The organism is Gluconobacter wancherniae NBRC 103581, from assembly GCF_007988885.1.
Classification (GTDB): Bacteria; Pseudomonadota; Alphaproteobacteria; order Acetobacterales; family Acetobacteraceae; genus Gluconobacter; species Gluconobacter wancherniae.
Window position 1 is genome coordinate 229,943 of the sequence record NZ_BJUZ01000002.1, and the last position, 54,889, is coordinate 284,831.

The following is a 54,889-nucleotide window of genomic DNA, read 5'->3' on the forward strand; positions in this document are numbered from 1 at the left end:
ATGCCGGGAATGGCACTTGTCGGCAAAGAAAGGCGGGTCTAGCCTCTTTCGCTATGTCAATGATCTCGCTCGCTTATGATGCTCTGAAGCGCACGCCTGTTGCGGAGGATCCGTTCCCGCATGTGGTTGTTCCACATTTCATCGGGAATGATGATCTGCAAACAGTGGTGTCTGAACTGCCAGAGATGGCATCCGGGGGATCTTTTCCGCCGGAATCTTTGAAGCTGACACCGAATGTGGCGGCAATGATCAATGAGTTGCAGGGACCGAAGCTCAAGGCTCTGATTGCAGAGAAATTCGGGCTGGATCTGCTGGATGCGCCGACGATGCTCACGGTTCGTGGCCGGACGCGTGAGAAAGACGGGCGGATTCATCGGGATTCCGAGGCAAAGCTGGTCACTGTCCTGCTTTATCTCAATCCCCGTGGCGAGGACTGGACGTCTCGCGATGGGTGCCTGCGTCTGCTGCGCGGGCCTGATGACGTGGAAGACTATGCGGTGGAAGTGGTGCCGGCTGAAGGAACGCTTCTGGTGTTCCCCAATGGGCCAAAAACCTGGCATGGACATCGGCAGTTTGTTGGCACGCGCTATGCCATTCAGCTCAATTATATGGCGACGGGACGCAAGGCACAGTACGAACTGGGCCGTCACCGTCTTTCGGCGCTTGTGAAGCGCTTGCCTTTTTCAGGCTGATTACACTTAGGGAACGGAAGAGAACATGGGTTATCGGGTTGCGGTTGCGGGCGCCACGGGAGCGGTGGGGCGCGAACTGCTGCGAATTCTGGCAGAGCGTGATTTCCCGGTAGATGAAGTGGTGGCGCTTGCGTCTCCGCGTTCAGTTGGCCGTGAAATTTCTTTCGGGGAGAAGAAGGTTCTCAAGGTGCAGAACCTTGAGACGTTCGATTTCACTGGCTGGGATCTTGCACTCTTTTCGCCGGGTGGCGAGGTTTCTGCCATCTATGCACCCAAGGCTGCTGCTGCCGGTTGCGTGGTGATTGACAATACATCCCACTTTCGGATGGAGCCGGGTATTCCGCTGGTAGTACCAGAGGTGAATGCGAAGGCGCTTAAAAAGGCTCGTCGCGGCATCATTGCCAACCCGAACTGCTCCACGGCCCAGATGATGGTGGCGCTTAAGCCGCTGCATGACCTGTTCAAGATCAAGCGGATCGTTGTTTCGACATATCAGGCTGTTTCAGGCGCGGGTAAAGACGGAATGGATGAGCTTTTCGCTCAGACCAAGGGCACTTTCGTCAACGATCCGCCGACCATTGCGCAGTTTACGAAGCAGATTGCCTTCAACGTTATTCCGCATATCGACCGTTTCATGGAAGATGGTTCGACCAAGGAAGAGTGGAAGATGGCGGTTGAGACCCGTAAGATCCTCGATCCGGATATTCAGGTCATGGCGACCTGCGTTCGCGTTCCTGTTTTCATCGGTCATTCGGAAGCCATCAGCATCGAATGCGAAAAGCCGGTTGATCTCAAGAAGGCCCGCAATGCATTGCGCAAGGCTCTGGGTGTGATCCTGCGTGACGAGCGCGAAGACGGTGGATATGTCACGCCGATCGAGACGGTTGGGGAGGATGCGACTTATGTTTCGCGTCTGCGGATTGATCCGAGCGTTGAGAACGGTCTGGCTCTGTGGTGTGTGTCGGATAATCTTCGCAAGGGTGCTGCGCTCAATGCTGTGCAGATTGCCGAAAGTCTGGTTGAGCAGGACCTGCTGAAGGACGGTGTTCTTCTGCCGCCGAAAGTCTGACCACATGAGTAATGTCCGGACAGAAAGTGTTCTGCAGGAAAATGAAGGCATTGAGCGGCTTGAGCTTGATGCGCTTCTTGGGCGTCTGCTTTCTTCCCAGAAGGCAGCACTGGACCGGGTGGAGGAAGCTCTTCCGGACATTCACAGGGCAGTTGAGGCTGCTGTGCCGCGTCTTCGGGCAGGCGGACGCCTGATTTACGGTGGGGCCGGGACATCTGGGCGCATTGGTCTTCAGGATGGTGTGGAGCTAACACCAACCTTCGGTTTGGCGCCGGAGCGGCTTGTCCTCCTGCTGGCCGGTGGCGCTGGGGCCACGACCCAGGCCGCAGAGGGTGCAGAAGACCGCGAAGATCAGGCTCGGCTTGATCTGGAAGCACACCACCCGACAGCCAATGATGTTGTTATCGGCATCGCTGCGAGTGGTAATACGCCTTATACGTGCGCTCTGCTGGGCGCGGCGCGGGCGGTAGGTGCGCTGGCCATCGGTGTGGCCGGAAATGCTTCATCGCGTTTGTTGAATGAGGCAGATATCGGTATCTGTATCCCGACCGGCGCGGAAGTGCTTGCAGGTTCGACGCGAATGGCTGCGGGAACTGCCCAGAAAGTCGTGCTTAACCTTTTTTCCACAGCACTGATGACGCGTCTTGGGCATGTCTATCGTGGGCGCATGGTGGATATGAGGATCAGCAACGACAAGCTTCAGGCCCGTGCGGAGCGCATGGTATTCGAGTTAGCTGGTGGGGAGCCAACTGAAATTGTGGAGGCCCTGCGTTTGGCGGGAGGGAACGTCAAACGTGCTGTTCTGTTGCGCAAAGGGGTAGAGCAGGCCCAGCTTGAAGACCTGTTGCTGGCGCATGATGGTGATCTGCACAGGGTCCTTGCGACGCTGTGACGGTCAATGGGCTGCGCTGGGCGCTGGGACTCATGAGTGGCACGTCGCTTGATGGCGTTGATGCGGCTTTGATCGAGACGGACGGGGAACAGATCAGCCGTTTCGGGCCGTCATTGACGCTGCCATATGATGACGCTCTTCGGGTGCGTATCCGCAGTCTTTTGGATCGTGCCGAGGGCGTGGCGGAAGATGAACCGGAACTCCTTGCAATAGAGCGGGATCTGACCTTTCGTCATTGTGAGGCAGTTGCTGAATTGCGCCTACGGGCGCCTGACATCGTGCCGGCAGTTATCGGTTTTCACGGTCAGACCATTCTTCATCAGCCAGAAAATGGACGCAGCTGGCAGATTGGTGACGGCGCGCTGTTACAGGACCGATGCGGTGTTCCAGTAATCTGCGATTTCCGCGCTCGTGATCTGGAGCAGGGGGGAGAAGGTGCGCCACTCGTCCCAGTGATGCATGCGGCGCTGTTGCGCCACCATCCGGAAGCATGTGCCGTTTTGAATATTGGCGGCGTGGCAAACGTCACCCTTTTGGGGCCACTTGCGGAGGGGACTCGAGAGATATGGGCATGTGATACCGGGCCAGGAAATGCGCTGCTGGATGACTGGGCGTTGAGGTATACCGGTATTGCGTGTGATTTTGATGGTGCTCTGGCGCAGAAAGGGTGTGTTGATGGGCATGTGTTAGCCGCGCTGTTGTCGCTGCCTTATTTCACACGTCCGATGCCAAAGTCGTTGGATCGCCTCAGTTTTCATCCACAGGCCATGGCGCTGGTTGAGAGTTTATCGGCTGAGGATGGTGCGGCGACACTCGCGGCCTTTACGGTCGAAACTATTGCACGAACCCCGATGGCGTTGACGCCGGAACGCTGGTTTGTAGCGGGTGGCGGGCGACACAACCCGGTACTGATGGGTGGCCTCAGGAAGCGGTTGGGAAGTGTTGAGGATGTGGATGTTCTGGGCTGGGATGGGGACGCGCTTGAAGCGCAGTGCTTTGGTCTTCTGGCAGCCCGGTTCCAGAGAAACCTACCGTCTTCCTGGCCACAAACCACAGGGGTAAAAAACCCCTGTGTCGCGGGTAAGGCTGTCATCTGAGGCGTGAATCAACCCAGAGTGCTTTTAGCTCAGACGGGGGCCAGTTCTGCCCATCCGGTCTCCGGACGATCGAGGTGTTTCAAGAGATCCCGGTCGCTGGTGTTGGTCAGGTCTTTGGTGAGTGTTTTGAAAAGCTTTTTGGTGGTTGGTTTATCGAGGTGATCGCGGATATCGTGAAGTGCCTGAGGTGGCGCAATCAGAAACACACCTTCAATATTCGTGTCCCGGGCAGCCACGTTGATGTGGCCTGCGAGATCATGCGCAAAACGCACTTTCAACTGACTATGCGGATCTGAATGTGGTGCTTTGATTGAGCCTACATCTTTCTCGGCGTTTGAGCCCTTATGAAGGTCAAATCTTTCGAGGGTGTGTAGTTCTGAACCTTCAAGTTTCAGAAAGCGGGCTTTTTCGCCATCTGCGACGACATACAGTACGGGGTCTTGGGTAGCCATGATCTGATCTTTCGGAAAATTTCAGTCTCTGTGGCTAAAACGACTGGTTAGGAGGTCAGTTGCCGGAGTTTATGGCGCGGGCAAAATTGGTGTTGCGAAATTCGCGGAAAATAGCCGTTTGAAGGTGACAAAATATTTTTTTGAAATTTTTGCATTTTTTCTGTTGATCGAATCCATTTCTGTGCCAATCTCTCAATCAGACCCATGGAAGACTTTCCTTCTGGGTCTAAGGAGGCAAGTATGGCTCTGACGAATACTCTAATGCCGTATGTTGGTCCGATTGGCGCCGCTCTGGCGGTGTTTGTCTACGCGGCTTCCCGAGCACAGATGCAATCTAGAATCAGCCCAGCCCGCGTGCGGCATCGACGATAGCGTCCCGAAAGGGACGCGCATCTCGCGGTTTGATTTTTTGACCAGAAGTGCCTCGCCCCATATTAAAAGGCATTATGGCTTTTACCTTCAAAACTCCTAGCGTTGCAGTGCCCTCTAAGGGCCGCACCGGTATTCTGCTCCTGAATCTTGGTACGCCTGACGATACCGGCTACTTTGCTGTGCGGCGTTATCTTAAGGAGTTTCTCTCTGACCAGCGCGTCATAGAGAGTCCGCCATTAATCTGGCAGCCTATCCTCCAAGGGATTATTTTAACGAAACGTCCGTTTGCCAGCGGCGCGAATTATGCGCGCATCTGGGACAGGGAAGAGAATGCATCGCCTTTGCGCGTCTTTACACGCAGACAGGCCGAGAAGCTCTCTGCACGCCTCGAAAAGGATGGAATTCCTGTAGCTTGGGGAATGCGCTACGGCCAGCCGTCCGTGAAGGACGCTTTGACGAGTCTGATGGATCAGGGTTGTGATCGCATCATCAGCATCCCGCTTTATCCGCAATATGCGGCGGCTACGACGGCTACCGCAAACGATCAGCTCTTCCGTGCCCTGATGCGCCTGCGCCGTCAGCCAGCAGTTCTGACGATGCCCTCTTTTCCAGACCACCCGCTTTTTATCAAAGCGCTTCAGACATCCGTTCGGGAAACACTGGAAAGCCTCCCTTTCAAGCCGCAGCAAATCGTCGCTTCGTTTCACGGCCTTCCCAAGACCTGCATCGATAAGGGCGATAGCTATCGGGATGAATGCGTCAGGACCATCGTTGCTCTGCGTCAGGCGCTGGATCTCCGGGAGGAGCAGATGCCGCTTACGTTCCAGTCCAGGTTTGGGCCTCTGGAATGGATCCAGCCATATACTGCGCCCTTCGTATCCGCATTGCCAGCTCAGGGCATTACAAAGATAGCGGTTATCATGCCTGGGTTTATGACGGATTGCATTGAGACGCTTGATGAAATCGGCAATGAACTTCGGGAAGAATTCATGGCTGCAGGCGGTGAGGAATTTGCAATCGTACCCTGCCTTAACGATTCTGAAGGTGCGATTGATCTTTTGGAGGAGCTATCACGCTCTGCACTTAAGGGTTTTCAGTTCAGCTGATGGACTAAAAAGGCCGGAAATAAAAAACCCCTGCATTCTGCAGGGGTTTTTTTTATGCCTTTAATGCTGCGGTGCGGGTTCACCAGACGCCGGTGTGGCCGGGTGTTCAGCATCGTACCACTGTGATTTCTGGGCTACCGAAGCGGCGTCATGGTGCGTCTGCCACCAGCTTGCGTTCGGGTCTGCCGGGTGTTCCTTATCCCACAGAGCTGCTTTTTCACGCAGGTTCTTGCGATACTCATGGCGGGTATACATACCGGTCGCACAGCCACCCAAAGCGCCAAGGACGCCATGATGGGCGAGATGTCCGCCAACAGCGCCAACGGCACCATATTTCAGGCATCCACCCGGCTCAGCCAGCGCAGGAGTGGCTGAAAGCAGGGCTGCGATAGCGAAAAGGGATCGCGTAGTGCGGGTCATTGTCATGTCCTCCAATGAGGGTTTCCTGCACATAGCAGGAGACCAACCTTCCTTCAGGACATAAGCGTGTTGCGGGTTCGTTTCAATCTGATTGCTTGAAAAGTAGGAAAGAGGGTTGCGCCTGAGCGCGGGTTGCTCTAGATATATGGCACTGAGCCACAGATCAAAAAGTGATTTTGGTTCAGAAAATAACGGCACAGACGATTTTGTACGGGACGGAGCTTAAGGCTGCGTCCCTTTTTTTGTGCGATTTTTCAGGAGGTCTTGCGATGGATCTTTCGGGTTTCCTGAATGACATCCCGGCCCGGTACGAACTCTGGGTCGCTCTTTTCATCATCACCTGCAAGCTGCTGACGGTTTTTGTCCGCCCACCAAAAGACGGTTCTCCTTGGGCAATGCCGTTCCAGATGATTTCACTGCTGGCTCTCAATATCGGGTGGGCTGCGAACAGGCTTCAGACTGGGCGCTCCAAGAATGCCATGCCCGGAAAATCAGCCAAGCTGACGCAGTCTTCTGATGCTGCGGGCGTGGGGCTGGGGTCGGCCAACACCAAATCCTGATCAGTTTTAGTCAGGAATATTTTCGAAAAAATTTTGAAGGCAAAAAGACAAATGACAGCAATCTCCTCAATCAACAAATCTGCTCTTCTGAGCCAGCGTAAGACAGGCACGCGCTGGACAATTGCCGACGCGCTGAAGATTCATGCAGATGATCCGACCACGACTATGCCGCTGATTGATTATGATTTTCCCGTCATCGATTCTGATGTCTGGCAGTGGGATACCTGGGCTCTGCGTGACATTAACGGCCGTACGGTGACCTTCAAAGGATGGTACGTCATGTTTGCCCTTGTCGCGGATCGTGCCGCTACGGGCAACACAGTTGAAGGCTGGCACAGCCGGAACAATTTTTCCTATATTGGTTTTTATTACAGCCGCACGGGCAATGGTTCCGATTGGAAATTTGGCGGTCGTGTGATTCAGCCGGGTGCAAACAAGCGCGACTGGGAGTGGTCTGGCTGCGCAGTGATGCGCGAGAATACAACCAACGTAATCGATCTCTTTTACACTTCGGTCAACGGTACACCCGCACAGTCTGTTCCGTCACACACCGCAGGCCGCATTCTCGCGGATGATAACGGCGTGTGGTTTGAAGGTTTCGATGTCTGCACGGACATGTTTGAAGCCGATGGCGTGAATTACGCTAATATTGCAGAAGATCAATATTGGGATTTCCGTGATCCGCATGTGTTCGTCAATCCGGATGACGGTAACATCTACGCATTGTTTGAAGGCAATGTTCCGGGCATGCGCGGGCAGTACACCATCGATTCTGACGAGATGGGCAATCTTCCTCCTGCCTCGACTGTGCCGGCTGGTGCCCAGTATGGCGCTGCCGCGATCGGCATTGCGCGTCTTGTTTCTGATGCGAACAGTGGTGATTTCTCGCGTTGGGAAATGCTGCCCGCGCTCGTGACGGCTCTGGGCGTGAATGACCAGACAGAACGTCCTCATGTCGTGTTCCAGGATGGTCTGACCTATCTGTTCACCATTTCCCATCATTCCACGTTTACAGGGAACAGTACCGGCCCTGATGGCGTGTATGGTTTTGTGTCGAGGAATGGTATTTTTGGGCCTTATGCACCGCTGAATGGCTCGGGTCTGGTTCTTGGAAACCCGAGTGATGCTCCTTACGAAACCTATTCACACTTCGTCGATCCAGCCGGATATGTGCAGTCCTTCATTGATACACTTCCACAGCCAGGCACTGTCGATCCGGGTAATCCGCAGACATATCGCATTGGCGGAACACTTGCTCCAACTGTCCGTATTGTTATGGAAGGTGAGCGTACGTTCCTGACGGAAGTGCACGCCTTTGGAAGTATTTTTGCACAGGTAGCATGGCCGGTTTCATCGGCATTCGACACGCGTTCCTGAGTAAAATTCAGGCTCGAAAAATTATGGTTCGGGCCTGATATTCAATGCGCCTTCTTATGAGGGCGCAGACAGCGAAATGGTGCCTCGTTTATTTTACTCTCAGTCATTTAATATAGCTGGGGTTATATTTCCTGCTGGATATTGAACGGTTTTTTTAGCAAGCGGGGCACCATACGCTGCGCGGATTATATCCTACTGATAAGAAATTCCTTGTCTAAATTTGGTATTATCGATTCGAATGATTAGTATTCTGAATTGGTCGGTACATTGATTTTATGTGTTATACTATACTTTTTAAGAGATCATGTCATCTGTACATTGAAAATGTAGAATTTATTTTCGGCGATGCAGCTTGCGCGCTTGCTTTCAGGCAAGGTTAGCTGGGTGTGAGTAGGGCATCGCTCTCACATGGAAATATCAATTATTTTTCAGGAAAGTATGCGCTGCTCGATAAAAAGTGCTTAGCTTTTTATCGGCTGGTCGGAGTGAGAGGATTCGAACCTCCGGCCCCTGCGTCCCGAACACAGTGCTCTACCAGGCTGAGCTACACTCCGGCCGACGGCGCTTCTCCTACGCCTGTTCAGCCGGGTGTGCAAGAGGTGTAGCCAATTTATGCCAGAGAAATTATCACTCTGGTGGGATGATGCCAGGACCACAGAACTTCAATAGCCCGACCTGTGACGTTCCACAAAGGTAGTAACCCTACGCCGCCATCGGAGACCGGCACCCGCGAGTCAGCGGAATTGTCCCGATTATCCCCCATAACGAAAAGACGACCAGAAGGCACAGTAAACGGCGCAATATCGTCCAGTTGTCCATTCTCCTGCATTTTTAGGATTTTATGGTGATGGTTGCCAGGCAGTGTCTCGTCGTACTGCTCTGCAGTTTGCCAGATACCTTTGGAACTTTCCTCACGGAACGTACCTTCGTCTTTCCATGGGAGCATTGTTCCGTTGATCAGAACTCGGCCGCCTCGGAGTTCTATACGATCCCCTGGAAGGCCAATAACACGTTTGACCCAAGTATCCTTTGGGCTGGCTGGAGCGCGGAAAACGATAACGTCTCCACGGGAAGGCATGTGGCCAAAGAGGCGTGAATTACCACCTTCAGGACTGTGCAGGAGATTCCCGAAAGGAAGGTTGGCGGTACTGAAGCCGTATTGAGGGATCACTACGCCAATATGATCCCCGATCATCAAAGTGGGTTCCATTGAAGCAGACGGGACGGTGTAACTCGCCGCAACGGCAGAATGAATCGACAGTGAAAAAACCAGAGCGCCACATATGGAAAGGGCGTTCTGAAGGGCATTTCGCAGGGTCATGACTGCTTCTCCTCTGGCAACACGATGCCATGAGGGGAGAGCAGAGCAAGTTAATCTCACGCAAGGATGCGTCAGGGAAAAACGGGTGATCCGTCATATTGCGGATCACCCAAAGAAAAAACTTCAGAGAGCTTTTTCAAGTTCCGGGAGGATCGTGAAGAGGTCACCGACGATACCGTAATCAGCAACGCGGAAGATCGGGGCTTCAGGGTCCATATTGATGGCCACGATAACGCGGCTGTCTTTCATTCCAGCAAGATGCTGGATCGCGCCGGAAAGACCCAGTGCAATGTACAGCTCTGGCGCAACGATCTTACCGGTCTGGCCAACCTGCATTTCATTGGGCGCAAAGCCGGAATCGACCGCTGCGCGAGACGCGCCGATTGCAGCACCCAGTTTGTCTGCAAGTGGTTCAAGCAGCTTGAAGTGCTCTGCGTCCTTCATGCCTTTTCCGCCAGAAACAACCACTCGGGCAGATTCTAGTTCGGGGCGATCGGACTTGGACAGTTCGACCCTTACAAAGCGGGAGAAATCTTCGGTTGCGGGAGCATTGAGCGTCTGGATTGTGGCAGAACCACCTTCTTTTGAGACGGGATCAAAGCTGGAGCCACGAATCGTCAGGACCTTGATCGTGTCGCTGGAGCGCACGGTTGCGAGTGCGTTTCCTGCATAAATCGGTCGGACGAAAGTATTTTCATCCTTGATTTCCACAACTTCCGGGATCGGCTGCACGTCCAGAAGGCCTGCAAGGCGGGGCAGGATATTTTTGCCACCCGCCGATGCCGCTGCAACGACGTGACTGTATCCCGAGGTATGTGCTGCCAGCAGTGCGGCTGCGGGTTCGGCCAGATCATGCGTCAGGGAGGCGGCACTTAGAACGTTTCTGACGCCGGGAAGACGTGCTGCGGCTTCGGCGCCTTCGCCTAGAACGATGACATCGACGTCACCAAACCGGGAGGCTGCGGCGACCGCTGAGCGCGATGCCTGACGGACTTCACCATGCTCGATTTCGAGCAGAACAAGAGCGGTCATCAGATCACCTTCGCTTCTGTCTTGAGCTTTTCGACCAGTTCGGCCGCGCTGTTGAGCTTGACGCCTTCTTTGCGTTCCGCCGGCTCAGCAACGGAAACAATCGTCAGGCGTGGGGCGAGATCAACACCGAGATCTGCTGCGTCCAGCGTTTCCAGTGGCTTCTTGCGTGCCTTCATGATGTTCGGCAGGGACGCGTATCGAGGCTCGTTCAGGCGTAGATCCGCCGTGACAACCGCAGGAAGCGCGAGCGAAATCACTTCGGTGCCACCATCGATTTCGCGCGCGATTTCAGCGCGACCATCTGCAATCGTGACGGCACTTGCGAATGTGCCTTGGGGCCAGCCCAGTTTTGCTGCCAGAATCTGGCCAGTAGCGTTCATGTCGTCGTCAATCGCCTGCTTGCCCATGCAGACAAGACCAGGTGCTTCGCGCTCCACGATGATTTTGAGAAGACCTGCAACAGCCAAAGGCTCAAGCGTCTCATTCGTACGGATCAGGATTGCGCGATCTGCGCCCATTGCCAGAGCTGTTCGGAGTGTATCCTGAGATGCCTGCACACCGATGGATACGGCCACAACTTCCGTAGCGGCGCCTTTTTCACGAAGTCGTACGGCTTCTTCGATTGCAATCTCGTCGAAAGGGTTCATGGACATTTTCACGCCCTGAGTTTCGACACCGCTACCATCGGCCGCTACACGTACCTTGACGTTGTAATCGACCACCCGTTTGACTGGAACCAGAACCTTCATCGTCATCTTTCGCTGCTGTCGCCGCTGGAAAATCGGACGGCATCGTAACCCCGGTTGCTGCGAAAGTCACACCCGGGGCAGGTTACCGTCGTTTGGTGCAGGCTTGCGCTACATGCCTACCGGGTAATTAGGGCCGCCGCCGCCCTCGGGGGTGCACCATTCGATATTCTGCGTGGGGTCCTTGATATCACAGGTTTTGCAGTGAACGCAGTTCTGCGCGTTGATCCGCAGATTCCACTCTGTTCCATCCTGCTCCTGTTCGTACACGCCAGCCGGGCAGTAACGGCTCTCCGGCGAATCAAATACATCATGATTCACGGTGCGCCAGATGGATTGATTCCGCAGCTTGAGGTGTACTGGCTGGTTCTCTTCGTGGTTCGTGCTGCTCAGGAACACTGAGCTTACCCGGTCAAATGTCAGCTTGTTGTCAGGCTTCGGGTAGGCAATTTTTTTACAGAGAGCTGCAGGCTTGAGTGTCTCATTATCTGCATGTGGATGATGCAGGGTCCAAGGCGTGCGACCCCTGAAGATCATGCTGTCGATCCCGGAATACAATGCACCGAGTTTCATCCCCCATTTCGAGAAAGCCGGGCGGATATTGCGGACATCGCGCAGCTCTGACCAGAGCCAGGAGTCTTTCACGAGAGCCGTGAAGGTTGAAGCCTCGGTAGTATCTTTTGTGAGTGCCTCAGCTACGGCTTCTGCGGCAAGCATGCCGGACTTCATGGCTGTATGCGTGCCCTTGATTTTAGGGACGTTCAGGAAGCCAGCGGAATCGCCCGCCAGAACACCGCCGGGGAAACTCAGGCGCGGAATGGACTGGAAACCACCTTCCGAGAGGGCGCGGGCGCCATAGATGATGCGCTTTCCGCCCTCAAAATGCTTGCGAAACGCAGGGTGCAGCTTGGTCCGCTGCATCTCTTCGAATGGGGAGAGATAGGTGTTTGCGTAATCGAGACCTGTGACGAAACCGTAGCTGACCAGGTTTTCGCCGAAATGGTAAAGCCATGCGCCGCCATAGGTGTGATCGTCCAGCGGCCAGCCGAAGCTGTGCTGAACCAATCCAGGGCGATGGTTCTCTTTGGGAATTTCCCAGACTTCCTTGATGCCCAGAGCGTATGTCTGTGACTCTACACCCTTCCGAAGGCCGAAGCGCTGCATGGCATGAGCACTCAGGGAGCCTCGTGCGCCTTCTGTCAGGATGGTTTGTTTTGCGCGCAGGATCATACCGGGGGCAAAATTGCCACCCTGCGTTCCGTCACGTTCAATTCCCATGTCGCCTGTAATGATGCCGGCAACGCGGTTGTTCTCAATCAGGAGTTCAGCGCCTGAGAATCCCGGATAAATCTCGACACCGGCCTCTTCAGCCTGCTCTCCCAGCCAGCGGCACACTTCACCGAGCGACACCACGAAATTTCCGTGATTGTTCATATGAGGCATCACGCGGTCCAGCGCGGGTATATTAATGGCGCGATGGGGTGTGAGATAGAGCATGTGCTCTTCTGTCACGGGCGTACGGAGGGGCGCGTTGCGATCACGCCAGTCAGGGAGGAGTTCTTCCAGTGCGCGAGGCTCTATGACCGCGCCCGAGACAATGTGCGCGCCGATCTCGCTGCCCTTTTCAATCAGGCATACGGATGTTTCGGGCGCGATCTGGCGCAGGCGTATTGCTGCGGCCAGACCGGCAGGACCGCCACCGACCACCACAACATCGAATTCCATTTCTTCGCGTTCGATTTGGGTCATGATGTCAGGAACTCGCTGATGTTGTGCATGAGAGGCACCTCAGGGGCGCCGTGTGAAAGTCCAGTAGAAAGGGAAACGTCCTTCCCGGAAGGCCTTGGCCTCATAGCGCGTGGGGGACCAGCCCTCCGGGCGCTCTGTCGCTGGTGGCGGCGCGTCAAACAGGTCCTGATTGCCCATCACTTCAGTGACCCACTCCTGATAGACAGGATGATCACTTGCGACGCGCCATACAGCACCGGGCTTCAGGACGCGCGCCATCTGTACGATGTTTTCCGGGTGTACGAAGCGGCGCTTCGCATGTCGGGCCTTGGGCCACGGATCTGGAAACATCAGATAGGCCTGATCCAGACTTTGATCTGGAAGGTCCCGCAAAAGAATGCGGGCATCTTCGGGCCAGATCCGGAAATGCGGCGGTGGGACGGCGTTTTCTTCCTCGCCTTCCGGCACAAGCCGGGAGAGCAGGGAGCATAATCCGTTCTCGAAAACCTCGGAGGCGATATAACCGACATCCGGGTTTAGTTCGGCCTGGCCAACGGCGTGTTCGCCACCCCCAAAACCGATTTCGAGAAAAACGCGCGAAACCGCGTCGGAAAAACCTGCATGCGGGTTTTTCGGCGTGGCCAACGTGAGACGTGGCAGGGCCTTCTCAAGAAGTGCCTGCTGTCTTGCCCGGAGCGGATGACCGCGTTGGCGGCCGTATAGCCGCTCCGGCTGAGGTTTAAGAGACTGTGTCAGGGTCTTACCTGTTCAGTGCGCTGCGGAGGGTGTCCACCAGGTCCGTCTGTTCCCACGTGAAGTTGTCACGCGCGAGATCAGGAACGCGACCGAAATGGCCATATGCCGAGGTCTCGGTGTAGATCGGACGGTTCAGGCGCAGGTGCTTGCGGATGCCGCGCGGAGAAAGATCAACGGTTTCGTTGAGGATTTCGCCCAGACGATTTTCATCCACATCCTTGCCCGAACCGTCGAGGTCAACATAGACCGAAAGCGGCTTGGAGACGCCAATGGCGTAGCTGAGCTGGATGGTGCAACGGTCTGCAAGACCTGCTGCAACAACGTTCTTTGCAAGATAGCGTGCGGCATAAGCTGCCGAACGATCCACCTTCGTGGGGTCCTTGCCAGAGAATGCTCCGCCACCGTGTGGTGCTGCGCCGCCGTATGTGTCCACGATGATCTTGCGGCCGGTGAGGCCTGCATCGCCGTCCGGGCCACCAATCACGAAAAGGCCGGTTGGGTTCACGTAGAACTCGTGCTCAGGGCACATCCAGCCTTCCGGCAGGACTTCGCGAACAACTTCACGAAGCATTTCGCGGATCGTGTTCTGGCGCATTTCTTCAACATGCTGCGTAGAAATCACGACAGACGTTGCGCCGACCGGCTTGCCGTCTACGTAGCGCAGGGTGACCTGGCTCTTCGCGTCCGGCAGAAGGCCAACACCGCGGGCGTCGCCGTTCTTGCGGTAGTCACGGATACGCTCGAGGATTGTCTGCGCGTAATACAGAGGCGCTGGCATCAGGTGCTCGGTTTCACGCGTGGCAAAGCCAAACATGATGCCCTGATCGCCTGCGCCTTCATCCTTCTCGCCGCTGCTATCAACGCCCTGGGCGATGTGAGCAGACTGTGCATGAAGGTAAGATGTGATGTCGGCCTTCTTCCAGGAGAAACCTTCCTGGTCGTAGCCAATGTCCTTGATGGCCTCGCGTGCGCGGTCGATCAGGGTGTCTTCAACAGCCTTGGGGCCACGGACCTCGCCTGCCAGAATGACGCGATTGGTCGTGACCATCGTCTCACAGGCGACGCGGGCTTCCGGATCCGCCTCAAGGTAAGCGTCCAGCACGGTATCGGAAATACGATCCGCTACCTTGTCGGGGTGACCCTCGGAAACGGATTCGGAGGTGAAAAGGAAATCGCCGTGATTGCGCACTCAGGGACCTCGCAGGGAATGAGTGGTGAAAAGGGCCGCAAATCGCCATTTCTGGCGGAGCTACGGCGTCAGGGAACGCACGGCTTGGCCGAATTGAGCCTGTGGGTCAAGACCCAGTCACGATATGGGATCCTCCATCCGCCTCTCTGAGGCAGCTTTCCGTCCTTGGAATACCATGAACGCCGCTATGTATCAGGTGCCTCTGTTGCGCCTTTTAAGACGAGAGACCGACTCGATTTTCAAGGCATGAACGGACAATCAGCGCAGGGCGTCTGCCATGCTGTATAGTCCGGCCGGACGACCGGAGAGCCAGCGTGCAGCCATGAGAGCGCCCCGCGCGAATACGCGGCGATCAAGTGCGCGATGGGACAGGGTGATCTGTTCGTCTGCGGCTAAAAGCACCAGATCATGCTCGCCAACAATCTGGCCCCCACGCAGGGCCGCAAAGCCGATGGCTCCGTCTGGACGGAGCCCGTTTGCATCCATTCTTGCCACGTCTTCGAGCTTTACGCCTCGACCTTCTGCCACCGCACGTCCGATGGCGAGGGCGGTTCCTGAGGGGGCATCCAGTTTCTGGCGATGGTGCGTCTCGACGATTTCCGCATCGTATTGCGGTAGACCTGCACCGAGTTGTTTTGCAAGGTCCAGAAACAGCGTTAGCGCGGGCGAAAAATTGGCGGCCTGCAGGACGGGGATGCGTTTGGCGGCCTCATGCACAGCAGCCTGCGCTGTGGCGTCAAGGCCGGTCGTCCCCAGAACCCAGGCGCATCCCGCATCTGCAAAAATACGTGCATGTCCTACAACATTCGCTGCATGGCTGACGTCAATTGCGACATCACACGAGCATGCAAATTCTGCCGCATCGTTCGTGATGTTGCGTGCTTCATCCGCTGAACGGGAAAGCCCGACCGAGAGCGCACTTCCTGCCTCCTCGGCACAGAGGGAGCCCAGTCGGCCAGTGATGCCGGCGATGCCGATGCGTGGGGTCTTCATGGGTGTGTCATGGCCTCAAGGACGATAGAGGGCAAGGCTTCAGTGGTTTCGGGCATCAAAACGTGCGCGTGCTGTCTCGATTTCCGAGCGATGGGCAATGGCCCATTGCCCAAAAGACTCCATGATGATCCAGAGCGAATGCCCGAGCCTTGTCAGTTCGTAATCCACGCGCGGAGGAGTGCTGGGGGTTACGGTGCGGAGCACTAGGCCGTCGCGCTCCAGATTGCGCAGGGTCAGTGTCAACATTCGCTGTGAAATGCCTGTAATGCCGCGGCGCAATGCGCTGAAGCGCTGGGGGCCGCTTCCCATCATCTTGACGATGAGAACGCTCCATTTGTCGCCGGTTCGTGCCAGAATGGCTCGCACTGTTTCACAGTCATTGGTGTTGTGTGGCTGTGCCTGTGTTGGTGCACTGATTTCGGTGGCGCTAACATCCATGTGCCTATGGTTCCCTCATGTGCCTTCTTGCGGCCATACGCAAAAGGTTCCTTATGTGATGCTGGTTACGATCAGGAACCGGAAGTGAAAAGATGAAACTGCTACAAATCGATTCGAGCATTCTGGGTGGCTATTCTGCCAGCCGCGTTTTGACAGCCGCTATCGTGGCGCATTACCGCGCGCAAAACCCGGATCTGGATGTTGTCTATCATGACGTCGCTGCCGAGCCTCTTGGCCATCTGACGTCTGCCTGGTTGCCAGGTCGTAGTACGGAACTGCCGGAAGACCCTGTGGCCCGCAAGGATGCGGAGCTGAGCCAGTATGCGCTGAAGGAGTTCCTGTCAGCAGATGTCCTCGTTATTGGCGCGCCAATGTATAATCTGGGCATTCCGAGCCAGCTCAAGACATGGCTCGACCGCATCATCGTCGCCGGTCAGACATTCCGCTATGGCCCGAACGGCGTTGAAGGCCTGGCTGCCGGAAAGAAGCTGATCCTCGCTGTTTCGCGTGGTGGTGTCTATTCCGAGGGCTCTCCGGCTGCTGTTCTCGAACATCAGGAAAGCTACCTGAAGGCCGTCTTCGGCTTCATGGGAATCACGGATGTGACCGTCATTGAAGCCGAAGGTCTTGCGGCGAATGGTGGTGCGGACCGCGCCCGTATTCTGGAAGACGCGCAGCGCCAGATCGCTGCGCTCTAACGCCTGAACTCAGGCTGTAAGGCCGGTATCAGGGCCGAATGTCTCATAGCGCAGACGTTCGGCAGGGATGCCGGCTTTTTGCAGACCCGTGATCATATCCCGCATGAAACCAGCCGGACCACAGACGTAACAGGACGCGCCTTGTGGGACGAATGAGGCGGCCCATGTTGCGCAGGGGCGCCCCTCGCTGGCTGTAAGCCGCGTTTCTACGCGGATGCGCCCATTCGATGCTGCAGACAATTCAGCAATACGCGCCGCAAAAGGTGTTGCCTGTGCCGAGTGGGCGATCTGAACGAGCGTGACAGGGGCGCTAGACGGGTCTTCTGCAATAAGTTCGAGCATGGGCAGAAACGGTGTGATCCCGATGCCCGCACATAGCAGCGTCATAGGAGCAGATCTGTCTGCCGGAAGTGTAAAATTCCCCGCAGGCGGTGAGAGGCGCACAACATGCTGTACGCAGTCTGCGCTGTTCAGCCAGCTTGAAACAATACCTCCCTCAACATGCCTAACGCTGATTCGGTAGCCATCAGTGCCGGGTGTGGAGGTGATGCTGTAGTTTCTGCGTGTCTGGCCATGACCCGGCACATCCAGATCTACACCCAGCGCCTGGCCCGCCAGCGCCTTTATGACTGGCTTGCCATCTACCGGCTTGAGGTGCAGTGAGGTGACCCCTTCGCATTCCTGCGTCGTGCTCGTGATCGTAAAATCCCGCCATCCGGTCCAGCCGCCTGCGGCATGAGTGCTGGCGTCATAGATCTGATGTTCACGGCCGATCAGGATATTTGCGAGAGCCCAGTATGCTTTTCCCCACGCATCCAGAATTTCCGGCGTGGCTGCATCACCCAGAACCTGTGTGATTGCACCGATCAGGGCGGTTGCCACATGCGGGTAGTGTTCTGGCAGGATTTCAAGGCTGGCGTGTTTTTGTGCAATGCGTTCAACGGCGCTGCCCAGAACGCCCAGATCATCGATATGTCGTGCATAGGCAAGAACGGCCATTGCGAGGGCGCGTGGCTGGGCCCCGCTAGCCTGATGAGTGGGATCAAACATCTCGCGGATCGCTGGATCGGCCAGTAATCTCCGATACATTTCCGATGTGATGTCCAGCCCATGGGCTTCGAGTGCCGGGATGGTGGCTTTGATGATGGCGACCGTCTCTGGCGTCAGCGCACCGCTGGAAGATGGGGAAGACATACAGAACCTCATAAGATGTATATTAAATACACCTTATTAAACGTGACACGTTTCTGTCAATCTGGCAGAGACTCGCTTATGCGCCTGACTGTTCACACGGATTATGCACTGAGAACGCTGATTTTCCTCGGAACTCAGCCGCAAACACGCGTCTCCATCCGCGACATCGCACAGGCTTACGGCATTTCGGAAAATCATCTGGTCAAGGTGGTGCACCGGCTGGGGCAGGGTGGTTTCATCCACACGATGCGTGGGCGCGGTGGTGGCATTCTGCTTGCAAGGGACGCAAAGGACATCTGTATCGGCGAAGTGGTCCGATATACCGAAGATGACATGGCGCTCGTGGATTGTGATGGAAAAAACGCCAATGGAAGGCCCTGTGCGCTCCGGCCCGCCTGCGTTCTGCGTGGAGCACTGCGCGAGGCGCTGGGTGCATTTTTGGCTGTGCTAGACCGCTATACGCTTGCGGATCTGCTGACTGGCCAGGAAGCTCAGCTCTTCGGGCTGCTGCCTTCGGGCGAGCTTAAATAGTCTTCAAAAAAAGCAACTCTCCGCCCCGGTGTCCCGAAGCGGAGAGTTTTGCTGTCCTTAGCGGCCTTCGAAAAAGTCGCGGACCTTGGAAAAGAAACCGGCGCTTTCGGGGCTGGCTTTTGCATGGTCGCCGCCTGCCTCCTGCTCAAACTCCTCAAGAAGTTCGCGCTGGCGTTTCGTCAGGTGGTGCGGTGTTTCCACGGATACCTGAATGTACATATCGCCACGAGCAGACGAGCGGAGCACGGAAAAGCCCTTGCTGCGCAGACGGAACTGCTCGCCAGTCTGTGTTCCCGCAGGAATACGAACCTTCGTCCGGCCTCCGTCAATAACGGGAACTTCCACTTCCGTACCCAGTGCAGCCTGCGTCATGCGAAGCGGCACGCGGCAATAGACGTTTGCCCCGTCGCGCTGGAAAATCTGATGTGTCTGAACCGAGACATGCACATACAGATCGCCCGGCTGTACGCCTTCGCCACCAGCTTCACCCTTGCCTGAAAGGCGGATGCGGGTCCCGTCCTCGACACCAGCGGGGATATCGATGTCGATCGTTTCGGTTTTGGCCTGCGTGCCTGCGCCATGACAGACTTTGCAGGGATTGCTGATGGTCTTGCCTGAACCATTACAGGTAGGGCAGGGGCGCTCGACGAGGAAAAAGCCCTGCTGCGCGCGGACCTTGCCTGCGCCATGGCAGGTAGGGCACGTCGAACTGCCAGCATTCGGGTCCGCCGAGCCGCTTCCGTGGCAGGATTCGCACTTGACGCGGGTCCGCACTTCAACAGGCTTGGAAACGCCGGAAAACGCTTCTGTCAGGCTGATCTCGACCTGCACCTGAACATCTGCGCCGCTACGACGTCCACCGCCACGGCGGCCACCCATCATGTCGCCGAACATCTGGTCAAAGATGTCGCCCAGTCCGCCGCCACCGAAACCGCCAAACCCGCCGCCCATGCCACCGGGTCCGCCGCCTTCGAAGGCATCGTGACCATACTGGTCATAGGCCGCGCGCTTCTGATCATCCTTCAGGATGTCATAGGCTTCGTTGATTTCCTTGAATTTGTGCTCGGCAGCATCATCACCAGGGTTGCGGTCCGGATGAAACCGCATTGCCTGTTTGCGATAAGCCTTCTTGAGGTCATCCGCAGATGCTGTGCGGGTAACCTCCAGAATTTCGTAATAGTCGATTTTCGTAGCCATGGACGGTCCTTATCGCGAGGGCCGGAAACAAGAACGGCGCCCACCCCCTTGCGGGAACGGGCGCCCGTAGAGAAACAGTCCGGGCGGGCCTTTATGGCCTACCCGGAATAGTCGCCCGATCAGTGCTTGCCGTGGTTGTCGTCGACGTCTTCGAAGTCGGCGTCCACAACGTTCTCGTCCTTGGGCGTTTCACCAGCCGCAGCGCCTTCTGCGCCCGGCTGACCTTCGCCGGCCTGATACATGGCCTGACCGACCTTCATGGCAACCTGCGTCAGGTGCTCGCTTGCAGTCTTGAGCGTCTCTGCATTGTCGCCAGCCAGAGCTTCGCGTGCTGCCGCAATCGCTGCTTCGGCTTCAGACTTCTCAGCCGCCGGAACCTTGTCGCCACCTTCGGTAAGGGACTTCTCGGTCTGGTGGATCATGCTCTCGGTGCTGTTGCGCAGTTCGACTAGCTCACGCTTTGCCTTGTCAGCAGATGCGTTTGCTTCGGCTTCCTTGACCATGCGGTCGATGTCGCCGTCGGACAGGCCACCGGAAGCCTGGATCTTGATCTGCTGTTCCTTGTTCGTTGCCTTGTCCTTGGCGGACACGCTGACGATACCGTTCGCATCGATATCAAACGTGACTTCGATCTGCGGAACGCCGCGCGGAGCCGGAGCAATGCCCTGAAGATCGAAGTTGCCAAGCAGCTTGTTGTCCGCTGCCATCTCACGCTCGCCCTGGAAGACCTTGATGGTCACGGCGTTCTGGTTGTCTTCAGCTGTGGAGAAGGTCTGGCTCTTCTTCGTCGGGATCGTCGTGTTGCGATCGATCAGACGGGTGAACACGCCACCCAGCGTCTCGATGCCCAGCGACAGTGGTGTCACGTCGAGGAGCAGGACGTCCTTGACATCACCCTTCAGGACAGCGCCCTGAACAGCTGCACCGATTGCCACGACTTCGTCGGGGTTCACGTTGCGGGCAGGGTCCTTGCCGAAGAACTCCTTAACGATCTCGATGACCTTCGGCATACGCGTCATGCCGCCAACGAGGATGACTTCGTCGATCTCGCTTGTGGAAACCGAAGCGTCCTTGATGGCTGCACGGCACGGGCCGAGCGTACGCTGGATCAGGTCTTCGACAAGGCTCTCAAGCTTTGCGCGGCTCAGCTTGACAACGAGATGCTTCGGACCGGAAGCGTCGGCCGTGATGAACGGCAGGTTGATTTCGGTTTCCTTGGAGGAGGAAAGCTCGATCTTTGCCTTTTCAGCGGCTTCCTTCAGGCGCTGCAGGGCAAGCTTGTCGCCACGCAGGTCAATGCCCTGGTCCTTCTTGAACTCGTCAGCAAGGAAAGCGATGATGCGGTTGTCGAAATCTTCGCCACCCAGGAACGTATCACCGTTCGTGGATTTCACTTCGATCACGCCGTCGGAAATTTCCAGAACGGAAACGTCGAACGTGCCGCCACCAAGATCGTAAACTGCAACAGTGCCGGAATCGCGCTTGCCAAGGCCATAGGCCAGAGCCGCTGCGGTTGGCTCGTTGATGATGCGCAGAACTTCGAGGCCAGCAATACGACCTGCGTCGCGCGTTGCCTGACGCTGGGCATCGTTGAAGTATGCAGGAACAGTGATGACGGCCTGCGTCACCTTCTCGCCGAGATAATCCTCAGCGGTTTCCTTCATCTTGCCCAGAACGAACGCGGAAATCTGCGAAGGAGCGTAGTTCTCGCCGCGAGCGCGAACCCATGCATCACCGTTATCGCCCTGTACGATCTCGTACGGGACCATGCCCTTGTCCTTGGCAACAGTCGGGTCGTCGTAACGACGGCCGATCAGGCGCTTGACGGCATAAAGTGTGTTGGTCGGGTTCGTAACGGCCTGACGCTTGGCTGCCTGTCCTACAAGACGCTCACCGCCCTCGGTGAATGCAACCATGGACGGCGTCGTGCGGGCGCCTTCGCTGTTCTCGATGACCCGTGTCTCGTCACCTTCGCGCACTGCAACGCACGAATTGGTTGTACCGAGATCAATACCGATGACTTTGCTCATATATCAGTCCTATTCAGCGGCCCGTTCCGGCCCTGTCAGGCACCGGAGCGAACCCTCGTGATATCTGGCGGACCCATCACAGGCCCGTGTTCCGATAGAAGATTTAGGCAAGCCTGAGATGTGTTTCAAGGCTGTATGTCCCATCTTTTTCAGAACGTTGCATTACATTTTACGCTTTTCACACCTTCTTCACAGGGGAGGTGCTCGGGTTATGGCTTCCGCTTTGGAGCCGAATGGTCCAGTCTGGCACTTAACCATGCCAGTGTATCGCCAGCTCCTTCCTGCCGTTCTCGCATTCTCGCTTCTGTCCCTCTCTGGCTGTGGGCCGATCGGTCCGTCACGCCTGCAGAATGACCAGCTGGAATATTCCCGTGCTCTGGGCGATGTTCAAAAGCACGAGATGCTTCTGAACATCGTACGTCTGCGCTACGCAGATCCCCCGACTTTCCTGGACACGACACAGGTGATTGCGGGCTACAGCGTTTCCAAGAGTGTTAGCGGCGGTTTTTACGCATATCCCGCCACTGCTGTCGGAAATTATCTGTTTGGCAGCGGGAGCATGTCCATCGGCGAAAGTCCGACCTTCACATACCAGCCGGTAACAGGTCAGCAATACGCCGAGAATATTATTCGTCCGATCTCGCCTACCGTCATCATGCCCCTGAGCCTCGGTGGTCTCCCGATCGATACACTCCTGCGCCTGACTGCTCAGTCCATTGATGGGCTCTCCAATGTTCGCGGGTTGGGTGCCGGGCCGTTTGGTGGCGGCTCAGTGCGATTCTACCTTTTATTGCATGATCTGCGTCAGCTTCAGATTGCAGGCGCGATGACGGTTCGTATCACCACAGATGCGCCGCCTCCCGTCGATGGTGATGGGGCGCACAAGCACGACGATCCCAAGCAGTCGACGACGGAGCACGCTTATCTGGTGCTTTCATCCACGTCAGACAGCAATCTTTTAAATATTCAGGCAGAAGTGCGCCGACTGTTGCACCTTGATGCGCAGTCGACTGAAGCGGAGATCGTTTACGGTCCATACCCCAAGCGTCCGGGGCAGATCGCCATCCTGACGCGCTCAATGCTGGCCATGCTGTCGCAGCTTGCATACGAGGTTGAAGTTCCCGAAGAAGATATCAAAAGCGGTCGTACGCCGCCTACGATTGGGCAGGTGGGTATCGAGAACAGGCCGGAAGTCGTAATTCATTCCGGTAAAGAGGCGCCTGAATCACGTTACGATGCCGTACAGTATAATAACCGCTGGTTCTGGATAGATGACCGGGATTTCCAGAGCAAACTGGGATTTACGATGGTTCAGGTGCTGAGCGCATTAGCCGCGACCAGTCATGCCACGGGAGCTGTCGTGACTATCCCTGCCGGGTAATGGAAGTATAGGTTTTCGTATTTCTATAATTTGAAGCTCTATGTAACTACACGATATTGTCACCAGTTCGCGTCAAAAAGACGATGGTCCTCGTGAATTGATGGATTTACGGTCCACGAGACTGATTCAGGAGACAATATCATGTCGAACAATTTTGGCAGCAGAAAACCTGCTGAATGGCTGACATTGGCGCTCGCCATTGTCATCATTCTGCTGGGTCTACCCATGGTCATCATGGGTGCACAGCTCGCCATGCTGGGCGGCTCTGACTACTACGTCATTTGTGGAATAGTCGTTGTTGCGGCAGGTGTGCTGATTCTCATGAGCCGTCTGCTCGGAGCGTTCCTTTATCTTGCGGCTCTCGCTGGTACGTGGCTCTGGGCATTTTACGAGGTTGGCGTAGACCCGGTTGGTCTTCTGCCCCGCGTATTCGGGCCAACAATTCTTGGTATTCTTGTTGTCTGCGCCATTCCGGTACTGCGCCGTATGGAAGCGCGTCGTACGACCGTCGGAGGAGCGATCTGATGCGCAGGTCTTATCTTTTCGCTACAGTTGCCAGCCTGACGCTGGCCTGTACGCCGCTTCTCGCCCATGCTCAGTTTGCCAAGCCTGATGAGCCTACGGCCGCTGTGCCGGGCCCGGGTAATGCCCACGAGCCAACAGCAGAAACCCCGGTTGAGAAGGGCTTTTTCGCGCCACCTTCCCCGTTTGCTCCTCAGAAAGCGGGTGTGAACGCCGCTAATCTTCCGGACAATCCTGCAATTGATCCTGCTGAAGTGCCTCAGATGGCACCGCAGGAAAGCGCAGATCCGGCACGTGGAGACTGGGTGGCCTATGGCCGCGACGACCACCAGACCCGCTATTCGCCGCTGGACCAAATCACTCCTGAAAATGCCAGCCAGCTGAAACAGGCTTTCGTTTACCATACCGGCAGCTACCCGCGTGCTGGGCAGGCAAATAAATGGGCTGCCGAGACAACGCCAATCAAGGTTGGTGATGGCCTCTACATGTGTTCAGCCATGAACGACATGATGAAGCTCGACCCTACCAACGGGCACGAAATCTGGCGCTATAACGCAGGCGTGAAATATCACTCCATTCCTTACACGGCAGCGTGCAAGGGCGTCGTTTATTACACATCATCCACCATTCCCGAGGGGCAGCCCTGCCATCATCGTATTCTCGAGTCTACGCTCGATATGCGGCTGATCGCGGTGGATGCAGACACGGGCAAGGCTTGCTCGACGTTTGGCTTCAACGGTCAGATCAATCTGATGCAGGGTATGGGCGAGTCCGTTCCGGGTTTCGTATCCATGACCACACCGCCTCCGATCGTGAATGGCGTGATCGTCGTCAATCATGAAGTGCTCGACGGTCAGCGTCGCTGGGCACCATCTGGTGTGATCCGTGGCTACGATGCCGAGTCTGGAAAATTCGTCTGGGCCTGGGACGTCAACAACCCCGACAATCATAATCAGCCTGAACCCGGCAAGCACTACAGCCGTGGTACGCCCAATTCCTGGGCTGCGATGACGGGTGATAATGCCCTGGGCCTCGTTTACGTCCCGACCGGAAATTCCGCTTCGGACTATTACAGCGCCCTGCGTAGCCCTGCCGAAAACGCAGTATCTTCTGCCGTTGTGGCGATTGACGTCAAAACCGGTTCCCCACGTTGGGTATTCCAGACCGTTCATAAGGATGTCTGGGACTACGATATCGGTTCTCAGGCCACGCTGATGGATATGCCTGGTCCGAACGGCGATACGGTTCCTGCGCTGATCATGCCGACCAAGCGCGGCCAGACCTTCGTTCTGGATCGTCGTACCGGCAAGCCCATCTTGCCAGTCGAGGAACGTCCGGCCCCGTCGCCGGGTATGGTCGCCGGTGACCCACGGTCGCCCACTCAGCCCTGGTCTGTTGGAATGCCGGAGCTTCGTGTGCCCGACCTCAAGGAGTCGGACATGTGGGGAATGTCTCCGATTGACCAGCTCTTCTGCCGCCTGAAATTCCGTCGTGCGAACTATGTGGGTGAATTCACGCCACCGAGCATCGACAAGCCGTGGATCGAGTATCCAGGCTATAACGGTGGCAGTGACTGGGGCTCGATGTCCTACGACCCCAAGAGCGGCATCCTGATTGCGAACTGGAACGTCACGCCGATGTACGACCAGCTCGTCGATCGCAAGAAAGCTGACAAGCTTGGCCTCCTGCCGGTTGATTCGCCCAACTTCAATCCGAAGGGCGGCGGCGCAGAAGGCAATGGCGCAATGTCTGAAACTCCGTATGGCATCGTCGTGACGCCATTCTGGGATCAGTACACAGGCATGATGTGCAACAAGCCGCCTTACGGCATGATCACCGCCATCGACATGAAGCACGGCCAGAAAGTACTGTGGCAGCATCCGCTGGGCACGGCCCGTGCGAATGGTCCATGGGGCCTGCCGACCTTCCTGCCATGGACAATTGGTACGCCGAATAACGGTGGTTCAGTGGTCACGGGTGGTGGTCTTGTGTTCATTGCTGCTGCAACGGACAACCAGATCCGTGCAATCGATGAGCATACCGGCAAGGTGGTCTGGAGTGCGGTCCTGCCAGGTGGCGGACAGGCCAACCCAATGACCTATGAGGCCAATGGTCGTCAGTACGTTGCGATCATGGCAGGCGGTCATCACTTCATGATGACGCCGGTTTCCGATCAGCTGGTCGTTTACGCCCTGCCTGAAAAGAAAGGCTGAGACTTCCTGACGGACGGTTAATCCCCGTCCGTCACCGTCTGTCGTCAGAATTGGGCTCCTGTGCTAGCAATAGTCAGGAGCCTTTTTTTGGGCAGATTTTCGCGGTTTCCCGATGAGTGATCGTGTTCGGTTGTGCAATGACCGGGCCGTCTTCAGATCAGGATGCGGGCTTCTTTCCGTTGCGAAGGTTTCGTCCGCTTGGAATGATCACTCTCAGTACGGCCTGCCCATCTCCATGACCGCCCGAACTCCCGTTATCCTTCAGGTTCTTCCTGCTCTCACTATGGGTGGGCTGGAGCGCGGCGCCATTGAAATTGCCGATGCCATCGTGCAGGGCGGCGGAGAGGCGCTCGTGGCATCCCGTCAGGGCCCTTTGCTGGTTCATCTGCGGCATGCTGGCGCGAAACACCTCGCGCTGGATCTTAAGTCCAAATCACCCTTCGCCATTCGCCGCCGCGCCCGTGATCTTCAGCGGATCATCCGTGAGAATGGCGTTGATCTCGTGCATGCGCGCTCGCGTGCTCCGGCGTGGGTGGCCTGGCTGGCCTGCCGGAGGGAAGGGGTGCCTCTGGTCACGACCTGGCATGGCGTGCACGGAGCACGTTGGTGGGGGAAAAAGCGCTATAATTCAGTGCTGGCGCGTGGTGCGCGGGTGATCGCAATCTCCCGGTTCATCAGCAAGCGACTGACGGAAGAATATGGCGTGGGGCCGGATCGCCTGCGGACAATTCCGCGCGGCGCTGATCCATCGATCTTCGATCCTGCACAGGTTTCCGGCGAACGGATTCTGGCACTTCTCGAACAGTGGAATGTCCCTGATGGCGTCAGAATAATTCTCATGCCTGCACGCCTGACGCCGTGGAAGGGGCAACGTGTCTTGGTCGCAGCGCTGGCACATTTGCAAAAGATGGATATTGCGCCCTGGGTTTGTGTCCTTGCAGGGCCTGCGAAGGATCAAAAGTTCGCAAAAGCGCTTCTGGAGCAGGCCGAGGCGCTCGGGGTTTCAGAAAATCTGCGTTTTGCAGGGACCTGCACCGATATGCCTGCTGCGTGCTCGCTGGCCTCTGTCGTGGTGGCGCCGTCGCTTCGGCCTGAGCCGTTTGGGCGTGTGTTGGTCGAGGCGCAGATGATGGGCTGTCCGGTTATCGGAAGTGCCCAGGGCGCAATGATGGAAACGGTACTGCCAAACGAAACCGGCCTTGTCGTTGCACCGGGTGATCCGGTGGCGCTCGCAGATGCTCTCGCTGCGGTGCTGAATTTGGATCAGGAGGCGCTTGATTATCTGGCGGAGAACGCACGTGCTCATGTATTGCGCCATTACACGACACGCCTGATGCAGTCCGCGACGCTCGGGGTATATGACGAACTTCTGGGCACGCAGATGCGCGCAATTTTTGATGGAAATACGCATGAGCACTGATAAGGAGTCAGGGTCGAAGCCCCTGCACGTCACTGAGAAAGCACAGGCCGCGCAGAGTAAGCGTCAGGAACTGGAGGCAAAAGCCCTGCGTGCGAACCTCCTTCGCCGCAAGCAGCAGCAGCGTGCGCGCCCTGTAGAAGCGCCAGCATCTTCCAACGACGCCTAAGGCAGGTCTACGGCGTATGAAACAGCGGTTCTCCGTTCCCACGGTTCAGGAATTTGCCCTGATTGGTGTAACCGCACTCTGGGGCGGCACATTTCTCGTACTGCACGAAGCAATGCGCTTTGCAGGGCCGTTGTTTTTCGTGGGGATGCGCTTCCTGTTCGCGGGCGCCTTCGTAGCGCTGCTGGCGGGGAAACGGATGTTTGGCTTCACACGCCGTGAGATCTGGGCAGGAACGTTGATCGGCGTCGTTCTGTCCACAGGATACGCGCTGCAAAGTGCTGGCCTGCAATATATCAGCAGTAGTCGCTCCGCCTTTATCACCGCGTTTTACGTCCCGGTTGTACCTATCTTTCAGTGGCTGATTTTTCGTCGTGCGCCGCATTTGATGAGCTGGATAGGAATTGGTCTGGCGTTTGCGGGGCTGGTCCTGCTCGCCGGGCCAGCCGCCGGTCATCTGACGCTTGGACACGGGGAATTCCTGACGGTTCTCGCCACTCTGGCCATTGCTCTGGAAATTATTTTCATCAGCATGTTCGCGAAGGGTGTGGACAGCAGACGCATTACCGTCGTGCAGCTTGTTTCCGGCGGTCTCATGGCTTTGTGCGTGATGCCTGTCGCGGGTGAGGGGGTTCCGGGCTTCTCATGGGTGTGGATTGTCTGTGCGCTTGTGCTGGGCGGTCTGAGCGCGCTCGTGCAACTGGTTATGAACTGGGCACAGAAATCAGTCTCCGCGACGAAAGCGACTCTGATTTATGCTGGGGAGCCTGTCTGGGGTGGGATTGTCGGGCGACTGGCAGGAGACGCCTTGCCACCGACCACTCTTCTGGGGGCTGCATTTATTATTGCGGGTGTCGTTGCCAGTGAAATGCGCCCTACATGGCGCCGTAAAGCCTCATCCGCAGACAGAATCGGGCAGACTGATTAACATTGAAACATTGCGTGAGTGGCGGCCTGTCGGTAGAGCAGGACGACCTTAAAGCGCAGGAGTTCCCCCCATGTCGATCATGCCTGACACCTGGATTCGTCAGATGGCCCGAGAGAAGGGAATGATCGAACCGTTTGTGGAGGCCCAGAAGCGAGAGGGCGTCATTTCCTACGGTCTGTCTTCCTATGGTTATGACGCACGCGTTGCGGAGGACTTTAAGATCTTCACGGACGTCGACAGCGCAATTGTGGACCCCAAGAACTTCGCTGCGAACAGTTTTGTTACCCGCACTGGTGACATCACCATTCCGCCAAACAGCTTCGCTCTTGCGCACACGGTTGAGTATTTCCGCATCCCGCGTGACACGCTCGTGGTCTGCCTTGGCAAGTCCACCTATGCGCGCTGTGGCATTATCGTGAATGTGACCCCGCTTGAGCCGGAATGGGAAGGGCAGGTCACAATCGAGATCAGCAACACAACGCCGCTTCCTGCGCGTATTTATGCAAATGAGGGCATCTGCCAGTTCCTGTTCTTCCAGGGCGCGAGCCCTTGTGAAGTCAGCTACGCTGATCGTGCCGGAAAATACATGCGCCAGTCTGGCGTAACGACCCCGCGTCTCTGAGGATTGCCACCATGGACCGTTTCATTATCCGCGGCGGCCGCCGTCTGACCGGAGAAATCGAGATCGGGGGCGCAAAGAACTCCGGCCTCAAACTTATGGTCGCCGGTTTGCTGACGTCAGAGCGGCTTGTCCTGTCCAATGTTCCTGGCATTGCAGATATCACAACCATGCGAGACCTGATTACGGGTCTCGGGCCTTCAGTTGAGGATGTCGGGCCGCGGACGCTTTCCATCGGAGGCGAAATCGCGTCCGTTGAGGCGCCATACGACATTGTCTCCAAGATGCGTGCTTCGATCCTTGTTCTGGGCCCGCTGCTCGCGCGTGCCCGCGAAGCCAAGGTCTCGCTTCCCGGAGGCTGTGCGATCGGCACACGCCCGGTCGACATGCATCTCAAGGGTCTGGAAACACTTGGCGCCGAGATCACGCTCGAAAACGGTTATATCAATGCCCGGGCCCCGAATGGCCTGACGGGTGAGCGCATTATCCTGCCGTTTGCCAGTGTCGGCGCGACTGAGAATCTGCTGATGGCGTCGACCCTTGCCAAGGGTCGCACCGAGATCGTCAATGCTGCGCGTGAGCCAGAAATTGGCGATCTCGTAAATTGCCTTAACGCCATGGGCGCACGCATTTCGGGTTCCGGAACGGGGACACTCGTCATTGACGGCGTAGAGGCTCTGCATGGTGCCGAATATGCTGTGATGCCAGACCGGATCGAGTGCGGCACATACGCGTGCGCAGCCGGTATCACCGGTGGTGATCTTCTTCTGCTGGGCGGTCGTGCCGACGATCTGGGGTCCGTTATCCGTACACTTGAGGAAACGGGTGTCGAGGTTCAGGAGGAAGCGCGCGGCCTGCGTGTGCGTCGTCGCGGACCGCTGCGCGGCGTGGATATCATGACAGAGCCTTATCCTGGTTTCCCCACGGATATGCAGGCCCAGTTCATGGCCATGTTGTCCGTTGCTGAAGGCGCATCCCTGATTACCGAGACGATTTTCGAAAACCGCTTCATGCATGTTCCAGAACTGAACCGCATGGGTGCGAACATCAATCCGCATGGCCGCTCGGCGATCATCCGGGGTGTGTCCAAGCTGTCTGGTGCCCGTGTTATGGCAACTGATCTGCGCGCTTCCTTCTCGCTTATCCTTGCTGGACTGGCCGCGGAAGGAGAGACGGAACTCAGTCGCATTTACCACCTCGACCGCGGGTATGAAGGCGTGGACCGCAAACTTGCCGCCTGCGGGGCAGACATTGCACGCGTCTCGGATTGATAGCGATTTCCACAGTATTTCTTACAAAGGCCGGTGGAATTCCATCGGCCTTTTTAGTATTTTTGATGATGGGATTTATATTAAATACACTAAAATACAAAAATTAGCATATCTATATTGTTAAAATAACTAATTTATTAGTTCTGTAAAAATTTACAAATTAATTATAAAACTATTGAAATAATATTTTATTTTTAAAATTAAAAAACATAAATAAAATTTTTAAATTTTTCTAGAATTATTTTTGTTTTAAACATATTGTCACAATTATTTCTTATGGATAATGTTAATTTTCAATATAATTAGCGTAATTATATCTTTTTATAGGAAATTTTCGGAATATCATGACACAGCGTGCGGCACATGAACTGGCAGCTTCAGGTTGTTCTGATGATCCAATCAACTCGATAAGAAAGTATCAGGGCTCCCAGTTCGGTCGCAGCCTCTTTCAGGTTCTGTCGACCATCGGGCTGCTGCTGGGGAGCTACGTCCTGATCTATGCAGGCCTGATGCATGGATGGTGGATTTCGCTGGCTATAACGCCGTTTGCTGCAGGTCTATCCATCCGCACGTTTATCCTCCAGCACGACTGCGGACATGGGTCCCTTTTCAAAGCCTCATGGGCCAATGATTTTGTCGGGCGTCTGTGCTCCCTGCTCACCTTGACACCTTATGATCACTGGAAAAAGCATCACCGCCTGCACCATGGGTCATGGAACAATATGGACACGCGCGGGCGGCTTTCTGATATGTATTCAGACTGCATTACGGTTTCTGAATACCAGAAGATGACTCCGATCAAGAAGTACCTTTACCGGGCCAGCAAAAATCCTGCCCTTACAGTATTTTTAATGCCTCCCATCATCTTCTTTATTGTTTATCGCATTGCCTTCGATACGCCCCGACACTGGGTGAAAGAACGTCTTGGCGTTTATCTGACCAACCTTATCCTGCTTTTAGGATATGGTGCACTTGTCTGGTTGATGGGTTTGAAGTTTGTCGCCATCGTAAGCTTTATGGTGATCTATCCAGCGGCCGTAACCGGAGTTTGGCTGTTTCTGGTGCAGCACAAGTTCGAGGGTGTCCAGTGGGCAAAGAAGCCACAATGGAACGCCTTCGATGCCGTTCTGACGGGTTGTTCGTTTCTGCGGCTACCGGGGATCATGCGTTGGTTTACAGGTGATATTGGTGTCCATCATGTTCATCATGCCGCTCCGGGCATTCCAAACTATCGCCTTCTGGCCTGTCATGATGCACATGTCGTATTCCAGAACGTAAAGATTCTCACCTGGCGTGATGGCATACGGGAAGCACGCAGTAACGTGTTGTGGGACGAAGAGACCCAGACAATGGTGGATCTCTACTCCGTCCGATAAAATGACGTCGGGGCTGTCCGGTCCAGCCACGATATTGATTTGAACAGGCGACTGGCTCTTTGAGATCCTGTCGTATTTTCTGTTTATGCTTAGGGAGTCTGGACGCTGTATTTCGGCCAGTGATCCATAATTTCGTGAATGATCCGTGCTCCAACACGATAGCCATTTTCCATCGCCGGAGCTTCGGCAGGCATGTGGCCGTTGATGGACTGCTCTGCTGTCATGCCCTGAGGCTGCTGGGTGTAATTGGATGCGGTGCGTAGAATAAGGACGCGGGTGTCGTCGATGCGTCCTGCATGGCCCAGGCGCATAAGGGATTCCATCATTCCGGAATCTTCCATTTCGCTGGCTGTGAACTGTCCTTCACCATGGGTCACCAGTTTTACCCAGTTGCGTGCAAACTGCGTTGGCATCCGTCCATGCCAAAAGACGTCTGAGGCCAGTTCGTCTCCCTTGAGAACGACAGGCTTTCTGGTCGCAGCGGGGATATCTCGCCAGATTTGTCTCTCATGTGCCAGTTCTGGGGGATCGACCAGTGGCAGTTTATCCGTCATCGAATACGCCCATGCTACCAGTGACGGGTTGAGCGTGAAGAGCAGGGTGGGCTCCCCGGGTGTTACGGGACCTGCAGGGACAGGGCGATCTGGCGCATTCGCTCCCGTGAGAAATTTTCCATAAGGCCAGTCTTTTGGCATTTCCCGAAGATCGAGTTCCTTCATAACACTGCCCACAACGTGGGTGATCCACGCGGCCGACCCCTCAGGCGCAACGGTAGGATCAAAGCCTGCGCAACCATCAATCAGCCAGTATGCTTTGCTGAGGTCGAAACGTGGGTCGAGACCAAGTGCCATTACGGATGCTGCTGCTGGACCGGTCGTCATTCCCGTCATGACGACAAGCAGATGATGTCCGCGATCAGTGTAGATGTCATGGACGCCCAGAGGGAACGGGAGCTTCTCGGTCAGATGCTCATGCTCGACCCAGGGCTGCAATTCACCTGCCTTGTCTCCGGTATCAGCGCCGTTCTCATACGTCGTCAGTACGACGGCCTGAATTTTCCAAGGTTCATCATGTGCTTGAGCACGGATGGAGAAGGCTGTGCCAACGCAGGCGGCAGCAGCCATAAGGAGTGTCTTCCATTGTGCCCGAATCATGGAGCCTTCCTGCTTAGTGCTCCGGGCACGATATGGATTTGGCCCGTTGCTACTTTGAAATGAGGGCCAATCTATGGATGGGGATAGAAAAGCGTCAAGCCGCCACAGTGGCTCCCAGGCGCTCCATCAGGCCCGGGACATCCTCCACGACATCAAACAGAGCGCGGGCTGACGGGTCTGCAAATCCCTGAGCAATGGAATCTTCCAGTGTTCGTACGAGGGATGCTGCCCATCCCCCGATATTGACGATGTAAATCGGTGCACGATGGAGCCCAAGCTGCTTCCATGTCAGGATTTCCATCAATTCGTCAAAGGTGCCCAGACCGCCGGGGATGATGGCAAAGGCGTCCGAGAGTTCGAACATCCGCGCCTTGCGCGTGTGCATGTCTGGGGTGACTTCCAGAGTTGTCACACCCGTATGCATAACTTCGCGCGCATGGAGGAATTCGGGAATGACACCGATGACTTCGCCGCCAGCCTTTAGGGCTGCGTCTGCAACCGTTCCCATAAGGCCAACATGGCCGCCACCATAGATCAGCGTAATCCCATTCTGCGCCAGCGCCGTACCGACTGTTCGGGCGCCGATTTCATAGACAGGAGAGTTGCCAAAGCGTGAACCGCAGAAAACAGCGCAGGAACGGATGGTCATGAAGGCTCCATGAAGTAACAGGTGGTGTCAGGCAGTGCGGCGTCCCAGTGAGCGGCTGATCAGAATGCCAGCAAGACAGCATACGGCAGTCGTACCGAACATCGTCCGGTAGCCAGCAAATTCGATGACCTGACCAAGAAACAACCCGGAGCACGCTATGGCAAGGTCAATAAAGATGGAATAGGCGCCCAGTGCAGCCCCGCGGTTCTGTGGACCCGCACGATTGACCGCCAATACGCCTAGAGCCGGGAAAAGGAGCGAGAACCCGGCCCCCGTCAGCGCAGCACCTACAAGGGCAGCATCAGGATTTTCGAAAAAAGCCAGTGTTGCAAGGCCGAGAGTCTCAACGAACAGCGAGACGATGGCCACGAATACGCCACCACGTTTGGCAATCTGCGAGGCAAAAAAGAAGCGGATAAATACAAAGACCACACCAAAAATAGCGAGTGCCTTGGCGGCTCCTTCCCAGTGCAAGACGGAATAATAGAGCGCCAAAAATGACGAGATTGCGCCAAATCCGATCGAGCCCGCAGCAAGGGCGCACCCATGGGGCAGCACCAGCCGCAAAGCCCTGGAGAAGGCAACGGGCTTTTCAGTCGAGGGAAGCGGTAGAACGCCTTTGTAGAAACCGATCAGCGCAAGCCCGAAGAGAGGCAGTGCAACTGACAGGAGGCCCACCGAAACAAGGCCGCCAAAAGGTGCTCCCAGTTGAGCCAGCTCTGCCCCGATCGGCGCTCCCATCGCGATACCACCATACGAGCAGATTCCATTCCACGATATCGCAATGGCCGTGTTCTCGGCGCCTGCCCTGCGGATATTCCATACGATCACGCCTGTTGCAGCCCAGCTTTCAGCCCAGCCAAGCATCAGCCTGCTGCCCAGAAGGATCGTTAGAGACAGTAATGGTGTGGCTGCAAATGGGCCACACAGTGCCATCAGGATTCCTGAGACAACGCACGTTGCCAGTCCCCCCACGACCACTGGCTTGGGGCCGATACGGTCTACCAGACGCCCTGCGGAGGGGCGGGCGGCGAATGTCGCGAAATACTGGAGCGAGAATGCAATGCCCGCGACCGTCGTACTGTAGCCGAGTGTTTTGTGTACGAAGATCGTCAATACGGCATTCGGAAGGCCGATTACGATGTAAACCAGTAGATTGAACAAGACGACGGCAAGAACCCGCTTCGTCGGTGATTGCACCGGCGTTTCTACCGCTGTCATGCTGGCCTCTCTCTTTTCTTCATCTGGTGGACATCTGGCGGCAACGCATAGGCCAGCAGACGCCATTCGTCACGGGTTAGGGAACCACTCTAGTCCAAAAAACACGAAACGACCCCCGCAGGAGCCGTTTCGGATATCAGGTCTGCGTGTGGCGCAAGGCTCACATCATGCGCTGAAGCTGGCTCTCGACAGTGGAGCAGACGCGCTGACGGATCGGCTGTGCGAGCGTGGACAGCGAAAACTGCTGCTGGTTTGCTGTCTGGTTGCTGACGGCCTGAAGGATACCCTGCTGACCGGCGCTATATGCCGGGCTGCCCGAGACACCAGCTTTCTGCGTGACGGCACTGACAAGACCCGACGCCCCTGTGTCGGATGTCAGATTGTTTTGCAAACAATAGCTCAGCACGCCCGCAAGGTTGCTTGAGGACGTAGAGGAAAGATTTGGAACACCAAGCGCACCTACGAGGCCGCCGCTCATCTGCGATGCCATCGTCTGGGTGGCTGTAGTAGCGGCCGTTACAGCGGCTGTTTGTGTTTCGGCGGCCTGTCCTGCGGCGGTGGAGCCTGCATTGCAGCCAGCAAGGCCAAGAGAGGCGGTGATCAGGCCAGCGGAAAGAACAGCAGGAATAGAACGGTGAAAGCGGTTCATGAAAAGCTCCGGAGAATGTCGCTCGATAGGCTACAAACGCCCGAACGCCGGAAAGTGACCCAAAAACCTTCGTTTTTTCATTCTGGCATAACGGTTTGGGTATCAGGAAAGAGGCTCATCTGGCTGTTTGCCGGGCTTTCCGACGTCGCCTGTCCGGAAAATCCGGAGAGTGTCAGCCCCAGGAGGCGAACCCCCGGATTCAGGGGAAACAGCGGCTGGAGCAACGCACGGCTTGCTTCTGCCAATGCTTTTTGTGAAGGGATAGGGAAGGAGAGTGTGCGTGCACGCGTGATCTGGCGAAAATCGGAATACTTGACTTTAAGCGTGACGGTTCGGGCCTGCAGGGAGCGTGCTGTGCTTTGCCCCCAGAGTTTGGCGGCGATAATGGCCAGGGCATCCAGTGCGTCTGCTTCGTCGCGCAGATCTTTTAGGTACGTTTGTTCCGTACCAAGGGATTTGCGTTCCCTGTCCACCACGACGGGGCGCTCATCAATTCCGCGGGAAATACCATAGTAAAAGCCTGCAGCTTTCCCGAAGTGCCGGGTAAGGGTTGGCAGATCGAATGCGCGAAGGTCCGCGCCCGTCTGAATCCCGAGTGCGTGCATTTTCTTTGCGGTGGCGGGGCCAATGCCATGAAAGCGGTCAACCTGAAGTGACGCGGCAAATTCCGGCCCCATGGCTGGGGTAATGACGAACATACCATCGGGTTTGCGATAGTCGGACGCCAGTTTGGCCAGAAACCGGTTATAGGAAACGCCCGCCGATGCCGTCAGCCCAGTTTCACTATGGATGTCAGCGCGAATGCGCTCGGCAATGAGTGTCGCTGATCCATAGGCCCCCAGATAATCTGTCAGATCGAGATAGGCCTCATCAAGTGAAAGGGGCTGTATCAGGGGCGTATAACGGGCAAAAATCGCCTGAATCTGGGCCGAAACGCTGCGATAGACATCAAAGCGTGCGGGGACGAAAAGGAGTTCAGGGCAAAGCCGCTTTGCCGTAACTGAAGGCATTGCCGAGCGCACGCCAAACCGCCGGGCTTCATAGCTTGCTGCCGCCACAACGCCGCGTGCTTCCCCTCGCCCGACCGCGAGGGGGCGCCCACGCAGGCTTGCGTCGTCGCGCTGCTCGACAGACGCGTAGAATGCGTCCATGTCGATATGAACGATACGGCGGATATGCATCCTGGAAGTTTCGCCGATCCGACAGAACAAAACAAGATCGGAGGCAGGCTATGAGCATCGAAGAAGAACGTAGAAAAGCCGGTTTCAAAACCCTTTCGACACGCATCGCCTACAGCAATCCCTGGACTGCGGTCCGTGAAGACATCATCGAGCGTCCTGATGGCAAGGAAGGCTTGTATGGTGTTGTGGAACGTGGGGAGTTCGTCGTGATCCTGCCGCTCCACACGGATGGTCAAGTGACCATGATCCAGCAGTTTCGCTATCCGGTAGGGGAGCGTCTGTGGGAACTGCCGATGGGAATGTGGGAAACACGGGAAAATGTGGACCCCATTGAGCTTGCTCTGGGTGAACTGCGTGAGGAGACCGGCCTTACCGCGGGAGAGATGGTCCACGCAGGGACCATGTATCAGGGCGCAGGATATTCAAACCAGAAAGGGCATGTCTTTCTGGCCCGAAACCTTACGCGGGGCGAGGCCGAACGGGAGGAAAGCGAGGCAGACATGACTGCACATGACGTGCCTCTTGCGGAATTTGAACGCATGATCGTGTCGGGCGAGATGAAATGTATGGTCTCGCTGGCGGCTTTTGCCCTGATCCGTGCAAAGGGCCTGATCTGAGGTTTTAGTGTTCTTCGATCAGTTGCTTACAGCGTTGATAGGAGAGGCGGTCCCGGAACAGGAAAAGAAGGTAGTAGTCCAGAGCCTTGTTCCGGGTTTTTGTCGTGCGCGCGTAAAACGGATAGACGTCCAAAGGGCCTTTCAGGCCCGCCGGTGCGGCATCATTGGGCAAGATGCACTGCACCCGAAAGAGCGGCATGTAGATTGCCTCGTCTCCCGGATTGCGCCGCACGTGCCACAGATGGCGCCTGAATTTCCGCAGGCGGTCCGGAATGATGAAAACCATCGATTTCTCGATGAAACCTTCCGGAAATTCCAACGGGCGATAATACCGCATGTCTTCCGGCATATTGCAGAAGAAGGGGTGGTCCTGAACGATCATTCCGGAAATCTGAAACTTTTTACCGCTTGAGAATAGCCGTCTGGGCTATGCTGCATAAATTCGCGCAGCATTTTCGATGATGGACAGCCAGACAGGCGAACTCTGTCTTCAAAGTCATTCAATATTTCTCTCGATGGCCAATGTGATCTGCGCACACCTGACAAGGATTTCCTGCATATCACATAAAAGTCCAAGATTGACGATTGATAAAAATATTGAATGTTTTCATCGGAGAAGTGCCGGAAAAGCGCATCTTGCAAAGGCCTTTCCGGTCAGCGTTCCAGTGTGCAAATTTTAGTCTGAACTACGGGGCGTGGAACCAAGAATATCTGCTGCTGCCTGCCGGAGAATACCCACGATCCGCTTCATTTCACCTGCATCGCACCCGCGGCGGGAGAGGAGAGCTCTTTTGAGTGCACGGCGAGCCTCGTGAAATTCGTTGCCCAATGTGGGGTCGAGATCGTCAACGCCTGCCAGTGCATCGCGCACTTCGGCCATCCGGGCACCAATGCGGGTCAGCATATCGAGAATACGCTCAGCTTCTTCCCGGTTTGCTTCAAAATGTGCGGTTCCAGCTTCGGTCAGCGCGTAAAGCTTGCGGTTTCCGTCCTGCGAGACAGAGGCAAGGCTGGCATCTTCAAGGTATGTCAGGGCAGGATAAATCATGCCGGGGCTTGGTTTATAGAAACCGCCTGAACGCTCTTCGAGCCTGCGGATCAGTTCATAACCATGGGCAGGTTGCTCATGAAGCAGAGCTTCGATGATGAGCTGTAATTCATCTGAACTGAGCTTGCGGCCACGGGCGAAACCTTCATCTCCAAAATTGCCCCGACCGCCGAAGCCACGTCCTCCAAATCCGCGTCCACCGCCGAAACGGCCCCCACGTCCCAAGCCGCCTCGGCCATGACCGCGCATCCCGGAAGGTTCACGACCCCCTTCGAAATCCCTGCCATCACGGAAAGATGTATCGTCCGAACCCTGCGCATGAGCGCGTTGACGTCCGTGATGGAAGTGACCGTCTTTATGGAGGCGGCTGCCCAGGGCGTGGAGGAAAGAGTGCTTATGGCGACTTTTGTGATGTGAAAACATTTCTTTGTCCTTTTTGATATATCTAACGATATAGTATCTTAAGATATATCTGCAAGATGATTCGCAGTCTTTTTTGTGTGGCCATAGCCTGAGGCCCGTCATGCTGGTATCGGGGCAGGATGGCTGATCCAATGACGCCTCCACTCCGACCCGTTCCCAATCCCGCTGAGCGCCGTCCGCTCTGGCGTATGCTTCCGTGGCGTTCCACCCTGATCATCGGAGCACTTCTGGTCGGTGTCTCGCTGCTCCAGCGGCTCCCTGTGGTGCATCATCTCCTGCAGAGCGCGCCGCACTGGCATGAAACCCCGTGCGCGCCTCTCTGGTTCATGCTGCTCGCCATTCCATACTGTGCGTTCGGCCTCCCCAGACAGGCGCTTTGCATTGCGGCCGGACTGGGGTTTGGGCTCTGGGAGGGGCTTTTGTTCTCGTCCTTGGCCTACGGTGCAGGCGCTTTGCTCATTTATGGCTGGGTGCGCCTTCTGGCTCCCGCGCGTTTTCGGGCGCGACAGAAAACGCAGCTCGAAAGCAGGTTCGCGTCCCTCTCCCGGACCTTGAACCAAACGCCGCTCCGGGCAGTTCTGACATTGCGTTTGATGCCAGTGGGTTCGGCATTGCTGGTCTCGATGGCGGCGGGCCTATTTGAGTTGCCCCCCGTATCATTTGTGGCCGCAACCCTGCTGGGGGGGCTTCCGCAGAACATGGTGTTTGTGCTGATAGGGTCAGGAACACGGATCGGTCACGCAATGCAACTTGGACTTGCCGGGATTCTCTTCGTGGGTTCCGGTGCTCTGGGTGCCATGCTGCTGCGGCGGAACCGGGATATTGATCCGGTGGAAAGCAAGGCCTGAGGCTTCGCTTTTCCAGCGGATTTCTTCTGCGATACGATTTCAAGACAACGGACTGGAACTGATGGCCAGAAAAGAGCGGGTTTTCGATCGCGGAACACCCATACCGTCGTGGTTTCCAATTGTGCTGGGAATTCTGACGGCTGTCGGTCCGGTCTCGACGGACATCTATCTCCCGGCTCTTCCGGAGATGGAGAGGCAATTGCATGCGCCTGCGGGCTCCGGTGGCGCAACTATGGCTGCGTGGGTCATCGGGCTCGCTATAGGACAGATTACGATCGGCCCCATATCGGACCGCTTCGGCAGGCGTCTCCCTCTGATGATCGGCATGATCGGCTACACAATTGGTGCGCTGGGCTGCACGGTCGCAACAAGCATGTGGGAAATGTGCGCCTTCCGGGTCTTCGCTGCCATTATGGCTTCGGCAGGGCTCGTTGTTCCGAATGCATGTATCCGTGATCTCACGGAAGGCGACGAATCCTCACGCCTGATGTCCAGGCTGATTGTCATTCAGGGCGCGGTCCCCATTCTGGCGCCGATGCTGGGTGGTCTGGCCCTAAAATTCGTCACCTGGAGGGACATTTTCCTCGCAACAACGCTTTATGGCGGTGTCTGCGTTATCTTCTTGACGATCCTGTTCCCCGAGACACTGCCAAAAGCAGGCCGTCAGGATCTGCGGCTGATGCCCATCGTTTATCGCTACATCCGCATCAGCACGGATCGAAGCTTTTTCACCAATGGCCTGATCTGTGCGCTTCAGGGGTTCGTGACCTTCACATACCTCACTGCAGCGCCCATGCTGTTCGAAGACATCTTTGGCATGTCTCCATTTCATTACGGAATGCTTTTTGGTGTGTTTGCGGTGTGCATGATTGGCGCATCACAAATCAACGGCATGCTTGTGGGGCGTGTGAGCAATGGAAAAATGCTTTTCGGCGCCCTGACAGTCAGTGTTGCAGGTGCAGTCGCCCTGCTGGCAGTGACGATTTATGCGTCCTTGAATCCGGACGCCTCGGGGCACATGCGAATGGGCTTCATGTGGCCCATCATCATTCTGATGATCATTACCATGGCCCCCAACGGCATCATCGGCCCCAATGCGATCGTGGGCGCATTGTCCAATCAGGCTGAAACTGCAGGTTCGGCGTCTGCGTTGGTAGGGACGTTCCAGTACGTCATGGGCGCTCTTGCCAGCGCAATGTTTGCCTTCCTGCCCACCGGAACTGCAGTGCCCATGGCAGTCATGTTCCTCTTACCCTTGGTTGGAATGATGATCGCTGGGTTACTGAGACCCAAGCTGCCCTCCTCGGCGGAGGCAGCTGATCTGCTTCTTGCTGGAGAAAACCACAGATGAACGTGCTTCTGGTCGAGGATGACGATTCTATCGCTCTGGTGGTGGAGGCCGTTCTGAAAAAAGAAGGGCATGTGGTGGTTCGTGTTGGGGATGCGGAAGCTGGACTCGCAACGGCAACCGAGAGCATCCCCGACATGCTGATCGCGGATCTGACGCTACCGGGAGACATGGACGGTCTGGCTATGGCAAAGCTGCTTTGCGCGCGCTGTCCGGCCCTGCCGGTTGTTCTGATGTCTGGCGCATTTGACGAAGACAGCATGAAGCCTCCCGGACTGGAAAAAGCTGCCCTTCTGCCAAAACCGTTCCGACGCGCGGCGTTGCTCGAAGCCCTTGAGAGGGCGCGTGATGTGATACAGGGTTGAGCAACAGGCCAAGAGTCCCCTAGATGGCCCGCTGTTTTGCTACACCCGATGAAAGCACTGCCAAAATGTCGTTTCAGGAACCTCAGCTGCTAGACCTCAAATCCTACATTCGCGAGGTTCCGGACTTCCCGAAGCCAGGCATTCTTTTTTACGATATCTCGACCCTGATCCGCTCCGCAGATGCATGGCAGGTTGCGACCGGGCGCCTCGCACGCATCATTTCAGCGTGGCAGCCTGATGTGCTCGCGGGTATCGAAAGCCGTGGCTTCCTGACAGCCGCTCCACTGGCAATGCGTCTTGGTTGTGGCTTCACCATGCTGCGCAAGCCGGGCAAGCTGCCGGGCAAGACGATTTCTCTCAAATACGGTCTGGAATACGGTGAAGACGAGCTTCACATTCAGGAAGATGCCATCAAACCCGGCCAGCGCGTTGTGGTTCTGGATGACCTTCTGGCAACCGGTGGTACGCTCTCCGCTTCGGTGCAGCTCCTGCGTCAGGTCGGGGCAGATGTGGTCGGCGCATCCGTACTGATCGAGCTTGCAGATCTCAAGGGACGTGAGAAACTGGATGTTCCGTTGAACGCTCTCATCACTTACGATGAATAATCACAAGGAAGTCTCCTGATGTCCGGCATTTCCGCTTTCTGGCAGAGCCGCTACCGCACTGATGCCCCTGCGGATATGCCGGACAATGAAACCCTCAGGCTTCTTCTTTCGCATCACAGCGTCCGGGCATATCTGCCAGACCCGCTGCCTCCCGGTGCGCTGGAAATCGGTATTGCGGCGGCATCGTCCGTCGCAACGTCCAGCAATCTGCAAAGCTGGTCTGTCGTCGCTGTTGAAGACGCTGAAACCCGCAAAAAAATCGCGGCACTGTGCGGTAATCAGAAGCATGTCCAGACGGCTCCGCTTTTTTTGGCGTGGGTCGTCGATCTTGGACGTCTGGAGCGTATTGCCGATCGTTCAGGTTTCGGTCACGAGGCGCTCGAATATCAGGAGGCTTTCCTGATGTCGTCGCTCGATACAGGGATCGCCGCGCAGAACGCTGTCACGGCCTTTGAGTCTCTGGGGCTGGGAACAGTCTATATCGGTGGCCTCCGCAACCATCCGGACGACGTTGCCGAACTTCTGGGCCTGCCCCCAAAAACCGTTGCTGTAGTCGGCCTTTGTGTTGGCTACCCGGACCCCGAACACCAGACCGGCATCAAGCCACGCCTCCCGCAGGACGTCGTGCTGCATCACGAGCGCTACGAAACCGCACGGGAAGCCGAGGCGATTGGCAGCTATGATCAGCGCGCCGATGCTTACCAGCAGGAGCAGGGGCTCCCGTCGCGCGCATGGTCTGATACGGTTGCCGAGCGCGTAGCACGCGTGAAGGGCCTTGGCGGCAGACACGTTATTCATGACGTGCTCAACCGCCTCGGTTTTCTTCTGAAATAGTGATTTAAGGCGGCCGGTTTCTTTTCTTTTATCGCTCTCGTGATCTTCAGGAGCTTTCGATCTGACCGCCTTTTCTGCTTCCAGCCTCCCTGTCGCGACTATTCTTCCAGAACTTTTGAAAACTCTGGAAGAAAGACCAAACGCCGTACTCGTCGCTCCCCCGGGAGCAGGCAAGACGACCCTCACGCCACTTGCGCTTCTGGATGCCCCATGGCTGGGCGCACAGCGTATTGTTCTTGTGGAACCACGACGTGTTGCTGTCAGAGGTGCGGCATCGCGTATGGCGTCTACGCTTGGCGAAGCACCCGGAGGTATCGTCGGTTTTCGGACGCGAACGGAATCCGCCATTTCCGCGCGAACCCGCATTGAAGTTGTGACAGAAGGCCTGCTTCTGCGACGCCTTCTTTCTGACCCTCTGCTTGAAGGTGTGGGCGCGGTTCTATTCGACGAAGTGCATGAGCGGTCTCTCGATCTCGACGCATCACTTGCTTTCTGTCTGGATCTACAGCGTGAATTACGGCCGGATCTACGCATTCTGGCCATGTCCGCAACGCCGGATGGCCGGGCTTTTACGGAACTGATGAACGCGCCGCTGATCGAGAGTGAGGGGCGCGAATATCCGATTGATGTGCGCCATACGCGCGACGTTCCGCATCTGCGTGATCTTCCGGAAGCATGTGCACGGGCTATCCGGCAGGCACTGGCCGAGGATGACGGCGATATTCTCGCGTTTTTACCCGGCGTCGGGGAAATCCGGCGCACACAGGCTCTCCTTGAAGGCACGGTTCTGGTGCTGCCCTTGCATGGTGAGCAGGCGAGTGAGGATCAGGATCGCGCACTTGCGCCCTCAGAACAGCGTCGCGTAGTCCTTGCGACGTCCATCGCCGAAACCTCCGTAACCGTGTCCGGCGTTCGGATTGTGGTGGATGGTGGCTTGCGTCGTGTTCCACGGCTTGATCCCAGTACCGGCCTGAGCAGACTGGAGACCCTGAAAGTTTCCCGCGCCACAGCAACGCAGCGTGCCGGGCGCGCCGGGCGCCAGTCCCCCGGTATTGCGATCCGCCTGTGGTCCGAAACGACACAGCGTTCGCTTCGCCCGCAGGACGCCCCGGAAATGCTGGTCGCGGATCTGACGGATTTCGCACTGGTAACGGCGGCATGGCAGGAAGCCATGGGCACATCACCCGACGCCTTACCCCTGCTGGACACGCCGCCGCCTGGTGTTCTGGCAGGTGGACGCGAATTGCTGCGGGAACTTGGTGCGCTGGATGATGGCGGCCGCATTACGGCTCTGGGGCGCCAGATGGCATCGCTGGGCGCACATCCGCGCCTTGCCGCAATGCTCTGTGCTGCGCGAACGGTGCCAGAACGCATTACGGCAGCATGCCTGGCAGCACTTCTGGAAGAACGTGACCCGCTGCGCCCAAGGCCGAACGCGCCTAAAAGTCCGGCGCCCGGCGCTGACATCAGGACGCGCCTCGCTTTGTATGAACGTGAAGACCCGCGTGCCGATCGTGCCTGCATGTTTCGAATGAAGCAGTCCGCCCATCGCTTTCTGCGTCGTCTGGGAGTGCGGGATTTTTCGCTGTCTCCGAATCCGGATCATGCAGCAGCACTTCTGGCTGCCGGGTTTCCGGATCGAGTGGCGCAGGCTGCTGGTGATATCGGGCGTTTTCGCCTCTCTGGTGGGGGCAGTGCAAGGGTGCCCACCACAGACCCGCTGGCGCGTGAAAAGCTGCTGGCAGGCGCGGCGTTTCACACAAGAACCTCCACCGAGATCACTCTGGCCGCCCCACTGGATGCCGAGGACCTGCCACAGTCCCTTCTGGATCGAACCCGTGAGCAGGTGGAAACAACCTTAGACGGCACGTCTGGCAGAATTATTGCCAGACGCAGGCTCCGGCTTGGAATGCTGACTCTGCGTGACCGCAATACGCAGGTGACGCCTGAAGAGGCACAACTTCTGCTGCTCGCCCAGATATCGGCAGATCTGGGACAAAATCTCACCTGGTCCGATGCGAGCCGACAGTTTCAGGCCCGCGTGGCTCATGCCCGCGCAACCTACGCGCCCCATCTGCCCGATATGTCCGATGTTGCACTATCCGAGGACCTTGGATGGCTGGAGCCCTATCTTGCAGGCTGTGACCGTCTTTCGCAGGTGAAAGCGCTGGACTTGCTGTCCATTCTCAGAGGGCGCCTTGAGTACGCGGATCTGAGTGCGCTCGATCGCAAGCTTCCCTCAAGGCTGGCCCTCAAAGCCAGTACGCACGACATCGACTATACAAGTGCTGTCCCGACAGTGTCGGCGCGCGCTCAGGCTTTTTACGGCACGGCGCAGATACCTGTTCTGGCGGATGGCCAGTTGAAACTGCAATGCGCCCTGCTGTCTCCGGCAGGGCGCCCGCAGGCGATTACGGCAGATCTGGCGGGCTTCTGGAAGGGAAGCTGGGCGGATATGCGGCGCGATATGCGCGGGCGTTATCCCCGTCATGACTGGCCGGAAGACCCGACCACCGCAGAACCCTCAAAACCCCGACCCCGTCATTGAGGGAGCCGGGGCAGTGGATCGTCAGAGGGCGTTGCGGCCTGACTTTCCGAAGTTCAGTGCGTAACGTCCCGGACCACTGACGGCCAGTGCAAGCAGGCCGCCTGCAATACTGATGTTCTTATAGAAATGGATCATCATGTCGTAGCGAAGCATTCCGGACATCGTCCAGAAATTATGCCCGATCAGGCCGGTAGCGATCGTGTAAAGGGCAAGGATGATTGCCAGTGGTGCCACAAACACACCGGCCACGAGTGCTAAGCCAATCCCGAGCTCAACAAGAATGGCGATGGCTGCCGAGAGCGCTGGTAATGGTGCGTGCGTTTGCGTCATGTAGGCGACCGCTCCCGAAAAGTCGGAAAGCTTACCCCAGCCCATGATCAAGAAGAGCAGCGCAAGAAGAAGGCGGGCGACAAGAAGGGCGGCATCGCGTGGGAGAGTGTTTTTCATTGTGGTTTCCTTTCATGATCAGGGGGCGGAGAAGTCCGTCCCGTTGTTCTGTGTCTGTAAGGAAAACCTACTGGCTTTTTATAATTGATTATATGGAAATGAAAGAAAGGAAATGTTTCCAAAAATTGATCTATGAATTTACATGAATCCAAGGAGGGCGAGGCAAAAATTCCTTGCTCCCTGTTATCTTAGGAACTGCCGTAAATCTGTGTTAGCACCTGACATATGACGATGTTCGTGAACTGTTTCATATGAGCCGCTCCTTTCAGGCTGCCGCCGTAGGGGCGGGAACGGCCACCGTCGTGACGGTGGGGCTGATGTTTGCCATGCGCGGCTATCTGGTCCGCACGCAGACGCCGCCAACCCCCGCTCAGGAACAGCCTTCCAAGTCACCTACGTCGTCGCATTCTTTTCTGTTTCCGCATTTTCCAGCCATCATCGCGGACCATATTCCGGCGGGCGAAAAAACCAATGGACATGGCATTCCCGTGCAGCCGCCGGTCCCGCCTGCAGCACCTGCATTGCCGCCGATTCTGGTGCAGTCCGGTCCGTTGAGTTTTTCGCCTCTGGTCCGCAACGTTATCCCGGCTGTCGTGAATATTGCGATTACACAGAACAGCCCGGACGGTCACGATCACATGCCGCCCCAGATCAAGGGGACGCCGCTTGAAAAACGCTATCACGACCGGATGAAGCGCAAGCAGGAGGAAATGGTCGGGGCAGGCTCCGGCTTTATCGTCGATGCGTCCGGCATTATCGTAACCAATCGCCACGTTGTTGGCGGTGCCGACAAGGTGGTGGTTTCCTTGTCAAACGGGCACGAAATGCCCGCCCGTCTGCTGGGCGCAGATCCGTTGACCGATATTGCCGTCATCAAAGTCGATAGTCCGGACCCTCTCCCTTATGTGGCTTGGGGCGATAGCCGACAGACGGAAATCGGCGACTGGATTCTGGTGGCAGGCAATCCATTCGGATTTGGATCTTCAGTCACCGCAGGGATCGTGTCTGCTGTCGGGCGTGATCTGGGTATTGGCTCTCTGGATGATTTCATCCAGCTTGATGCGCCCATCAATCCGGGAAATTCCGGTGGTCCTGCCTTCAACATGCGTGGGCAGGTCGTCGCGGTGAATGCGGCTATCGTCACGCCAGCGGGCGGCTCCGTAGGTATTGGCTTCGGGATTCCATCGGAAATCGTGGCCCCGATCGTTGCCGAGATCGAGGCAACAGGCCACGCCGAGCATGGCTGGCTTGGGATCACGCTGGATGATGGTGAGACGCAGGTGGGTATCGATAGCGTCGATACGGGTGGCCCCGGACAAAAAGGCGGTCTGAGACGCGGTGATATTGTGAAGCAGGTGGATGGTGTGCCCGTCGGGAGCGCGCGTATGCTCCTGCGAAGCATTGCCGCGGCGCGTCCCGATACAATCCTCACCTTCACGGTTCTGCGCAACAAGCTGATCCAGACGCTGCCTGTGCATGTTGGTCACCGCCCGCTGGAGAGTGACGACTGAAGCGGAATTTGTGGTATGTTTTGACGGTAGCGCCGGTGTCGCTATTGTGGGTGGCAACGCAATGTCCAGGCGCTGGTCTGAAGGAAGATAGAGAACAATGCGTATCCTGCTCGTTGAGGATGATCTCACTGTTCGCGCGTTCGTGCTCAAAGGTCTTCGTGAGGCCGGGCATGTCGTTGACGAAGCTGATAACGGCAAGGACGGTCTGTTCCTGGCCGTCAGTGAAAAATACGATATTGTCATTCTGGACCGCATGTTGCCGGGCGGTATTGATGGGCTGAGAATTCTCGAAACCCTTCGCGGGCAGCAGAACCCCACCCCGGTCCTTATTCTTTCTGCGCTTGCAGATGTGGACGAACGCGTTGCGGGCCTAAAGGCTGGCGGCGACGATTATATGACGAAGCCTTTTGCTTTCTCGGAGCTTCTGGCCCGCGTCGAAGCGCTTGGACGTCGTGGCAGGGCAGAAGCTGCACCACAGACGCGTCTGTCTGTTGCTGATCTGGAGATGGATCTGCTGTCGCGTACGGTCAAACGCGGCAACGAGAAAATTGATCTTCAGCCCCGAGAATTCCGTCTGCTCGAATTTCTGCTTCGCCACGCGGGGCAGGTCGTAACACGCACAATGCTTCTGGAGCGCGTGTGGGATTATCATTTTGATCCGCAGACGAATGTGATTGACGTGCACGTCTCGCGTCTGCGCCAGAAAGTAGACAAGCCGTTCGACACGCATCTGATCCACACCATCCGCAACGCTGGCTATATCCTGCGCGCGGACTGATTTTCCCGGTGAGAAAAATACGCGCCTTGATCCGCCTTCGGAAGCGCGTGCGCTGGCCGATCCGTTCTGCTGGCGTTAATTTCTCGCTGGCGTATGGGCTGGTTTTCGTCCTGTCGGCGGGGCTGTTCCTCTCCTTCATCTGGTGGAACACGACGGGACAGCTGGACCGTCGCGTCGAAGCCTCGGTGGAAGTCGATGCACAGGATCTACGCCAGCGCTGGGCCGCAGGTGGCCTTCCTGCGCTGGCCATGGCGGTGCAGGACCGGCTTGATCAGAATGTGGAAGATGACGAGCTTTACCTCGTCGTAGGTCCTGATGGGCGGCGCTATGCCGGAAACCTTCCCGGCTGGCCCGCGCTCATCAGCAGTTTTAATCAATTTTACGAACTTTCCATCAGGCGAGACGGCTTCCGAACACAGGCCAAGCTGCACGCATATGCGCTGCCGAATAATTTCAGGTTGATCGTCGGCCGGGACGTGCACGGCCGTGACCTTGTCCGCCATGTTCTGACAGACACGCTCATCTGGGCGTGGATCATGATTACGATGCTGGCTGCTGGTGGTGGCCTCGTGGTGCGTCGCATTTTCCGGCAGGTCGTCCGCTCGATTGCCAGAACCACTGCGGCAGTCGCCAATGGCGATCTCAGTCGCCGTATGAGCCTCACGGGTAGCGAAACAGACCTCGTTGCCCAGACCGTCAACACAATGCTCGAGCGTATCAACCGACTGATGGATGGCGTGCGCCAGGTATCAAACGCCATCGCTCACGATCTGAGAACACCAATTGCGCGCGCTCGGACGCGGCTTGAAGATGCCAGCGCACATGCCGAGTCCGAGGAAGAACTTCGTGCAGCGATTGATCGTGCCGTTGAAGATCTTGATCATGTGACATCCATTTTTGAGGCGCTGCTTCGGATCGCACAGCTTGAGGCAGGGGCAAGACGGGCTGCGTTTACTGCGCTGGATCTGGCCCCGCTTCTGGATGGGTTGTGCGAACTTTATGAGGCATCAGCCGAGGAGGCAGGCCTTGGGCTCGTTGCCGAGATTGCTCCGCTGGCGCCGGTCAACGGTGATCCGCATTTGCTCCAGCAGGCCATTGCGAATCTGATGGATAATGCAATCAAGTTCTCTCCTCAGGGCACAGACATTACCCTTTCCGCCAGATTGCAGCAGGGGCATGTGGCGATTACGGTCTCTGATCAGGGGCCAGGAATGAACGAGGCCGATCTGGCGCGTGCGTCCGAGCGGTTTTTCCGCGCGGAGGAAGCGCGCAATACGCCCGGCTCCGGGCTGGGACTTTCCCTGGTTCAGGCTGTTGCGAGCCTGCATGGCGGCACGTTTGTATTGAGCTCCGGCTCTCCGGGGCTGCGCGCGACCCTGCTTCTTCCCGTTCTCGCATCATCGACCCAAAAGGGATGACATAAGTTTCATGTCCCACTCACAGAAGGGGCAGGTGCCTTGTGCTATTTCAGCGGCCATGCACCAGTTTCCGATGAAGTCCTCCGCCCGTGCGGTGTCCCTGTCGGTGTTGTCCCTGAGCTTTTGCCTGGGGGCAGCTCCGGAAATGGCGATTGATCATGTTCCGTCCGCGAAAGCGGATGGAAGCATTTCGGTGACGTCTGACAGCCGCGAATACTGCCTTCGCCTGTCGCGAAATGTGCAGGAGCGGATGCAGACCCCGCATGGCATTCCTGTCAGTGCGATGGATGATGCACGTCACCTCCATGATACAGGCACAGCGCTGTGCAACGGCCAGCATGTGCGTGCAGGGATCGAGAGGCTTCGTCGTGCGTTGGTATTGCTGAACACCAGTCAGGAACGCCAGGTACATTTATGAAGCGTCTTTTTCTTCTCTGCTCCGCCGTCTTCTCTGCTGCCGCGCTGGCAGGGTCTGCCCATGCTGCCGATGCTGGGCCGGATAGCGGGACGAAACTGGAATTTACAACCGAAGGCCGGGCCCAGGGCGTACCTACACTCCTGACGATCCGACTGTTTGGTCATGCATCCAATGCTAACCCCGCGCAGGCACAGCAGATTCTGAATAGACAGATCGCTACGGCTATCAAGGCGGCGTCCGGTCAGGATGGTATCGAAGTTCGGGCAGGTTCTTACGGTATTTCGCAGGAATTTCCCGAGCATGGCACGGTGCACTGGAACGCGCGTCAGGACCTTACGCTTAGCGGAACGGACTCCGTTCGTCTGCTCGCAATTGCCGGAACCTTGCAGGAGCAGGGCCTGGCAATGGAAGGTCTGGACTGGTCCCTTGATCCGCAGACCCGCGATCACCTGATGCAGGATGCCCGCAAGCAGGCGCTGGAAAAAGTGCGTAAGGATGCTCAGGCTGATGCTGAAGCTCTGGGCTTACGATTTGTAGGCCTTACGAATGTGCGCGTTTCAACAACGGAACCCGGCCCAAGGCCTATGATGCTCATGGCGGCGCGCATGGCTTCGGCACCGACGCCTCCTCAGAGTTCGCCCGAGGAGCAGACCCTGCGCGTGACCGTATCGGTGCAGGCGAAACTGGCTCCCTGACATGCGTTCTGTGAACCCCGTCGTTACGGTTTATCATGACGGCGGATGTCCACTATGCAGACGCGAAATTGCACTTATGCGCAAGCTTGATAGGCGGAAAGCCATCCGCTTCGTGGATGTCACGAGCGGGAGCGCCTGCCCACTGGACCGCAAAACGCTCTTGGCGCGTTTTCACGCTGAAGAAGACGGGCGGCTATATTCTGGCGCAGCTGCATTTGCCACGATGTGGCGTGCGATCCCACTGTTAAGGCCAATAGGTTTAGCCGCGCGCAATCCCGTTTTCCTGCGGATTCTGGAGACGCTTTATACGGTGTTTCTCCGTTTCCGTCCGGCGCTTCAGAAACTGACCAGACGTTTTTCCTGAAGCATCAGGGGAAGAGGTTCTGCTTCAGGAAATCTCTTCCAAGATTGGTGCCATTCAGGGACACGGTATGTCCCGTGTTCTCCTCAAGGACCAGCTCTGCCGCAAAGCCCATATCCCTCAGCAGCGCATGTGCCCGAATGCTTTCTTCAACGGGTATAACATTGTCTTCCCTGCCATGTATCAGCAATACGGGTGTATCGCAGCACGGATCATACGGGGCTGGCGTGGCCAGTCTTCCTGAATAGGCCAGCACCGCGCCAACCGGCCAGCGTCCACGTGCCACAGCATCCAGAGCCATGATGCTACCTTGAGAAAAGCCTGCAAATGCGACGTTTTGCAGCCTGCCAGTCATGCCATGCAGGTCAATGATGGCGCTTATTGTCTGGTCGAACGATTTGCGTGCGGCTTTCACGCGTGCACCACGGTTTTTGGGTGTCACGTCTTTCACGCTGAACCACTGATGCCCAATTGGTCCCAGATCGAAGATGTCTGGAGCATCCGGTGTGGCGAAAGTGGTGTTGGGCAATGCTGATTTCCAGCGCTCTGAAAGTGGGGTCATTTCAAGGCCATGACCACCGACACCATGTAGAAGAATGACAAGTTTTTTTGACATCCTGACGCCTCCCCAGGCTTAGCGTAAGGGTTGTGAGCGTAGTCTCAGGATGTCTTTTGGGTCCAGATCCGGAAGATCGGGGCCAAGCGGAACAATACCATTGGGATTAAGGGCCTTGATGGAATAATAGCCCTGTTTGATATGCTCGACACTGACTGTTTCGCGTATTCCGGGGATATGAAGCACGCGATGCAGGTATGCGTTTAGGGCAGGATAATCCAGCAGACGCCGAAGATTGCATTTAAAAAGCCCATGATAAGCCGCATCAAAACGTACCAGTGTAACGAAGAGGCGGATATCGGCTTCCGTGAACGTATCTCCCAGCAGCCATGGACCGCCTGCACCCAGTCTGGTTTGCAATGCATCAAGCGTTGAAAAAACGTCCAGAAACGCTTCCTCATACGCTGGTTGTGTGGTGGCAAATCCGGTGCGGTACACGCCGTTGTTCAGGTTCGGGTAGATCCAGTCATTCAGCGCGTCGATTTTATCGCGCAGGGCAGGTGGGTAGAGATCTATGCTTTCATCAGCCAGCTCCCCGAAACCTGAGTTGAAAATACGCAGGATGTCGGAGGATTCGTTATTGACGATCGTGCCGAGCTTCCGGTCCCACAATACTGGAACGGTCGCCCGGCCAGTATAACGTGGATCTGCACGGGTATAGAGTTCGTGCATGTACGTTGCACCGTTTATGGTGTCTTGCGTAGCGCCCGGATAGCCGCCGAATTTCCATCCCTCCTCGGTCAGGACAGGATTGACGATCGAGACGGAAACAATGTGTTCAAGCTTCTTTAGCTTTCGGGCGATCAGGGCCCGACAGGCCCAGGGGCAAATCAGCGCAGCGTACAGGTGGTAACGCCCTGCTTCTGCTGTGAAGTCGCCCTCGACATCGGAGGTGGATGAAGTTGGAGGTGTGATCAGGCTTCGGAAACCCGAAATCTGGCGCACGAAGCCACCTTTTTCATCCTTGGCCTGAACTGGCTGCCAGTTTTCTGACCATTTTCCGTCGACAAGCATGATCTATCCCTGCCGCAAGCTTTACTGGTGCGCAGTGAGGTCGAAATCGACCCCGACTTCAAGCGCAACCCATTGCCCGCTGACCCACGGCCCTTGCCCAACTCCAAAGTTGGTGCGAACGAGCTGCACATGGCCTGTTGCGTGTGCATCCTGCCCCTGCACGGCAAGTGTGAATGGCAGCGTCAGTGGTTTCGTGACATTGCGGATCGTCAGTTTGCCTTGGGCTTCGTAATGTCCCGCGCTGATCAGTCGAATGGATGAGCTTTCGAATGTTGCTGTCGGAAAGGTGGACGTACTGAACCAGTCTTTTCCGGGGAGCGCACCATCGCGCTGTGCATCACCCGTAGCCGCGCTGGCCATGTCGATGGAGATCTGGATGTGGCCTGTCTCGGGGTGTTGCGGATCGAGAGAAATCGTTCCGCCGAATTTTCCAAAATGGCCTTTGAATGGCGTGCCAGTCTGGGTCCCGCTGAAACCCAGCGTGCTTTTTGTTCCGTCCAGAGTCCAGTCTGCGGCGCGTGCCGAGTGACCTGAAAAAAGCAGTCCGATGGAAAGGGCGCTGACCGTCAGGGCATTGCGAAAGGTGAAGGTGGTGTGTGTCATGGTCATGCTTTCCGAACGGAAGGTGAGTGCGGGGTTTTGCTGAAGCGGGGGAGAAAGATCATGCGCCCTGCGACGCCGTCATGGAGGACGAAGCGGTGGCGCAGGACGGCTCCGATATGCGCCGCAAGGAGCGCAATCATCAGCCAGGCACCGTATTTGTGCAGCGCCGTCAGAATGCCTTCAGCAACATCCTTGTGGTCCATGTTTGGTAACACGGGCAGATCCGGCCACGGAATTTCCCCGAACAGAACCGTCGGGATCGAAAAGGCGGAAGCGGATACCACGCCCCAGCCGAGCAAGGGCAACCCGAGCATCAGTGCGTAGAGAGCGATATGCCCTGCATGTGCTGTCTTGCGCTCAATGCGTGGCATTGTTGCAGGCAAGGCAGGTGCAGCATGCGTCAGGCGCCAGATAAGCCGCAGGATAACTGCAAAAAGGACAGTGATGCCGATGGATTTGTGCAGCTGGAAAAGTTGGAACATGCGCTGGGGTGGAAGGCCGCCATGTTTCATGATCAGGCCAATACCCAGCAGGGCGAGGATACCAAGTGCCACGATCCAGTGCAGGATCATGGCGACTGTGGTGTAGCGGCCGGCATTGCCGACCGCAGACGGCAATGCCGGCATTGGATCAACCCTGCTTTTCGAAAGCGCCAGCGATCGTCAGTGTGACGTCATCGCCAACCATTGGAACATAGGTCTTCACGCCGAACTCGGAACGCTTGATCTTACCCGTGGCGCGGAAACCGACTGTATAGGCCTTGTCGAGAGGATTGATGCCCGCGTTGATATACGTGACATGCAGGGTGACTGGCTTGGTCACGCCGTGGAGCGTGAAATCACCGGTGACCGTTGCCTTGTTTGCGCCAGCCGGAACAACCTTGGTGGAGACAAATGTCGCTTCCGGGAACTTGGTGGCGTCGAACCAGTCAGCGCCCTTGAGTTCGCCTGTCAGCTTGTCGCTGGTCGTCTGTACGCTTGCAACGGGAACATGAATGCTCAGGCTGGAATCCGCAGGATGTGCAGGGTCGAGTGTCAGCGTACCGGTAACGCCTGAGAACAAGCCATTATAGTCCGTGAAGCCGAAATGCAGCAGCGAAAAGCCGATCTGCGTGTGGGATGTCTCGACGTTGTATGTGCCAGCCTGCACATCGCGAGGTGCTGTTGCTGCGGAGGCAGTGGAAAGCGATGCGACGAGGCCGAGAGCTGCGAGCGACGTGCCGAGGAACTTGCTGTTCATGTGTCTTATCCCGTTCAGTGGGGGCCGTTCCGGAGGAGCGGAACCCCGTTTGTCTGGGAAGAAGATGTGCTCATTCCTGAAGTTTGATAATCAGCTTTTTTGGAAATTTATATCACACTGCTGGTGTGAGATTGGATGTCATTCTTTCCACCCGAGGATAATTGCAGGATTTAGGTTTCCGAAAGAGATGATACGGAAAACCCTGTGCATGAAAGGCTTTTGGACCGTAACAATACAGCCATTCTGCTGAAGAATTTTCCTGTATTCGGCAGGGTGCCGTATATCTTCAATCAGGATTTTTCCGCCGGGCTTCAGGACGCGGATAATTTCAAGAAGTGCCCGTTTTCTCTGATCGGCTTTGGCGATGTTGTGGATTGCAAGCGCCGAGATCACGATGTCCATCGACGCCCCTGCAAAGGGAAGCTCGCGCATGTCTGCCGTCCGGAACGATACACGGTCGCTTACGCCTTCCTTGAGCGCATTGTCCTGTGCTGCCTGAGGGGAGTTGCCACTGAG

58 protein-coding genes and 1 tRNA gene (1 of these 59 only partly in view) are annotated in these 54,889 nt (G+C 56.5%); 31 read left to right on the plus strand and 28 right to left on the minus strand.

What is annotated here, in order from left to right:
- Positions 1-53 precede the first annotated feature (53 nt).
- The 4 genes from GWA01_RS08120 to GWA01_RS08135 are packed head-to-tail and all read left to right on the plus strand — an operon-like array spanning position 54 to position 3,750.
- On the plus strand, positions 54-692 hold the full coding sequence (locus GWA01_RS08120) for a 2OG-Fe(II) oxygenase family protein (protein ID WP_146796125.1): 639 nt from the start codon (positions 54-56) through the stop codon (positions 690-692).
- Positions 693-717: 25 nt separating this feature from the next.
- Positions 718-1,761: an aspartate-semialdehyde dehydrogenase gene (locus GWA01_RS08125; RefSeq protein WP_146796128.1), complete on the plus strand. Its 1,044-nt coding sequence runs from the start codon at positions 718-720 to the stop codon at positions 1,759-1,761.
- 4 nt (positions 1,762-1,765) lie between these two features.
- Positions 1,766-2,653, plus strand: coding sequence for an N-acetylmuramic acid 6-phosphate etherase (locus GWA01_RS08130; protein ID WP_146796131.1), 888 nt, complete (start codon positions 1,766-1,768; stop codon positions 2,651-2,653).
- Between the two features lie 11 nt (positions 2,654-2,664).
- A complete protein-coding gene (locus tag GWA01_RS08135) occupies positions 2,665-3,750 on the plus strand; it encodes an anhydro-N-acetylmuramic acid kinase (protein WP_146797664.1) in 1,086 nt (361 codons plus the stop codon).
- A 29-nt stretch (positions 3,751-3,779) separates the two neighbouring features.
- On the opposite strand, the gene GWA01_RS08140 is transcribed toward GWA01_RS08135, so the two are convergent.
- Entirely contained in the window at positions 3,780-4,202 is a 423-nt protein-coding gene (locus tag GWA01_RS08140; protein WP_146796134.1) for a host attachment protein, read from the minus strand.
- Between the two features lie 446 nt (positions 4,203-4,648).
- Between GWA01_RS08140 and hemH the strand changes: the two genes are divergently transcribed.
- Positions 4,649-5,680, plus strand: coding sequence for a ferrochelatase (gene hemH, locus GWA01_RS08145; protein WP_146796137.1), 1,032 nt, complete (start codon positions 4,649-4,651; stop codon positions 5,678-5,680).
- 60 nt (positions 5,681-5,740) lie between these two features.
- Here the strand turns inward: hemH and GWA01_RS08150 are convergent, their stop codons facing one another.
- Complete coding sequence (locus GWA01_RS08150; protein ID WP_371858432.1) at positions 5,741-6,100, minus strand: hypothetical protein; 360 nt, start codon at positions 6,098-6,100, stop codon at positions 5,741-5,743.
- 269 nt (positions 6,101-6,369) lie between these two features.
- Between GWA01_RS08150 and GWA01_RS08155 the strand changes: the two genes are divergently transcribed.
- Positions 6,370-6,660, plus strand: a complete 291-nt coding sequence (locus GWA01_RS08155; RefSeq protein ID WP_186819515.1) for a hypothetical protein — start codon at positions 6,370-6,372, stop codon at positions 6,658-6,660.
- 51 nt (positions 6,661-6,711) lie between these two features.
- Positions 6,712-8,037: a glycoside hydrolase family 68 protein gene (locus GWA01_RS08160; RefSeq protein WP_146796142.1), complete on the plus strand. Its 1,326-nt coding sequence runs from the start codon at positions 6,712-6,714 to the stop codon at positions 8,035-8,037.
- Positions 8,038-8,514: 477 nt separating this feature from the next.
- On the opposite strand, the gene GWA01_RS08165 is transcribed toward GWA01_RS08160, so the two are convergent.
- The 9 genes from GWA01_RS08165 to GWA01_RS08205 all read right to left on the minus strand — a co-directional run bounded on the left by GWA01_RS08165 (position 8,515) and on the right by GWA01_RS08205 (position 16,240).
- A tRNA-Pro gene (locus tag GWA01_RS08165) sits at positions 8,515-8,591 on the minus strand.
- Positions 8,592-8,647: 56 nt separating this feature from the next.
- Positions 8,648-9,358, minus strand: a complete 711-nt coding sequence (gene lepB / locus GWA01_RS08170; RefSeq protein WP_146796144.1) for a signal peptidase I — start codon at positions 9,356-9,358, stop codon at positions 8,648-8,650.
- Between the two features lie 123 nt (positions 9,359-9,481).
- Complete coding sequence (locus GWA01_RS08175) at positions 9,482-10,390, minus strand: FAD-binding protein (RefSeq protein ID WP_146796147.1); 909 nt, start codon at positions 10,388-10,390, stop codon at positions 9,482-9,484.
- Complete coding sequence (locus GWA01_RS08180; RefSeq protein WP_146797667.1) at positions 10,390-11,139, minus strand: electron transfer flavoprotein subunit beta/FixA family protein; 750 nt, start codon at positions 11,137-11,139, stop codon at positions 10,390-10,392. The genes GWA01_RS08175 and GWA01_RS08180 overlap by 1 nt, the downstream gene beginning before the upstream one ends.
- A gap of 108 nt (positions 11,140-11,247) precedes the next feature.
- Positions 11,248-12,885 (minus strand): electron transfer flavoprotein-ubiquinone oxidoreductase, encoded by a 1,638-nt coding sequence (locus GWA01_RS08185; RefSeq protein WP_146796150.1) that lies wholly within the window; start codon positions 12,883-12,885, stop codon positions 11,248-11,250.
- 39 nt (positions 12,886-12,924) lie between these two features.
- Positions 12,925-13,620, minus strand: a complete 696-nt coding sequence (gene trmB, locus GWA01_RS08190) for a tRNA (guanine(46)-N(7))-methyltransferase TrmB (RefSeq protein WP_146796153.1) — start codon at positions 13,618-13,620, stop codon at positions 12,925-12,927.
- Between the two features lie 4 nt (positions 13,621-13,624).
- Entirely contained in the window at positions 13,625-14,809 is a 1,185-nt protein-coding gene (gene metK, locus GWA01_RS08195; protein WP_146796156.1) for a methionine adenosyltransferase, read from the minus strand.
- 258 nt (positions 14,810-15,067) lie between these two features.
- On the minus strand, positions 15,068-15,802 hold the full coding sequence (dapB, locus tag GWA01_RS08200; RefSeq protein WP_146796160.1) for a 4-hydroxy-tetrahydrodipicolinate reductase: 735 nt from the start codon (positions 15,800-15,802) through the stop codon (positions 15,068-15,070).
- Between the two features lie 39 nt (positions 15,803-15,841).
- Positions 15,842-16,240, minus strand: coding sequence for a winged helix-turn-helix transcriptional regulator (locus GWA01_RS08205; RefSeq protein ID WP_146796163.1), 399 nt, complete (start codon positions 16,238-16,240; stop codon positions 15,842-15,844).
- Positions 16,241-16,332: 92 nt separating this feature from the next.
- Between GWA01_RS08205 and GWA01_RS08210 the strand changes: the two genes are divergently transcribed.
- Complete coding sequence (locus tag GWA01_RS08210; protein ID WP_146796166.1) at positions 16,333-16,938, plus strand: FMN-dependent NADH-azoreductase; 606 nt, start codon at positions 16,333-16,335, stop codon at positions 16,936-16,938.
- A 9-nt stretch (positions 16,939-16,947) separates the two neighbouring features.
- Here GWA01_RS08210 and GWA01_RS08215 read toward each other — a convergent pair whose 3' ends face one another.
- The gene (locus GWA01_RS08215; protein WP_146796169.1) at positions 16,948-18,132 is read right to left on the minus strand and encodes a globin domain-containing protein; all 1,185 of its coding nucleotides are present in this window, start codon (positions 18,130-18,132) and stop codon (positions 16,948-16,950) included.
- Positions 18,133-18,210: 78 nt separating this feature from the next.
- On the opposite strand from GWA01_RS08215, the gene GWA01_RS08220 reads away from it, so the two are divergent.
- On the plus strand, positions 18,211-18,663 hold the full coding sequence (locus GWA01_RS08220) for an RrF2 family transcriptional regulator (RefSeq protein WP_146796172.1): 453 nt from the start codon (positions 18,211-18,213) through the stop codon (positions 18,661-18,663).
- A 57-nt stretch (positions 18,664-18,720) separates the two neighbouring features.
- On the opposite strand, the gene dnaJ is transcribed toward GWA01_RS08220, so the two are convergent.
- On the minus strand, positions 18,721-19,860 hold the full coding sequence (dnaJ, locus tag GWA01_RS08225; protein ID WP_146796175.1) for a molecular chaperone DnaJ: 1,140 nt from the start codon (positions 19,858-19,860) through the stop codon (positions 18,721-18,723).
- Between the two features lie 119 nt (positions 19,861-19,979).
- The gene (dnaK, locus tag GWA01_RS08230) at positions 19,980-21,890 is read right to left on the minus strand and encodes a molecular chaperone DnaK (RefSeq protein WP_146796178.1); all 1,911 of its coding nucleotides are present in this window, start codon (positions 21,888-21,890) and stop codon (positions 19,980-19,982) included.
- 256 nt (positions 21,891-22,146) lie between these two features.
- On the opposite strand from dnaK, the gene GWA01_RS08235 reads away from it, so the two are divergent.
- The 9 genes from GWA01_RS08235 to GWA01_RS08270 all read left to right on the plus strand — a co-directional run bounded on the left by GWA01_RS08235 (position 22,147) and on the right by GWA01_RS08270 (position 31,783).
- A complete protein-coding gene (locus GWA01_RS08235; protein ID WP_371858443.1) occupies positions 22,147-23,271 on the plus strand; it encodes a hypothetical protein in 1,125 nt (374 codons plus the stop codon).
- A gap of 141 nt (positions 23,272-23,412) precedes the next feature.
- Complete coding sequence (locus GWA01_RS08240) at positions 23,413-23,796, plus strand: glycerol dehydrogenase (protein ID WP_146796181.1); 384 nt, start codon at positions 23,413-23,415, stop codon at positions 23,794-23,796.
- Entirely contained in the window at positions 23,796-26,006 is a 2,211-nt protein-coding gene (locus GWA01_RS08245) for a pyrroloquinoline quinone-dependent dehydrogenase (RefSeq protein ID WP_146796184.1), read from the plus strand. Before GWA01_RS08240 ends, GWA01_RS08245 begins: the two co-directional genes overlap by 1 nt.
- A 235-nt stretch (positions 26,007-26,241) precedes the next feature.
- Positions 26,242-27,426, plus strand: coding sequence for a glycosyltransferase family 4 protein (locus tag GWA01_RS08250; protein ID WP_146797673.1), 1,185 nt, complete (start codon positions 26,242-26,244; stop codon positions 27,424-27,426).
- Positions 27,416-27,592 carry a hypothetical protein gene (locus tag GWA01_RS13040; protein ID WP_186819516.1) on the plus strand — a complete coding sequence of 59 codons (177 nt, stop codon included), beginning with the start codon at positions 27,416-27,418 and terminating at the stop codon, positions 27,590-27,592. Before GWA01_RS08250 ends, GWA01_RS13040 begins: the two co-directional genes overlap by 11 nt.
- A 16-nt stretch (positions 27,593-27,608) precedes the next feature.
- Positions 27,609-28,517: a DMT family transporter gene (locus tag GWA01_RS08255; protein ID WP_146796187.1), complete on the plus strand. Its 909-nt coding sequence runs from the start codon at positions 27,609-27,611 to the stop codon at positions 28,515-28,517.
- 70 nt (positions 28,518-28,587) lie between these two features.
- Complete coding sequence (gene dcd, locus GWA01_RS08260) at positions 28,588-29,139, plus strand: dCTP deaminase (protein ID WP_146796194.1); 552 nt, start codon at positions 28,588-28,590, stop codon at positions 29,137-29,139.
- 11 nt (positions 29,140-29,150) lie between these two features.
- On the plus strand, positions 29,151-30,407 hold the full coding sequence (gene murA / locus GWA01_RS08265; RefSeq protein ID WP_146796199.1) for a UDP-N-acetylglucosamine 1-carboxyvinyltransferase: 1,257 nt from the start codon (positions 29,151-29,153) through the stop codon (positions 30,405-30,407).
- 344 nt (positions 30,408-30,751) lie between these two features.
- The gene (locus GWA01_RS08270) at positions 30,752-31,783 is read left to right on the plus strand and encodes a fatty acid desaturase family protein (RefSeq protein ID WP_146796203.1); all 1,032 of its coding nucleotides are present in this window, start codon (positions 30,752-30,754) and stop codon (positions 31,781-31,783) included.
- Between the two features lie 89 nt (positions 31,784-31,872).
- Here the strand turns inward: GWA01_RS08270 and GWA01_RS08275 are convergent, their stop codons facing one another.
- The 5 genes from GWA01_RS08275 to dinB all read right to left on the minus strand — a co-directional run bounded on the left by GWA01_RS08275 (position 31,873) and on the right by dinB (position 36,637).
- Entirely contained in the window at positions 31,873-32,937 is a 1,065-nt protein-coding gene (locus tag GWA01_RS08275) for a purine-nucleoside phosphorylase (RefSeq protein WP_146796207.1), read from the minus strand.
- A gap of 94 nt (positions 32,938-33,031) precedes the next feature.
- On the minus strand, positions 33,032-33,586 hold the full coding sequence (locus GWA01_RS08280) for an LOG family protein (RefSeq protein WP_146796214.1): 555 nt from the start codon (positions 33,584-33,586) through the stop codon (positions 33,032-33,034).
- Between the two features lie 27 nt (positions 33,587-33,613).
- Entirely contained in the window at positions 33,614-34,807 is a 1,194-nt protein-coding gene (locus GWA01_RS08285) for an MFS transporter (RefSeq protein WP_146796222.1), read from the minus strand.
- A 160-nt stretch (positions 34,808-34,967) separates the two neighbouring features.
- Complete coding sequence (locus GWA01_RS08290; RefSeq protein ID WP_146796227.1) at positions 34,968-35,456, minus strand: DUF2501 domain-containing protein; 489 nt, start codon at positions 35,454-35,456, stop codon at positions 34,968-34,970.
- Positions 35,457-35,533: 77 nt separating this feature from the next.
- Positions 35,534-36,637 (minus strand): DNA polymerase IV, encoded by a 1,104-nt coding sequence (gene dinB, locus GWA01_RS08295; protein WP_146796230.1) that lies wholly within the window; start codon positions 36,635-36,637, stop codon positions 35,534-35,536.
- 50 nt (positions 36,638-36,687) lie between these two features.
- On the opposite strand from dinB, the gene GWA01_RS08300 reads away from it, so the two are divergent.
- Complete coding sequence (locus GWA01_RS08300) at positions 36,688-37,254, plus strand: NUDIX domain-containing protein (protein WP_146796236.1); 567 nt, start codon at positions 36,688-36,690, stop codon at positions 37,252-37,254.
- A 4-nt stretch (positions 37,255-37,258) separates the two neighbouring features.
- On the opposite strand, the gene GWA01_RS08305 is transcribed toward GWA01_RS08300, so the two are convergent.
- Positions 37,259-37,636, minus strand: a complete 378-nt coding sequence (locus GWA01_RS08305) for a hypothetical protein (protein ID WP_146796241.1) — start codon at positions 37,634-37,636, stop codon at positions 37,259-37,261.
- A 294-nt stretch (positions 37,637-37,930) separates the two neighbouring features.
- Complete coding sequence (locus GWA01_RS08310) at positions 37,931-38,725, minus strand: PadR family transcriptional regulator (protein ID WP_371858433.1); 795 nt, start codon at positions 38,723-38,725, stop codon at positions 37,931-37,933.
- A gap of 131 nt (positions 38,726-38,856) precedes the next feature.
- On the opposite strand from GWA01_RS08310, the gene GWA01_RS08315 reads away from it, so the two are divergent.
- The 6 genes from GWA01_RS08315 to hrpB all read left to right on the plus strand — a co-directional run bounded on the left by GWA01_RS08315 (position 38,857) and on the right by hrpB (position 45,273).
- On the plus strand, positions 38,857-39,573 hold the full coding sequence (locus GWA01_RS08315; protein WP_146796245.1) for a TVP38/TMEM64 family protein: 717 nt from the start codon (positions 38,857-38,859) through the stop codon (positions 39,571-39,573).
- A gap of 61 nt (positions 39,574-39,634) precedes the next feature.
- Positions 39,635-40,924, plus strand: a complete 1,290-nt coding sequence (locus GWA01_RS08320) for a multidrug effflux MFS transporter (RefSeq protein WP_146796248.1) — start codon at positions 39,635-39,637, stop codon at positions 40,922-40,924.
- A complete protein-coding gene (locus GWA01_RS08325) occupies positions 40,921-41,286 on the plus strand; it encodes a response regulator (RefSeq protein ID WP_146796251.1) in 366 nt (121 codons plus the stop codon). Before GWA01_RS08320 ends, GWA01_RS08325 begins: the two co-directional genes overlap by 4 nt.
- Before the next feature lie 65 nt (positions 41,287-41,351).
- A complete protein-coding gene (locus GWA01_RS08330) occupies positions 41,352-41,891 on the plus strand; it encodes an adenine phosphoribosyltransferase (RefSeq protein WP_186819541.1) in 540 nt (179 codons plus the stop codon).
- An 18-nt stretch (positions 41,892-41,909) separates the two neighbouring features.
- On the plus strand, positions 41,910-42,725 hold the full coding sequence (locus tag GWA01_RS08335) for an NADPH-dependent oxidoreductase (protein WP_146796257.1): 816 nt from the start codon (positions 41,910-41,912) through the stop codon (positions 42,723-42,725).
- 61 nt (positions 42,726-42,786) lie between these two features.
- Positions 42,787-45,273, plus strand: a complete 2,487-nt coding sequence (gene hrpB, locus GWA01_RS08340; protein ID WP_186819542.1) for an ATP-dependent helicase HrpB — start codon at positions 42,787-42,789, stop codon at positions 45,271-45,273.
- A gap of 21 nt (positions 45,274-45,294) precedes the next feature.
- Here the strand turns inward: hrpB and GWA01_RS08345 are convergent, their stop codons facing one another.
- Positions 45,295-45,720 carry a DoxX family protein gene (locus GWA01_RS08345; RefSeq protein WP_146796263.1) on the minus strand — a complete coding sequence of 142 codons (426 nt, stop codon included), beginning with the start codon at positions 45,718-45,720 and terminating at the stop codon, positions 45,295-45,297.
- A gap of 251 nt (positions 45,721-45,971) precedes the next feature.
- Here GWA01_RS08345 and GWA01_RS08350 point away from each other — a divergent pair, with 251 nt between their 5' ends.
- The 6 genes from GWA01_RS08350 (at position 45,972) to GWA01_RS08375 (ending at position 50,904) form a co-directional block, all read left to right on the plus strand.
- Entirely contained in the window at positions 45,972-47,231 is a 1,260-nt protein-coding gene (locus tag GWA01_RS08350; protein WP_146796266.1) for a S1C family serine protease, read from the plus strand.
- A 97-nt stretch (positions 47,232-47,328) separates the two neighbouring features.
- Positions 47,329-48,009: a winged helix-turn-helix domain-containing protein gene (locus tag GWA01_RS08355; protein ID WP_146796270.1), complete on the plus strand. Its 681-nt coding sequence runs from the start codon at positions 47,329-47,331 to the stop codon at positions 48,007-48,009.
- Between the two features lie 17 nt (positions 48,010-48,026).
- Positions 48,027-49,427 (plus strand): sensor histidine kinase, encoded by a 1,401-nt coding sequence (locus tag GWA01_RS08360; protein ID WP_371858444.1) that lies wholly within the window; start codon positions 48,027-48,029, stop codon positions 49,425-49,427.
- 10 nt (positions 49,428-49,437) lie between these two features.
- The gene (locus tag GWA01_RS08365) at positions 49,438-49,845 is read left to right on the plus strand and encodes a hypothetical protein (protein ID WP_228118513.1); all 408 of its coding nucleotides are present in this window, start codon (positions 49,438-49,440) and stop codon (positions 49,843-49,845) included.
- Positions 49,842-50,540, plus strand: coding sequence for an SIMPL domain-containing protein (locus GWA01_RS08370; RefSeq protein ID WP_146796276.1), 699 nt, complete (start codon positions 49,842-49,844; stop codon positions 50,538-50,540). The genes GWA01_RS08365 and GWA01_RS08370 overlap by 4 nt, the downstream gene beginning before the upstream one ends.
- A 1-nt stretch (position 50,541) precedes the next feature.
- Positions 50,542-50,904: a thiol-disulfide oxidoreductase DCC family protein gene (locus tag GWA01_RS08375; protein WP_146796279.1), complete on the plus strand. Its 363-nt coding sequence runs from the start codon at positions 50,542-50,544 to the stop codon at positions 50,902-50,904.
- 4 nt (positions 50,905-50,908) lie between these two features.
- Here GWA01_RS08375 and GWA01_RS08380 read toward each other — a convergent pair whose 3' ends face one another.
- From GWA01_RS08380 to GWA01_RS08405, 6 genes are all read right to left on the minus strand, one after another.
- Complete coding sequence (locus GWA01_RS08380; RefSeq protein ID WP_146796282.1) at positions 50,909-51,517, minus strand: alpha/beta hydrolase; 609 nt, start codon at positions 51,515-51,517, stop codon at positions 50,909-50,911.
- A gap of 18 nt (positions 51,518-51,535) precedes the next feature.
- On the minus strand, positions 51,536-52,531 hold the full coding sequence (locus GWA01_RS08385) for a glutathione S-transferase family protein (protein ID WP_146796285.1): 996 nt from the start codon (positions 52,529-52,531) through the stop codon (positions 51,536-51,538).
- A gap of 21 nt (positions 52,532-52,552) precedes the next feature.
- On the minus strand, positions 52,553-53,134 hold the full coding sequence (locus tag GWA01_RS08390) for a YceI family protein (protein ID WP_146796288.1): 582 nt from the start codon (positions 53,132-53,134) through the stop codon (positions 52,553-52,555).
- Between the two features lie 2 nt (positions 53,135-53,136).
- Complete coding sequence (locus tag GWA01_RS08395) at positions 53,137-53,760, minus strand: cytochrome b (protein ID WP_146796291.1); 624 nt, start codon at positions 53,758-53,760, stop codon at positions 53,137-53,139.
- A 4-nt stretch (positions 53,761-53,764) separates the two neighbouring features.
- The gene (locus tag GWA01_RS08400; protein WP_146796294.1) at positions 53,765-54,373 is read right to left on the minus strand and encodes a YceI family protein; all 609 of its coding nucleotides are present in this window, start codon (positions 54,371-54,373) and stop codon (positions 53,765-53,767) included.
- Positions 54,374-54,511: 138 nt separating this feature from the next.
- A protein-coding gene (locus GWA01_RS08405) for a class I SAM-dependent methyltransferase (RefSeq protein WP_186819517.1) crosses the window boundary here: on the minus strand, positions 54,512-54,889 show its 3' portion. 351 nt of this gene lie beyond the right edge of the window; only the last 378 of its 729 coding nucleotides appear in the window; the start codon falls outside the window, past its right edge; it ends in the stop codon at positions 54,512-54,514.

What these genes read in the sequence shown, in the direction of transcription:
- GWA01_RS08120 (WP_146796125.1), top strand. Translation starts at nt 54, where the DNA reads ATGTCAATGATCTCGCTCGCTTATGATGCTCTGAAGCGCACGCCTGTT.
- GWA01_RS08125 (WP_146796128.1), top strand. Translation starts at nt 718, where the DNA reads ATGGGTTATCGGGTTGCGGTTGCGGGCGCCACGGGAGCGGTGGGGCGC.
- GWA01_RS08130 (WP_146796131.1), top strand. Translation starts at nt 1,766, where the DNA reads ATGAGTAATGTCCGGACAGAAAGTGTTCTGCAGGAAAATGAAGGCATT.
- GWA01_RS08140 (WP_146796134.1), bottom strand. Translation starts at nt 4,202, where the DNA reads ATGGCTACCCAAGACCCCGTACTGTATGTCGTCGCAGATGGCGAAAAA.
- hemH (WP_146796137.1), top strand. Translation starts at nt 4,649, where the DNA reads ATGGCTTTTACCTTCAAAACTCCTAGCGTTGCAGTGCCCTCTAAGGGC.
- GWA01_RS08150 (WP_371858432.1), bottom strand. Translation starts at nt 6,100, where the DNA reads ATGACCCGCACTACGCGATCCCTTTTCGCTATCGCAGCCCTGCTTTCA.
- GWA01_RS08155 (WP_186819515.1), top strand. Translation starts at nt 6,370, where the DNA reads ATGGATCTTTCGGGTTTCCTGAATGACATCCCGGCCCGGTACGAACTC.
- GWA01_RS08160 (WP_146796142.1), top strand. Translation starts at nt 6,712, where the DNA reads ATGACAGCAATCTCCTCAATCAACAAATCTGCTCTTCTGAGCCAGCGT.
- lepB (WP_146796144.1), bottom strand. Translation starts at nt 9,358, where the DNA reads ATGACCCTGCGAAATGCCCTTCAGAACGCCCTTTCCATATGTGGCGCT.
- GWA01_RS08175 (WP_146796147.1), bottom strand. Translation starts at nt 10,390, where the DNA reads ATGACCGCTCTTGTTCTGCTCGAAATCGAGCATGGTGAAGTCCGTCAG.
- GWA01_RS08180 (WP_146797667.1), bottom strand. Translation starts at nt 11,139, where the DNA reads ATGAAGGTTCTGGTTCCAGTCAAACGGGTGGTCGATTACAACGTCAAG.
- GWA01_RS08185 (WP_146796150.1), bottom strand. Translation starts at nt 12,885, where the DNA reads ATGACCCAAATCGAACGCGAAGAAATGGAATTCGATGTTGTGGTGGTC.
- dapB (WP_146796160.1), bottom strand. Translation starts at nt 15,802, where the DNA reads ATGAAGACCCCACGCATCGGCATCGCCGGCATCACTGGCCGACTGGGC.
- GWA01_RS08205 (WP_146796163.1), bottom strand. Translation starts at nt 16,240, where the DNA reads ATGGATGTTAGCGCCACCGAAATCAGTGCACCAACACAGGCACAGCCA.
- GWA01_RS08210 (WP_146796166.1), top strand. Translation starts at nt 16,333, where the DNA reads ATGAAACTGCTACAAATCGATTCGAGCATTCTGGGTGGCTATTCTGCC.
- GWA01_RS08215 (WP_146796169.1), bottom strand. Translation starts at nt 18,132, where the DNA reads ATGTCTTCCCCATCTTCCAGCGGTGCGCTGACGCCAGAGACGGTCGCC.
- GWA01_RS08220 (WP_146796172.1), top strand. Translation starts at nt 18,211, where the DNA reads ATGCGCCTGACTGTTCACACGGATTATGCACTGAGAACGCTGATTTTC.
- dnaJ (WP_146796175.1), bottom strand. Translation starts at nt 19,860, where the DNA reads ATGGCTACGAAAATCGACTATTACGAAATTCTGGAGGTTACCCGCACA.
- dnaK (WP_146796178.1), bottom strand. Translation starts at nt 21,890, where the DNA reads ATGAGCAAAGTCATCGGTATTGATCTCGGTACAACCAATTCGTGCGTT.
- GWA01_RS08235 (WP_371858443.1), top strand. Translation starts at nt 22,147, where the DNA reads ATGCCAGTGTATCGCCAGCTCCTTCCTGCCGTTCTCGCATTCTCGCTT.
- GWA01_RS08240 (WP_146796181.1), top strand. Translation starts at nt 23,413, where the DNA reads ATGTCGAACAATTTTGGCAGCAGAAAACCTGCTGAATGGCTGACATTG.
- GWA01_RS08245 (WP_146796184.1), top strand. Translation starts at nt 23,796, where the DNA reads ATGCGCAGGTCTTATCTTTTCGCTACAGTTGCCAGCCTGACGCTGGCC.
- GWA01_RS08250 (WP_146797673.1), top strand. Translation starts at nt 26,242, where the DNA reads ATGACCGCCCGAACTCCCGTTATCCTTCAGGTTCTTCCTGCTCTCACT.
- GWA01_RS13040 (WP_186819516.1), top strand. Translation starts at nt 27,416, where the DNA reads ATGAGCACTGATAAGGAGTCAGGGTCGAAGCCCCTGCACGTCACTGAG.
- GWA01_RS08255 (WP_146796187.1), top strand. Translation starts at nt 27,609, where the DNA reads ATGAAACAGCGGTTCTCCGTTCCCACGGTTCAGGAATTTGCCCTGATT.
- dcd (WP_146796194.1), top strand. Translation starts at nt 28,588, where the DNA reads ATGTCGATCATGCCTGACACCTGGATTCGTCAGATGGCCCGAGAGAAG.
- murA (WP_146796199.1), top strand. Translation starts at nt 29,151, where the DNA reads ATGGACCGTTTCATTATCCGCGGCGGCCGCCGTCTGACCGGAGAAATC.
- GWA01_RS08270 (WP_146796203.1), top strand. Translation starts at nt 30,752, where the DNA reads ATGACACAGCGTGCGGCACATGAACTGGCAGCTTCAGGTTGTTCTGAT.
- GWA01_RS08275 (WP_146796207.1), bottom strand. Translation starts at nt 32,937, where the DNA reads ATGATTCGGGCACAATGGAAGACACTCCTTATGGCTGCTGCCGCCTGC.
- GWA01_RS08280 (WP_146796214.1), bottom strand. Translation starts at nt 33,586, where the DNA reads ATGACCATCCGTTCCTGCGCTGTTTTCTGCGGTTCACGCTTTGGCAAC.
- GWA01_RS08285 (WP_146796222.1), bottom strand. Translation starts at nt 34,807, where the DNA reads ATGACAGCGGTAGAAACGCCGGTGCAATCACCGACGAAGCGGGTTCTT.
- GWA01_RS08290 (WP_146796227.1), bottom strand. Translation starts at nt 35,456, where the DNA reads ATGAACCGCTTTCACCGTTCTATTCCTGCTGTTCTTTCCGCTGGCCTG.
- dinB (WP_146796230.1), bottom strand. Translation starts at nt 36,637, where the DNA reads ATGCATATCCGCCGTATCGTTCATATCGACATGGACGCATTCTACGCG.
- GWA01_RS08300 (WP_146796236.1), top strand. Translation starts at nt 36,688, where the DNA reads ATGAGCATCGAAGAAGAACGTAGAAAAGCCGGTTTCAAAACCCTTTCG.
- GWA01_RS08305 (WP_146796241.1), bottom strand. Translation starts at nt 37,636, where the DNA reads ATGATCGTTCAGGACCACCCCTTCTTCTGCAATATGCCGGAAGACATG.
- GWA01_RS08310 (WP_371858433.1), bottom strand. Translation starts at nt 38,725, where the DNA reads ATGTTTTCACATCACAAAAGTCGCCATAAGCACTCTTTCCTCCACGCC.
- GWA01_RS08315 (WP_146796245.1), top strand. Translation starts at nt 38,857, where the DNA reads ATGACGCCTCCACTCCGACCCGTTCCCAATCCCGCTGAGCGCCGTCCG.
- GWA01_RS08320 (WP_146796248.1), top strand. Translation starts at nt 39,635, where the DNA reads ATGGCCAGAAAAGAGCGGGTTTTCGATCGCGGAACACCCATACCGTCG.
- GWA01_RS08325 (WP_146796251.1), top strand. Translation starts at nt 40,921, where the DNA reads ATGAACGTGCTTCTGGTCGAGGATGACGATTCTATCGCTCTGGTGGTG.
- GWA01_RS08330 (WP_186819541.1), top strand. Translation starts at nt 41,352, where the DNA reads ATGTCGTTTCAGGAACCTCAGCTGCTAGACCTCAAATCCTACATTCGC.
- GWA01_RS08335 (WP_146796257.1), top strand. Translation starts at nt 41,910, where the DNA reads ATGTCCGGCATTTCCGCTTTCTGGCAGAGCCGCTACCGCACTGATGCC.
- GWA01_RS08345 (WP_146796263.1), bottom strand. Translation starts at nt 45,720, where the DNA reads ATGAAAAACACTCTCCCACGCGATGCCGCCCTTCTTGTCGCCCGCCTT.
- GWA01_RS08350 (WP_146796266.1), top strand. Translation starts at nt 45,972, where the DNA reads ATGAGCCGCTCCTTTCAGGCTGCCGCCGTAGGGGCGGGAACGGCCACC.
- GWA01_RS08355 (WP_146796270.1), top strand. Translation starts at nt 47,329, where the DNA reads ATGCGTATCCTGCTCGTTGAGGATGATCTCACTGTTCGCGCGTTCGTG.
- GWA01_RS08365 (WP_228118513.1), top strand. Translation starts at nt 49,438, where the DNA reads ATGTCCCACTCACAGAAGGGGCAGGTGCCTTGTGCTATTTCAGCGGCC.
- GWA01_RS08370 (WP_146796276.1), top strand. Translation starts at nt 49,842, where the DNA reads ATGAAGCGTCTTTTTCTTCTCTGCTCCGCCGTCTTCTCTGCTGCCGCG.
- GWA01_RS08375 (WP_146796279.1), top strand. Translation starts at nt 50,542, where the DNA reads ATGCGTTCTGTGAACCCCGTCGTTACGGTTTATCATGACGGCGGATGT.
- GWA01_RS08380 (WP_146796282.1), bottom strand. Translation starts at nt 51,517, where the DNA reads ATGTCAAAAAAACTTGTCATTCTTCTACATGGTGTCGGTGGTCATGGC.
- GWA01_RS08385 (WP_146796285.1), bottom strand. Translation starts at nt 52,531, where the DNA reads ATGCTTGTCGACGGAAAATGGTCAGAAAACTGGCAGCCAGTTCAGGCC.
- GWA01_RS08390 (WP_146796288.1), bottom strand. Translation starts at nt 53,134, where the DNA reads ATGACACACACCACCTTCACCTTTCGCAATGCCCTGACGGTCAGCGCC.
- GWA01_RS08395 (WP_146796291.1), bottom strand. Translation starts at nt 53,760, where the DNA reads ATGCCGGCATTGCCGTCTGCGGTCGGCAATGCCGGCCGCTACACCACA.
- GWA01_RS08400 (WP_146796294.1), bottom strand. Translation starts at nt 54,373, where the DNA reads ATGAACAGCAAGTTCCTCGGCACGTCGCTCGCAGCTCTCGGCCTCGTC.